This window comes from Saprospiraceae bacterium, assembly GCA_016714025.1.
Lineage (GTDB): Bacteria > Bacteroidota > Bacteroidia > Chitinophagales > Saprospiraceae > Vicinibacter.
In genome coordinates, this window is the sequence record JADJOB010000002.1 from 1,087,918 (window position 1) to 1,145,588 (window position 57,671).

Annotated in this window: 50 protein-coding genes (2 of these 50 only partly in view); 23 read left to right on the top strand and 27 right to left on the bottom strand. The window is 37.6% G+C overall.

The features are described from left to right. From dnaJ to IPJ80_07585, 3 genes are all read right to left on the bottom strand, one after another. Positions 1–1,027: the 5' portion of a molecular chaperone DnaJ gene (gene dnaJ, locus IPJ80_07575; GenBank protein MBK7913346.1), read on the bottom strand. The gene continues 140 nt to the left of window position 1, outside the view; only the first 1,027 of its 1,167 coding nucleotides appear in the window; its start codon is at positions 1,025–1,027; its stop codon lies beyond the left edge, outside the window. Between the two features lie 27 nt (positions 1,028–1,054). Further along, on the bottom strand, positions 1,055–1,597 hold the full coding sequence (locus IPJ80_07580; GenBank protein MBK7913347.1) for a nucleotide exchange factor GrpE: 543 nt from the start codon (positions 1,595–1,597) through the stop codon (positions 1,055–1,057). Between the two features lie 71 nt (positions 1,598–1,668). After that, the gene (locus tag IPJ80_07585) at positions 1,669–2,193 is read right to left on the bottom strand and encodes a TlpA family protein disulfide reductase (GenBank protein MBK7913348.1); all 525 of its coding nucleotides are present in this window, start codon (positions 2,191–2,193) and stop codon (positions 1,669–1,671) included. A gap of 74 nt (positions 2,194–2,267) precedes the next feature. Here IPJ80_07585 and IPJ80_07590 point away from each other — a divergent pair, with 74 nt between their 5' ends. After that, on the top strand, positions 2,268–3,143 hold the full coding sequence (locus tag IPJ80_07590; GenBank protein MBK7913349.1) for a flavin reductase family protein: 876 nt from the start codon (positions 2,268–2,270) through the stop codon (positions 3,141–3,143). Here IPJ80_07590 and IPJ80_07595 read toward each other — a convergent pair. Then, positions 3,140–4,186: a quinone-dependent dihydroorotate dehydrogenase gene (locus IPJ80_07595; protein MBK7913350.1), complete on the bottom strand. Its 1,047-nt coding sequence runs from the start codon at positions 4,184–4,186 to the stop codon at positions 3,140–3,142. The genes IPJ80_07590 and IPJ80_07595 overlap by 4 nt on opposite strands. A gap of 10 nt (positions 4,187–4,196) precedes the next feature. Then, the gene (gene dnaX / locus IPJ80_07600; protein MBK7913351.1) at positions 4,197–5,918 is read right to left on the bottom strand and encodes a DNA polymerase III subunit gamma/tau; all 1,722 of its coding nucleotides are present in this window, start codon (positions 5,916–5,918) and stop codon (positions 4,197–4,199) included. Positions 5,919–6,104: 186 nt separating this feature from the next. On the opposite strand from dnaX, the gene IPJ80_07605 reads away from it, so the two are divergent. Further along, positions 6,105–9,812 (top strand): T9SS type A sorting domain-containing protein, encoded by a 3,708-nt coding sequence (locus IPJ80_07605; GenBank protein ID MBK7913352.1) that lies wholly within the window; start codon positions 6,105–6,107, stop codon positions 9,810–9,812. Between the two features lie 440 nt (positions 9,813–10,252). Further along, positions 10,253–11,890 carry an NAD+ synthase gene (locus tag IPJ80_07610; protein MBK7913353.1) on the top strand — a complete coding sequence of 546 codons (1,638 nt, stop codon included), beginning with the start codon at positions 10,253–10,255 and terminating at the stop codon, positions 11,888–11,890. A gap of 18 nt (positions 11,891–11,908) precedes the next feature. On the opposite strand, the gene IPJ80_07615 is transcribed toward IPJ80_07610, so the two are convergent. The 4 genes from IPJ80_07615 to IPJ80_07630 form a co-directional block, all read right to left on the bottom strand. Then, entirely contained in the window at positions 11,909–12,523 is a 615-nt protein-coding gene (locus IPJ80_07615) for a NifU family protein (GenBank protein MBK7913354.1), read from the bottom strand. 55 nt (positions 12,524–12,578) lie between these two features. Further along, a complete protein-coding gene (gene xth, locus IPJ80_07620; GenBank protein MBK7913355.1) occupies positions 12,579–13,346 on the bottom strand; it encodes an exodeoxyribonuclease III in 768 nt (255 codons plus the stop codon). Between the two features lie 631 nt (positions 13,347–13,977). Next, positions 13,978–14,826 carry a carboxylating nicotinate-nucleotide diphosphorylase gene (gene nadC / locus IPJ80_07625; protein ID MBK7913356.1) on the bottom strand — a complete coding sequence of 283 codons (849 nt, stop codon included), beginning with the start codon at positions 14,824–14,826 and terminating at the stop codon, positions 13,978–13,980. A gap of 2 nt (positions 14,827–14,828) precedes the next feature. Beyond that, entirely contained in the window at positions 14,829–15,536 is a 708-nt protein-coding gene (locus tag IPJ80_07630) for a PorT family protein (protein ID MBK7913357.1), read from the bottom strand. A 145-nt stretch (positions 15,537–15,681) separates the two neighbouring features. Here IPJ80_07630 and IPJ80_07635 point away from each other — a divergent pair, with 145 nt between their 5' ends. The 4 genes from IPJ80_07635 (at position 15,682) to IPJ80_07650 (ending at position 18,615) form a co-directional block, all read left to right on the top strand. Continuing rightward, on the top strand, positions 15,682–16,827 hold the full coding sequence (locus IPJ80_07635; protein ID MBK7913358.1) for a hypothetical protein: 1,146 nt from the start codon (positions 15,682–15,684) through the stop codon (positions 16,825–16,827). 66 nt (positions 16,828–16,893) lie between these two features. Further along, positions 16,894–17,844, top strand: a complete 951-nt coding sequence (locus IPJ80_07640) for an isopenicillin N synthase family oxygenase (GenBank protein ID MBK7913359.1) — start codon at positions 16,894–16,896, stop codon at positions 17,842–17,844. A 23-nt stretch (positions 17,845–17,867) separates the two neighbouring features. Continuing rightward, positions 17,868–18,086: a twin-arginine translocase TatA/TatE family subunit gene (gene tatA / locus IPJ80_07645; GenBank protein MBK7913360.1), complete on the top strand. Its 219-nt coding sequence runs from the start codon at positions 17,868–17,870 to the stop codon at positions 18,084–18,086. Between the two features lie 25 nt (positions 18,087–18,111). Then, positions 18,112–18,615 carry an OmpH family outer membrane protein gene (locus tag IPJ80_07650; protein ID MBK7913361.1) on the top strand — a complete coding sequence of 168 codons (504 nt, stop codon included), beginning with the start codon at positions 18,112–18,114 and terminating at the stop codon, positions 18,613–18,615. Between the two features lie 139 nt (positions 18,616–18,754). On the opposite strand, the gene IPJ80_07655 is transcribed toward IPJ80_07650, so the two are convergent. The 4 genes from IPJ80_07655 to IPJ80_07670 all read right to left on the bottom strand — a co-directional run bounded on the left by IPJ80_07655 (position 18,755) and on the right by IPJ80_07670 (position 21,282). Continuing rightward, positions 18,755–19,534: an AMP nucleosidase gene (locus IPJ80_07655; GenBank protein MBK7913362.1), complete on the bottom strand. Its 780-nt coding sequence runs from the start codon at positions 19,532–19,534 to the stop codon at positions 18,755–18,757. Positions 19,535–19,594: 60 nt separating this feature from the next. Next, positions 19,595–20,149 carry a crossover junction endodeoxyribonuclease RuvC gene (gene ruvC, locus IPJ80_07660; GenBank protein ID MBK7913363.1) on the bottom strand — a complete coding sequence of 185 codons (555 nt, stop codon included), beginning with the start codon at positions 20,147–20,149 and terminating at the stop codon, positions 19,595–19,597. A gap of 276 nt (positions 20,150–20,425) precedes the next feature. Then, positions 20,426–20,851, bottom strand: coding sequence for an Hsp20/alpha crystallin family protein (locus IPJ80_07665; protein ID MBK7913364.1), 426 nt, complete (start codon positions 20,849–20,851; stop codon positions 20,426–20,428). 26 nt (positions 20,852–20,877) lie between these two features. Continuing rightward, a complete protein-coding gene (locus IPJ80_07670) occupies positions 20,878–21,282 on the bottom strand; it encodes an Hsp20/alpha crystallin family protein (protein ID MBK7913365.1) in 405 nt (134 codons plus the stop codon). 182 nt (positions 21,283–21,464) lie between these two features. Between IPJ80_07670 and IPJ80_07675 the strand changes: the two genes are divergently transcribed. Beyond that, positions 21,465–22,187, top strand: coding sequence for a hypothetical protein (locus IPJ80_07675; GenBank protein MBK7913366.1), 723 nt, complete (start codon positions 21,465–21,467; stop codon positions 22,185–22,187). A gap of 394 nt (positions 22,188–22,581) precedes the next feature. Here IPJ80_07675 and IPJ80_07680 read toward each other — a convergent pair whose 3' ends face one another. After that, positions 22,582–23,973 carry a vanadium-dependent haloperoxidase gene (locus IPJ80_07680; GenBank protein MBK7913367.1) on the bottom strand — a complete coding sequence of 464 codons (1,392 nt, stop codon included), beginning with the start codon at positions 23,971–23,973 and terminating at the stop codon, positions 22,582–22,584. 313 nt (positions 23,974–24,286) lie between these two features. Then, positions 24,287–26,938 (bottom strand): cyanophycin synthetase, encoded by a 2,652-nt coding sequence (gene cphA, locus IPJ80_07685; GenBank protein MBK7913368.1) that lies wholly within the window; start codon positions 26,936–26,938, stop codon positions 24,287–24,289. Between the two features lie 87 nt (positions 26,939–27,025). On the opposite strand from cphA, the gene IPJ80_07690 reads away from it, so the two are divergent. Beyond that, positions 27,026–27,892, top strand: coding sequence for a cyanophycinase (locus IPJ80_07690; protein ID MBK7913369.1), 867 nt, complete (start codon positions 27,026–27,028; stop codon positions 27,890–27,892). A gap of 144 nt (positions 27,893–28,036) precedes the next feature. Beyond that, on the top strand, positions 28,037–29,407 hold the full coding sequence (locus IPJ80_07695) for a hypothetical protein (GenBank protein ID MBK7913370.1): 1,371 nt from the start codon (positions 28,037–28,039) through the stop codon (positions 29,405–29,407). Between the two features lie 122 nt (positions 29,408–29,529). Here IPJ80_07695 and IPJ80_07700 read toward each other — a convergent pair whose 3' ends face one another. Next, positions 29,530–30,570: a hypothetical protein gene (locus IPJ80_07700; protein ID MBK7913371.1), complete on the bottom strand. Its 1,041-nt coding sequence runs from the start codon at positions 30,568–30,570 to the stop codon at positions 29,530–29,532. 52 nt (positions 30,571–30,622) lie between these two features. Between IPJ80_07700 and IPJ80_07705 the strand changes: the two genes are divergently transcribed. After that, positions 30,623–31,405: a class I SAM-dependent methyltransferase gene (locus IPJ80_07705; GenBank protein MBK7913372.1), complete on the top strand. Its 783-nt coding sequence runs from the start codon at positions 30,623–30,625 to the stop codon at positions 31,403–31,405. 102 nt (positions 31,406–31,507) lie between these two features. On the opposite strand, the gene IPJ80_07710 is transcribed toward IPJ80_07705, so the two are convergent. The 4 genes from IPJ80_07710 to IPJ80_07725 all read right to left on the bottom strand — a co-directional run bounded on the left by IPJ80_07710 (position 31,508) and on the right by IPJ80_07725 (position 34,670). Beyond that, positions 31,508–32,620 carry a hypothetical protein gene (locus IPJ80_07710; GenBank protein ID MBK7913373.1) on the bottom strand — a complete coding sequence of 371 codons (1,113 nt, stop codon included), beginning with the start codon at positions 32,618–32,620 and terminating at the stop codon, positions 31,508–31,510. A 191-nt stretch (positions 32,621–32,811) separates the two neighbouring features. After that, entirely contained in the window at positions 32,812–33,855 is a 1,044-nt protein-coding gene (gene thiL, locus IPJ80_07715) for a thiamine-phosphate kinase (GenBank protein ID MBK7913374.1), read from the bottom strand. Then, on the bottom strand, positions 33,852–34,520 hold the full coding sequence (locus IPJ80_07720; GenBank protein ID MBK7913375.1) for an RluA family pseudouridine synthase: 669 nt from the start codon (positions 34,518–34,520) through the stop codon (positions 33,852–33,854). The genes thiL and IPJ80_07720 overlap by 4 nt, the downstream gene beginning before the upstream one ends. Positions 34,521–34,532: 12 nt before the next feature. Then, entirely contained in the window at positions 34,533–34,670 is a 138-nt protein-coding gene (locus tag IPJ80_07725; GenBank protein ID MBK7913376.1) for a hypothetical protein, read from the bottom strand. 163 nt (positions 34,671–34,833) lie between these two features. Between IPJ80_07725 and IPJ80_07730 the strand changes: the two genes are divergently transcribed. The 5 genes from IPJ80_07730 (at position 34,834) to IPJ80_07750 (ending at position 44,183) form a co-directional block, all read left to right on the top strand. Beyond that, positions 34,834–37,905 (top strand): DUF2723 domain-containing protein, encoded by a 3,072-nt coding sequence (locus tag IPJ80_07730; GenBank protein ID MBK7913377.1) that lies wholly within the window; start codon positions 34,834–34,836, stop codon positions 37,903–37,905. A gap of 8 nt (positions 37,906–37,913) precedes the next feature. Continuing rightward, positions 37,914–38,345: a ribose 5-phosphate isomerase B gene (gene rpiB / locus IPJ80_07735; protein MBK7913378.1), complete on the top strand. Its 432-nt coding sequence runs from the start codon at positions 37,914–37,916 to the stop codon at positions 38,343–38,345. Continuing rightward, positions 38,342–39,931: a M28 family peptidase gene (locus tag IPJ80_07740; protein ID MBK7913379.1), complete on the top strand. Its 1,590-nt coding sequence runs from the start codon at positions 38,342–38,344 to the stop codon at positions 39,929–39,931. The genes rpiB and IPJ80_07740 overlap by 4 nt, the downstream gene beginning before the upstream one ends. Before the next feature lie 1,462 nt (positions 39,932–41,393). Then, a complete protein-coding gene (locus IPJ80_07745; protein MBK7913380.1) occupies positions 41,394–42,116 on the top strand; it encodes a hypothetical protein in 723 nt (240 codons plus the stop codon). Positions 42,117–42,155: 39 nt separating this feature from the next. Continuing rightward, entirely contained in the window at positions 42,156–44,183 is a 2,028-nt protein-coding gene (locus IPJ80_07750; protein ID MBK7913381.1) for an oligopeptide transporter, OPT family, read from the top strand. A gap of 749 nt (positions 44,184–44,932) precedes the next feature. Here the strand turns inward: IPJ80_07750 and IPJ80_07755 are convergent. Then, on the bottom strand, positions 44,933–45,934 hold the full coding sequence (locus IPJ80_07755; protein ID MBK7913382.1) for a GSCFA domain-containing protein: 1,002 nt from the start codon (positions 45,932–45,934) through the stop codon (positions 44,933–44,935). A 163-nt stretch (positions 45,935–46,097) separates the two neighbouring features. On the opposite strand from IPJ80_07755, the gene IPJ80_07760 reads away from it, so the two are divergent. From IPJ80_07760 to IPJ80_07790, 7 genes are all read left to right on the top strand, one after another. Then, positions 46,098–47,378, top strand: coding sequence for a hypothetical protein (locus IPJ80_07760; GenBank protein ID MBK7913383.1), 1,281 nt, complete (start codon positions 46,098–46,100; stop codon positions 47,376–47,378). Next, entirely contained in the window at positions 47,375–48,454 is a 1,080-nt protein-coding gene (locus tag IPJ80_07765; GenBank protein ID MBK7913384.1) for a trypsin-like peptidase domain-containing protein, read from the top strand. The genes IPJ80_07760 and IPJ80_07765 overlap by 4 nt, the downstream gene beginning before the upstream one ends. A 102-nt stretch (positions 48,455–48,556) precedes the next feature. After that, positions 48,557–49,624, top strand: coding sequence for a PorP/SprF family type IX secretion system membrane protein (locus IPJ80_07770; GenBank protein ID MBK7913385.1), 1,068 nt, complete (start codon positions 48,557–48,559; stop codon positions 49,622–49,624). A gap of 225 nt (positions 49,625–49,849) precedes the next feature. Further along, entirely contained in the window at positions 49,850–50,281 is a 432-nt protein-coding gene (locus IPJ80_07775) for a polymer-forming cytoskeletal protein (protein ID MBK7913386.1), read from the top strand. Positions 50,282–50,506: 225 nt separating this feature from the next. After that, positions 50,507–50,887: a hypothetical protein gene (locus tag IPJ80_07780; GenBank protein MBK7913387.1), complete on the top strand. Its 381-nt coding sequence runs from the start codon at positions 50,507–50,509 to the stop codon at positions 50,885–50,887. Positions 50,888–51,015: 128 nt separating this feature from the next. Beyond that, positions 51,016–51,270: a 30S ribosomal protein S20 gene (locus IPJ80_07785; protein MBK7913388.1), complete on the top strand. Its 255-nt coding sequence runs from the start codon at positions 51,016–51,018 to the stop codon at positions 51,268–51,270. A gap of 136 nt (positions 51,271–51,406) precedes the next feature. Continuing rightward, complete coding sequence (locus tag IPJ80_07790) at positions 51,407–51,967, top strand: TetR/AcrR family transcriptional regulator (protein MBK7913389.1); 561 nt, start codon at positions 51,407–51,409, stop codon at positions 51,965–51,967. Positions 51,968–52,112: 145 nt separating this feature from the next. Here IPJ80_07790 and IPJ80_07795 read toward each other — a convergent pair whose 3' ends face one another. The 6 genes in view from IPJ80_07795 to IPJ80_07820 are tightly spaced (at most 53 nt apart) and all read right to left on the bottom strand, a layout consistent with a single transcriptional unit that may run on beyond the window. Next, a complete protein-coding gene (locus IPJ80_07795) occupies positions 52,113–52,853 on the bottom strand; it encodes a glycosyltransferase family 2 protein (GenBank protein MBK7913390.1) in 741 nt (246 codons plus the stop codon). Positions 52,854–52,863: 10 nt separating this feature from the next. After that, on the bottom strand, positions 52,864–53,295 hold the full coding sequence (locus IPJ80_07800; protein MBK7913391.1) for a DUF5606 domain-containing protein: 432 nt from the start codon (positions 53,293–53,295) through the stop codon (positions 52,864–52,866). A gap of 8 nt (positions 53,296–53,303) precedes the next feature. After that, positions 53,304–55,301 carry a dehydrogenase E1 component subunit alpha/beta gene (locus tag IPJ80_07805; protein MBK7913392.1) on the bottom strand — a complete coding sequence of 666 codons (1,998 nt, stop codon included), beginning with the start codon at positions 55,299–55,301 and terminating at the stop codon, positions 53,304–53,306. A gap of 46 nt (positions 55,302–55,347) precedes the next feature. Beyond that, entirely contained in the window at positions 55,348–56,061 is a 714-nt protein-coding gene (gene recO, locus IPJ80_07810) for a DNA repair protein RecO (GenBank protein MBK7913393.1), read from the bottom strand. A gap of 46 nt (positions 56,062–56,107) precedes the next feature. Beyond that, positions 56,108–57,331, bottom strand: coding sequence for an OmpA family protein (locus IPJ80_07815; GenBank protein ID MBK7913394.1), 1,224 nt, complete (start codon positions 57,329–57,331; stop codon positions 56,108–56,110). Positions 57,332–57,384: 53 nt separating this feature from the next. Beyond that, positions 57,385–57,671, bottom strand: partial view of an acyl-CoA dehydrogenase family protein gene (locus tag IPJ80_07820; protein MBK7913395.1) — the end only. It continues 910 nt past the right edge of the window; only the last 287 of its 1,197 coding nucleotides appear in the window; its start codon lies off the right edge, out of view; it ends in the stop codon at positions 57,385–57,387.

A 57,671-nucleotide genomic window follows, 5' to 3' on the forward strand; every position in this document is an offset into this window, starting at 1 on the left:
TGTGAATTAGTTCGTCTCCTTTTTCGTAGGATTGTACGGATGGGAGTCCCAGATCCTTGAGTCTGAAAATCTTGCCGGCTTGGGTTCCCGCCGGAACCTTGATTTTTGCAGCACTCTGGAGCGTGGGTACTTCCATCTGGCAACCTAAGGCTGCATCAGCAAAATTTAAATATAAATCGTAATGGATGTTGTTTCCTTCCCGACTAAAATACTCATGGGGTTTTTGTTCGATGCTTATTAATAAATCACCGGCAGGTCCTCCTTTACTTCCTGCATTGCCTTTTCCCCGTAAAGACAATTGCATTCCGTCTTCTACACCAGCTGGAATTTGGATGTCAATGGTTTCTTCACCTACTTCCATTCCAGATCCCCTGCATGATGTACATGCCGCAGAAATCATTTGACCGGTCCCGTTACAAGTAGGACAGGTGGTTGTGGTTTGCATTTGACCCAGAAAGGTATTTTTTACTTGTCGTACATACCCCTGACCATTACAAGAACTGCAGGTTTTAACAGATTTAGCATCTTTAGCACCTGAGCCATTACAGGTTTTACAATTGACTTGTTTTTTTACTTTTATTTTCTTGGTGATTCCGCTTGCAATTTCTTCCAAAGTCATACTGACTTTGATCCGAAGATTACTTCCTTTTGAACCTCCCTGAGCTCTGCCACCTCCTCCACTGCGTCCTCCAAAAAATGATTCAAAGGGCGAACCTGAATCTCCAAAAATATCTCCGAAATGACTGAAAATATCATCCATGGTCATGCCATTTCCACCATTGCCTCCAAATCCAGCATTTGGGTCAACTCCAGCATGTCCATAACGATCATAGCGTGCTTTTTTATCAGCATCGCTCAATATTTCATAAGCTTCTGCAGCTTCTTTAAATTTTTCTTCTGCAGATTTATCCCCTGGATTTCGGTCGGGATGAAATTGCATTGCCACTTTACGATATGCTTTTTTAATTGCATCCGCATCAGCTCCTTTGCTTACTCCCAATATTTCGTAAAAATCTCTTTTTGCCATTTCGTAATTCCAAATTTGAAAATCCGCTTACTTGCAAACTACTACTTTTGCAAATCGAATAATTTTATGATTTAATAAATAACCTTTTTCAAGGGTATCGAAAATTTTTCCTTTTTGACTTTCATCTGCTCCGGGAATTTCAGTAATTGCTTCATGAAACTCAGGATCAAAATCTTTTCCGTTGGTATCCATTATTTCTAAACCCTTAGATTGCAACAATCCCAATAATTTGTGATGCACCAATCGCATGCCTTCCGGAAAAATTTGTTCGTTTTCCTGTGTTTCTGATAACTTCTTTGCCCGATCAAAATCATCCAATACTACCAATAAATCCTGGATTAATTCCTGAGATGCATTGCGAATGGTATCTATTTTTTCTTTAATCGTACGCTTTTTGTAATTGTCAAATTCTGCAAATAAACGTATGTATTTATCTTTCTGATCGGCCAATTCTGCTTTTAAAACAACAAGAGGGTCTGGGCCGGATTCTGCCGTGGATTTTTCAGTTTGCTCTGTGTCCAGTCCATTTGTTAGCTCTTCACTTTCGGGTATTTGCTGCTCTTCTGTCATACTATTAAATTCTATTTCACTGGAAAGACTAAGGTCAATTATACTGCCACAACTGAAATTAGGTCAATTTGTCAGTTTTTTAGTATTTGAAACGCCAAAAAATCATCTAATTCACGAATACTAGGGTCCGCTAACATGATAATTTGGTCAGGTCCAATCAGGTATTTTGCTGGAATTGACTTAATCCTATAAATTTTAGCCAATTGACTTTCAAACATGTTGGGTTCGATGACATGATGAGGCCAGATCAATCCATCGTTTTCAATGGCTTTTAAAGCAGCAGCCGGATCCCGGTCAAAAGCAATGCTTAAAAACTGAATTCCTTCTGCATTTTTAAATTTTTGATCTTTATAATGGGCGTACATCATAGTTAGAATTTTATTTTCCTGACGGCAGGGAGCGCACCAGGAACCCCAAAAATCAATTAAAACATACTGTCCTTTAAAACTATCTAAATTGATTATATTTTTCCGCAAATTTTCAACTTCAAAATTGGGAGCTTGCTGTCCCAATACCAGCATGGTATTGAAAAAAAAATAATAAATCAGGTAAGAAAAAAATAAAATGCCACCAAGGCCTAAGAGGTATTTCTGCATAATAAGTATAAGAGGCTGCAATATTACTTAATTTTGAGGTCCGATAAATCACGGGCAATCAATTAAATCTATTTATGAAGCGTATTATAACACCAGGGACCCTGCCCACTCCAGATTTACATCAATATTTGTTAGGGGCGGTGGCACCGCGACCGATTGCCTTTGTGAGCACGATAGATCCTGAAGGACGGGTTAATCTGGCGCCTTACAGTTTTTTTAATGCCTTTAGCAGCAATCCGCCCATTTTGGTTTTTTCGTCAAACCGTCGGGTTGAAAACAATACGACCAAAGACACCCTACATAATATTATGGCATCCAGGGAATGTGTGGTGAATGTAGTTTCATATCCCATCGTTCGCCAAATGATGGTCTGTTCAGTTGATTTTCCAACTGGCATCAGTGAATTTGAACAAACGGGATTGACTCCAGTGCCTGCTTCACAAGTAAAACCACCCTTAGTAAAGGAATCACCAGTCAATATGGAATGCCGTGTCACAGAAATTCTAACACTGGGAGACCAAGGTGGTGCAGGTCATTTGATCATCTGCAATGTGGTCTGTATGCATATTGATGAATCAGTTTTAGATGAAAACCAACGGATTGATCCGCATAAAATTGATCTTATGGGTCGCATGGGTCGTGCATTTTATGTACGTGCAAGTGGTGCTGCTGTTATGAGCATGCCCCAATCTCATAAATTGCCGGTTGTAGGCTATCCAAAGCTACCGGAACACATCCGCCAAAGTAAATTTATTACTGCCAACCTCATTGGGGCACTGGCAGGAATGAAAGAATTGCCCACAAATCAGGAAGCAATCACCACGATTTTAAGCTGGGAATCAGGTGATCAAATTTTAAAATTAGATCCCGATACCAAACACCAGATTGCACAGGAGTATTTTAATGGAAATCATTTGGAAAAAGCAGCCGCTTTGCTGATGAGTATTTAGTTGCGCTGGTATGCTTTGGTTTTTATTAATTCTTGTTTTATTTTTTTTATAAACCAGGGACCTTCATAAATCATTCCGGTATAAATTTGAATCCAGTTTGCACCGGCTTTCAGTCGTTCAATAGCCACAGCTTCATTCATTATTCCTCCAACGCCAATTAAAATAAGTTTTGGTTCCGCTTTTGATTTTAAATGCTGCAAAGCATGCAAAGATTTTACATGCAAAGCTTCTCCACTTAATCCGCCGCTTTCTTTTGCAATTTCTTTTTCTATTAAAAAATCAGGACGGTCAATGGTGGTATTGGAAACAATAATTCCAGAAAAGTCATTGGCCTGAACCACTTCTAAAATATCATCCAAAGCTTCTTCACTTAAATCAGGAGCTATTTTTAAAAACAAAGGTTTTCTATTTAAATGCTTTTTATTTTCTAATTGAACGGCAGACAACAACGCGTTCAATGGTTCTTTATCTTGCAATGCTCTTAGACCCGGTGTATTTGGCGAACTTACATTAATGGTAAAATAATCTACAAAATCAAACAAGGCAGTAAAACAATATAGATAATCTTGTATAATTTGATCATCCTGGCTTTCTTTGTTTTTTCCAATATTTCCGCCAAGGATTAATCCATCCGGTTTATTGAATTTTTTTAAGCGGTCAACCAATGCATCTACGCCTTGATTATTAAAACCCATTCGATTTATAATCGACCGGTCTTTAATGAGTCGGAATAATCTTGGTTTAGGATTTCCGGATTGAGGACGTTTGGTCACGGTACCCAATTCGATATGACCAAAACCTAAAAGCATCAATGCATTTAACCAGTTTCCATCTTTATCAAAACCTGCGGCCAAGCCGATGGGATTCGTTGCTTTCATCCCGCTGATTTCTGTGTGCAATAAATCGGATTCAAATTTAAATGAGCGTTTGAGTAATTGAGAAATTACTGGAATTTTTAATGAAAAAACCAGTAAATCCATTGTTAGATGATGAGCCAGTTCAGCATCCAATAAAAAGAAAATTGATTTAAGAAGTTTCCACATGCTGGCTAACTCAATCTTCATCCATCTTTAACGAAAACACGTCTTTTAAGTCTGAAAGTTTATGGTTACTTGCAACCATCATATCCCATTTTTCATTGGCGGATAATTTTTTTACAACTTTTTTTTCTTCCAGTGCAGCCAGTTCAGGATCTATTTCAATTCGACTGGTAATGTTTTTTGTTGAAAAGGTATTGCGTATTTTTTCATCGAGCTTTAATTCCATTCGAATGGAATCTCTTACAATGCTTGAACCGGTTAAAATGGTAATGCTGTGTGGTTCCCATTTTACTTTGGTGCTGTTTAACATAACTTTGAACGAAGCAGATTTTTCTTCCCGTTTACAATCTTCCCAAAATTGAATAAAGTTTTCCTCCGTAAAATCGATTAATTTCTCTTGCTTTTGTTTTTCATCTGCTTCAATTTTTTGTTTCAATGAATCCAGATTCCCCAGTTTTGGAATCATAAATGCATCTTTCATAATTTGTGAAGCAGCAATATTGACTTTCTTTACAACCGGACTGGTTTCACTTTCTTTTTTTTCTGTTTTGCCAGGGTTGGAAGCCGAAGGAGTGCTTATATTTTCAATGGGCGACGGATCAGCCAGTACCTGATCCATTTTTTTTCGGGAAGCATAACAAATTTTAATCAATAAAATTTCTATATGCAAACGTTTGTTTCTGCTTCTAACCAAATTTACATCAGATTCATGTACCTGATCCAACCAGTTTATCAAATCTGAGCGTCTGCATGCTTCTGCTTGTTGGATGTATTTTTTTCTGATTGCATCGCTTCCTTCAAACAAAGACTGTAAATTGGGATCTTTGACGATCATCAAATTGCGGAAATGGGAAGCCATGCCTTCCAATATAATTTCAGGATCAAAGCCAAGCGATAAAACCTGATTCAGTAAAACCAATGCGGCTTCAACATTTTCTGTTAGAAAAGCATCAGAAAATTTGAAAAAATAATCGTAATCCAGTACGTTTAAATTTTCAACTACATCTTTGTATAAAATACTTTTATCAGAGAAACTTTTAATGCGGTCAAAAATAGATAAAGCATCCCGCAGTGCACCATCCGCTTTTTGTGCAATCAAATGCAAGGCTTCATCTTCAGCATGAATGGATTCCTGTTGACAAATTTTTTCAAGCTGAAATACGATGTCCTTTTCCTGAATTCTCCTAAAATCATAAATCTGACAACGACTTAAAATGGTTGGTATGATTTTATGTTTTTCAGTTGTAGCTAAAATAAATTTGGCATAAGGTGGCGGTTCTTCTAAGGTTTTCAAAAAAGCATTAAAAGCCGCCGTTGATAACATATGAACCTCATCGACTATATAGATTTTATATTTTCCAGCCTGGGGTTGGTACCGCACCTGATCAACCAATTCGCGGATGTCTTCAACCGAATTATTGGAAGCTGCATCCAGTTCGAAAATATTAAAAGAAGCATTTTCCATGAAAGCCCGGCAATTATCACAGGAATTGCAGGGTTCCCAATCTGCACTGGGATTGGTACAATTGAGTACTTTAGCCAAAATCCGGGCACAGGTCGTTTTACCAACGCCTCTGGGACCGCAAAACAGAAAGGCATGTGCAATTTGGCCTTTTGCAAGTGCATTCTTGAGCGTGTGAGCTACATGCTCCTGGCCAACTACATCCGTCCATTTAAGCGGACGGTATTTTCGTGCTGATACTATAAATGAATCCATACCTTTTGTGGTGGGCAAAAGTAGGAAATTTTCTCCCAATCTGATTCCGGATATTTTATAGTATCTTTAAGAGCAATTATTCTTCTTTTCTGCTAATTCCATTCAATCCGATTCATCTCGAAAATCGAAGTTTTTAATTTATATGAATGGGTCTATCTTCCACCTGGAGTGGTAGGTTAATTTCTTAATTTTTAATTAGTTGATATGAAATGTTCAAACTTGCAAGTACTACATTTTACTTGCGATCCGAAATTCATGGTTGTTCTTTTAATTTTAATGGGCACAACCGAAATTTTATTTTCTCAATTTCAAACGAGTATTGGATATACTTTTCCCTCTAATGAACGTGCCGCGCGTGGAGTTCAAACCAATGTCGGTAGTTATTTCGTTTTAGTTGATAACAACAACCACCCCAATAAACTTTTTAATACAAATGGTGATCTGCAATTGCTTTCATTAAATGCTGCTGGCTACCTGATTAATCCTGCAAAATTGTTGGGTCAGGATGGAACAGAATCTGCTGCGTGGATGGAAAAAACCAGTTGTGGAAGTGGAGGATATATTATAGCAGCCAATGAAGATTTTGGAACCGGCTCCAACATGCTTGCAATTTTAACAGATCAAAATGGAAATCAAATCTGGTCACGTACGATTGGTTCAAATTTTAGCAGGGAAGAAGCAACTTGTATTAAAGAAGATGGCAATGGGGATTTTATAATGGTTGGATCCAGAGAGAGTAACGGAGTTTATAATATACAAGCTGTAAAGTTGGATTGCAATGGAAATCAAATCTGGTATCGAAATTATGCTACGGTAAATTCAGCGATTGCAACTTCCGTTACCAGTTTTGCAACGCAAGCGAGTTCATGTGCAAGTAGTGCGAATTATTTTGTTACCGGTGTGATTCTGGGTCCGAATGGCAATGACGAATTATTTATCCTAAACATTGATGCAACGACTGGAAATCTGATGTGGATCACTTCCTACGACATTGCACCAAATGCAGCAGAATATGCAACGTGCATTCAGGGCTCTTGTTTATTTAATGCTGGTTCACTAGGAGAAATTTGGGTTTCAGGGTATTCAACGGATTTGAATTCAAGTTTATCTCAAGTATTTATGATGAAAACAGATATTAATGGAAATCCGTTATGGGCAAATAATTATGAAATTGTCGGAGATGTTGAAGCAGCTTCTCATTTTGAATTTACCAATATCGGAGATTTTATGATTACAGGCCGTGCTGAAAGCTTAACCTTTCCTCCAAGACCCGCAACAAGAACTGGAAATTGCATGCTTATGAAACTGGCTCATTCCGGAAATCAAGTGATTTGGAATCGTGCCTATGACCAGGGCTTTGCATCTCAGGGAAATAGTGTAGAAGTTTTAAATAATAATTCGTGTTTTCTTAGTGGCTATAGTTACAAAGCGGACCCACCTTCTGCTTTTGATTTTAATGTATTGACAATTAAAACAGACAGTTCAGGTCGTACGGGTACTACTTGTAATCACAATTTAATAACCGATATTATCAAAAGGAATCCGATACCAACTTTATTAACTTCCATGGTTTCAAGTCCTATCGATTTTAATGTACTTCCTTTGACAAGCAAAACCTATCAGGATACGCAAATTTTCTGTTTAATTACGCCTCCGTCTAAATGTGATTCACTTTTCACAATATTAAATCCATTTAACAACGGACAAGCAGTTTGTTGCTTTGATTTATTCGTTAATAATCCAACTGCCAATTGCTTTAATCAAATTTTATTTAATCTGAGTTCAGGCAGCATCATTAATCCGATTGCAAATCCAAATTGGATGATCAATTCAAGTGGCAATCAAATGACGATTACACACAGTTCCGGTTTTATTCCGGCAGGCTATGTTAATCCTGGTAATTTTTGTGTAAGCAATGCGATGAATCCAGTAACAGTCAATATCAGTTATACGTATTCAAGTGGGGGCGTTGCGGGTCGTTGTGATGAACACTTGATGCTACAATGTCCTGCACCGCCTTTCCAATCGTGCCCTTGTGATTCAAATGCCATTGCGGGTCCAAACCTGGTTCAAAATGGGGATTTTGGATTGGGGAATGTTGGTTTTACATCAAATTATATTTTCATGCCTCCAAATTTAGGATTAAGCAATGGAAGATATTCAGTAAAGAATTCTACCAATCTGGTCAACCTGGCCTGGGCTTGTTTGGATCACACCCTGGGGACTCCAACGGGTAATTTTTTGGCAGTTGATGCGACCACTTTTGCAGGATCGGTTTGTTGGAGAGAAATCGTAAATGTCAATGCCGGCGTGAATTATTCATTCTGCGCTTTCGTAAATAATTTAGTAAACACCTCAAATAATTTTACAAATCCTACGGTCGAACTTTGGATTTTAAATACCTTACAAGCCAGCGTGACCTTGCCGGAAATTCCGGACAACTGGATCAATCTCAGTGCCAATTGGACCAGTACGGTTACAGGTGCTGTACCAATTGAAATCCGGGTTGGTGCGCCGGTTCATCCTTCAGGTTCCGGTTGTGATTTTGCGGTAGATGACATTGCATTTCACGAATGCAGACCCATAGTTTTTCATCCAGACACTTGTTGTACAGTTTGTTCACCGGTAAATTTATCCTGGACAACCTTGTCAAACCAATTTTTTATAACAGACATGACCGTTTATGACAATAAATTAATTGTCGGAGGACAATTTTCATTTGGAGGATTTAATGCGATCGCAGCATGGGATGGTACAAATTGGTTTACACTGGGTTCAGGTTTTAATGGGAACGTCGAAGCACTTGAAGTGCACAATGGCAGACTCTATGCAGGAGGTGCATTTTCAAGTAATGGCAACAACATTGCCGAGTGGAGCGGTACGATACCAGGGGGTTCCTGGAATCCTTCGTTTCCTGGTTTGACTGGCGGTATTTTCAATCGGGTTACGTCCTTATTATCCACGCAACAAGGTTTAGTAGCAGGAGGCGCATTTCAAATTCCTGCCAATAACATCGCTTTGTGGAATGGAAGCAACTGGAGTAATTTAGGTGCAAATGGGATCAATGTTCCCAATACCAATTCAGGAGGTGTTCATGGATTGGGATTATTCAATGGGAATATCGTGGCGGGTGGGGTATTTAGTCCACCTTTATCAAATATTGCGCAATTGAACAGCAATGTCTGGCAAAATTTAGGAAATGGTATCAATTTATTTATTGGCAATAACGGTGAAGGGATTAAAGCCATTCTGCAATTTGCAACTAATAAATTAGCAGTAGGAGGTCGTTTTCAGGAAGCTGTGAATAGCGGCAATGTTGTAGTTTCCAATACTCAATTTATTGCACAATGGGATGGTACCAATTGGTCTGCTATGAATACAGGAGTTAACTCTAGCTTTGAAGGAATTTATGATTTAGCAATTCATTGTGGCAATCTGTATGCGGGAGGTTTATTTGCATCAATTGGAAGCAATCCAATCTCAGGGGTAGCGCAATGGGATGCTAATTCAAGTACCTGGTTAAATGTTTCCAATCATCCCAATGTGTTGATCAGAGCGCTGGAAAATTTTAAACCAAATTCAAACAATAGTTGCGATTTATATGCTGCAGGTGAAGTTATTTTAAACCATCTGAAATGCGCAACACAAAGCGAAAACCTAAACCAAGGATTCTTTAAAGTTTTTCCAAATCCTGTAAATTCAAATTTAATTTTGCAATTAGATCAAGAAGCGGTAAAAGAGCTTTTGGTCTTTATCATTGATATCAACGGAAAACGATCCATGATTAAAAAAATAGCAAAAGGTCAATCTCACAGTGTATTAGATTTTGCTGAATTCAATCAAGGCGTTTACATGCTCGAAATAAGCGAGAACAATTTAAAAAAATGGTATCAAAAGGTATTGAAGGAATGAGGGGAAAGATTTTAGTCTATAGTCTGTAGAGAGAATGTTGCAATGCTGCAATGCTGCAATGCTGCAATGCTGCAATGTGGCAATGTGGCAATTCTGTAATTCTATACTGTTACAATTCTGTAATGCATCAATGCAATAATTAATTTTAAGAATTAATTTGAATGAACTTACAAGTTGCCGAAGGGGTCCCGCCGAGGCTCAAGGAGTTTTAGTAATATTTAATATCTATCAAGATATCAAATATTAAGAGACCGATATTCTAATAAAATTCAGATCAGTTAGGCTCAGTATTCAACAAATTAAATGAAGTTAAAAAACTACGATTCTCAAGGATGAATATCCTTCTACCATCTGGGTTTCCAGACATTTTGTTTACCAGACCATCTTTTCTAAAATTCACAATCCTAAACTTTTCTTTACCTTGTTCCTTATTTAGTGTAATGAAAATAGCACTCGCTCAACTCAACTACCATATCGGAAATTTTGAAGGAAATTTTGCAAAAATGCAAGATGCCATATTCAAAGCTAAATTGGAACAAGCTGATCTGATTTGTTTCAGCGAATTGGCAAGTTGTGGCTATCCACCTCGCGATTTTTTGGAATTTCGGGATTTTATTTCGCAGTCCATGGCATTGGTAAATAGACTTTGTGAATTGAGTCACGACATAGCCATTGTTGTGGGCGCACCCAGTGTCAACCCGGATGTAGAAGGCAAAGATTTATATAATTCGGCCTTTTTTTTATATGAAGGAAAGGTTCAATCTATTACCCATAAGGCACTCTTGCCAAACTATGATATTTTTGACGAATACCGTTATTTTGAACCAAATCGTAGTTTTGAAATTGTCCGTTTTCAATCAAAAAAGATTGCCATCACCATTTGTGAAGATATCTGGAATCTAGGGAATGAAAATCCTATGTACACCATTTGTCCGTTAGATGAAATCATAGATCAAAAACCGGATTTTATACTAAACCTTTCAGCATCTCCTTTTAGCTATGAACATGCAAAAGACCGTTTAAATGTATTGCGTGCGAATGTCCTGAAATATAAAATTCCACTGTTTTATGTAAACTGCGTCGGTGCTCAAACGGACATTCTGTTTGATGGGGGTTCTGCTGTTTTATCCGGTGACGGCATGTGTTATGAAGAACTACCTTTCTTCGTTGAAGGCCAACGCTATTTTGAATTGGAAGAGGTATTGAAAGGAGGTATCAATCGCGAACAAGAAAAAAATGAAATTGAACTCATCCACAAAGCTTTGGTATTAGGGATCAGGGACTATTTTAGTAAAATGGGTTTTAGTAAGGCCATTCTTGGTTTGTCGGGTGGCATCGATTCAGCTCTTACGGCTTGTCTTGCGGTCGATGCACTTGGAAAAGATCAGGTACGTGTCCTCTTAATGCCTTCACCCTATTCTTCTGAGGGTTCAGTGCTGGATGCAAAAGCACTGGCTGAGCAACTTGGGATACAGTATGATGTCATTCCAATTGCTAGTATCTTCGATGAATACAAATCCATCCTTTCAACTTATTTTATAAATCTGCCCGAAAATGTAACGGAAGAAAACATTCAGGCTCGCATTCGTGGAATGCTGTTGATGGCTTTTTCCAATAAGTTTTCATCCATCCTTTTAAATACCACCAACAAAAGCGAAATGGCGGTGGGCTACGGCACGCTCTACGGCGATTTGTGCGGCGGATTGGCAGTCTTGGCTGATGTTTACAAAACCCAGGTTTATCAATTATCCAGTTACATCAATCGGGAAAGAATCATAATACCTGAAAATACCATCCAAAAACCACCTTCAGCAGAATTGAAACCCGGGCAAAAAGACTCTGATTCATTGCCAGATTACAACATCCTGGATAAAATCTTGTATCAATATATTGAAAATCGAAAAGGGCCTTCAGAAATCATGGCAATGGGTTTTGATCCGGAAATTGTACTGAAAACCTTGAAAATGGTTAATAAAGCAGAATTTAAACGATACCAATCGCCTCCTGTAATTCGGGTTTCTTCCAAATCCTTTGGATTGGGTAGACGCCTACCCATTGAAGGAAAATACCTTTCCTAAAATTGGGATAAATTGGGCTTATTCTGCCTCGGCAACGACTTCCTGTACTTCAGGCACCATTCGTTTCAATAATCCTTCTATGCCAGCTTTTAATGTGACCGTTGACGAAGGACATCCGCTGCAAGAACCTTGCATGGATACCGTAACGACCCCATCCCGGTAGGATTTGAATTCTATGTTTCCCCCATCCATTTCAACCGCTGGCTTGACATACATCTGAATCATATCTTTAATTCGGACCACCAATTCAGTATCTTTTTCGTCAAAATTGCCTTCCGAAGAATCGGCCTCTAGTTGCAAGCGAAATGCTTCAAATCCTTCCTTAATCAAAACAGATTCCTGTTCGATGATCTTTTTAAGGGTTTCTTTTGCAGGAATCATGACCTCTTGCCAGTCATAATTCGGTTTTTTGGTAATGGTTACAAAATTATTGGAAATATATACGGATTGGACAAATTCTTCATCATACAGCTTACTTGCCAAGGGAGACCAGGCAGCTGCAAGTTCTTTATCTTTAAAATCTGCAATTCCCTGATAAAGCATCCGGTTGCTCACAAATTTTAAGGATTCCGGATTGGGTGTTTGTTCGGTATAAAGTAAAATACCTGGTTTAGTAGGTTGTACAGTTTCCATAAGCAATTAATTCACTCAAAATACAATTTAAAATCAGGAAGGTTCAATCATTAACTTAGATGTCATAGTGAGCCTCCAACGGACAATGATCAGAAAATCGAATTTCCCGGTGGTGTCTGAATGCTTTGACCTTATCTTTTAAGGATTTGGAAATCGATTGATAATCAATACGCCAACCTTTGTCCTTTCCATAAGAACCGGCCCGATAACTCCACCAACTGTATTCTTTTTTTTCCGGATTTAATAAGCGAAAACTATCATAAAATAATTCTTTAAACCAATGATCCAACCAGGCACGTTCCTCCGGACGGTAACCGGATGGATTGTCGGTGCGTTCCGGATTGTGAATGTCCAGGCCTTGATGTACGATGTTGTAATCTCCCACTACGATTAAATTTGGTTTTTGCTCATTCATTTTTTTAAACTCCGGGTACATATCTTCTAAAAACTTCATTTTAAATTGATGTCGGTCTTCGCCTGAGGAGCCAGATGGAAAATAACAATTGGCTAAACTAAATCCAGGATAATCCAACACAATTAATCGGCCTTCCCGATCATACACCTCTTTGCCGGTTCCCAGTTGCACCTGATTCGCTTTTTCTTTGGCTAAAATCAATACGCCACTGTATCCTTTTTTTTCTGCACAATGCCAATACGAATGATAATTTAATTCCTTAAAATAATCCGGATCCGCATGGGATGCATCCATTTTGGTTTCCTGAATACAAACTAAATCAAAATCATTTTGTGCGATCCATTCTTTAAATCCCTTATCGATTGCAGATCGCAATCCATTGACATTAAAGCTTATAATTTTTTTCATCACTAAATTTTATGCATTGTAAAATTAATCAGCTATTTCAATTCACAAGCCAGGTTTTTGATTTAGAAACCTTGGGTTTAAACCCTGGGTTTCTAAATCAAAAGCATCATGTATAAAATGGTCGCGGGTGCTGTTTCAAGACCAGCATTGTAAAATAATAACCTATGTTCCTTTTATGTAATAAGTTCCACTACCTGTTTATAGTATTTATTATAATGAACAAGCATTCATATTACAATTAATTGAGTCATGAAGGCTTCAGAGCCTGTAAAATCAGTCATATTACAGATTTATGCTATGGTATGGTTTTTGGAATTCTATAAATACCCGTTTGCCGTTTAAAGATTACTACAAATTCACTCACACCGTTTAAAAAAATATTGATATCTCATTAAATGCAGCTGTTGCAAATCCTAATAAAATTTTCATACAGCCATTTTGATGGATGAATACATGTTGACCTGTTAACGAACAAGGCGAAACGAATTTTCTCATTATATTAATTTCTGAAAGCGTATGAAGGCAAACCAGACCCCAGCTGTGTTGTACAAGGATATGCGTTTTTGGCTGGTGATTACGCTCACATGCATTCTGGTTGGAATGTTGTTGGGTACATATCCGGCTTAAAAACTCAGCTTTGTATCTTCAAGCTTAAATCGAGGCTTCCGGCACTGTGTGTTAAGGCTCCTACGGAGATAAAATCTACCCCGCTAAGGGCAATTTTACGAACTGTTTCGAGACTGACCCCTCCGGAAGCTTCGGTTTCATGTTTTTTTGCAACCATTGCAACTGCTTCTTCAAGTAAGGGCAACTCAAAATTATCCATCATGATGCGACTTACATTTCCTGTACGCAACACTTCTTCCAATTCTACTAAATTTTTTACTTCAATAGTGATTCCCAAATTTTCCAAATGATGGGATTTTTGATATTTGTTTACAGCTTTAATTGCTTTTGTAATAGAACCACATGCTGCAATGTGATTGTCTTTAATCATAAACCAATCATACAAACCATCCCGGTAATTCTGACAACCTCCCAACCGGACGGCCCATTTTTCAAGGTAGCGATTTAAAGGAGTAGTTTTGCGAGTGTCCAGCAAAGTGACCGGCAAATCAGACACTTCCAATAAAAAGCGATTGCATAAACTGGCAATCCCACTCATGCGTTGCATTGAATTTAAAACCAATCGTTCCGCCATCAATAAATTTCGCGTACCGGTTTCTACTTCAAACGCAACTTCACCCAGATGAACATAGGAACCATCTGGTTTAAATACATTCATTTCTACTGAATCATCCAAATAATTGAAAATTGATTTGGCCAATTCAACACCAGCCAGAATGCCATCTTCTTTTATTTTTAATATGGCCTTGCTTCTATTTTCTGATGGGATGCAAGCCAATGAGGTAATGTCTCCCGTTTGGACATCCTCTTGCAAAGCTTGTTTAATAAATTGTTTTAAGTCAAACGAAATCATAATTAAAAAATCACACCAAATCTAAAATCTAAACTCGATAAAATCCCTTTAGAATCTTCTCTGGTTCCATCTGAATAACGCCCACTGTCATCCGTAATATCTGTAAAGCTTTGATAAAATCGCAAACCTCCTACTAACGAAACGTCTGCTGAAATGCGCATTTCACCGCCCAATCCAATGCCGTAAAACAAACCAAAAAAACTGACCATTTTACGGATGTCTTCTCCTTCTGTATCGGGCAAGGGTGGTGCTTCTATAGTTCCTCTGGCTCGGGTGCGTAAACTGATACAGAATTCAGGTGCATGTACATAGAATCTGAATTTTCCAAATTCATTGGTGCGCAACTTAAATCCAAACGGAATATCAATATAATTCATTCGATAGCCTAAGATCGCATTGTCAGGAAGATTTTTATATTTTGTATCACTTAATTCAGCTTCTTTCCAAAGATCTCCCCCTTTAATAAATTCGAGATGACCACCCTGACCTAATGATAATCCAATACCCCCCGTTGCTGCATAACGATCATTAAACCAATATTCCGCTTGCACATGGGCTTTATAGGAAATTTTAATACCGGATGATGAAATTTGATTGTCATTGGAGGAAATCCAACTTATACCCGGACCCGTTAATACACTGAATTTTATCTCCTGACTCATTAACATCCCTGGTAAAAAAGCCAGACTGAATAGTTTTAGGATTTTCATAATTTTGTTTTTAGGAATAGTCATTTTATTGAAAATTGACCTGTAAAGCTAAAATAATTCAATCTTTGCAGAAATAAAAATACCCAATAAAACAGGTCCGGATTCGTTTAAAGAATGCGTTATTTATTGTCCCTTAACAGTCCGCATGTTATCCATTATAACAAATTATAAGATATTGAAAAATGCAATGGTAAGATTTGGCAAATCCAGAGTTGCCATGTTCCAAAACCAAATGTTTGGTTGGATGCTGTTTGGTTTTTACCTCAGCTGTTTTGGATTAATTGCCTGTCAGAATTCAAATCGGAATCCCGTTCCTGACGTTTCAAATATTGCTGCAGATATAAAATGGATTCATTTTGAAAGGGAACTTTTTGCACTCGATTCAAACAAATTGAATGAGGGTCTTCTTGCACTTATTCAAAAATATCCAGCGTTTACAAAATTGTATTTTACACAAATTGTTCCAATGACAGAACAATTGGATTCAATTCAACCAGAATTTAGTACAGCGCTTCGCACATTTATAAATGATCCGTTTACAAAAGATCTTTATCTTAAAACAAATCGTGTATTTAAAGAAGATCAGGATTTAAGTAAATCAATGCTTCAGGCGGTTCGATTGATGAAATATTATTTTCCGGATGAAAAAGATCCGGTATTCTATAGTTTGATTAGTAATTTCAATTTTGCAAATTTTATTTTTTCAGATAAAAATAATGCAAACGGTATAGGAATCAGTCTGGAATATTTTTTAGGATCCGAAATGAATTACAAAATGGTGGATCCTAAAAATCCGGTGTTTTCAGATTATCTCACCCGTTGTTTTAATAAAGACCATTTGTTGAAAAAAACATGGGAAACATATCTCACAGATAAATTAGCTGAGCCGCAATCAGGAAAATTTATTGATTACATAATTCATAGAGGTAAAAAATTATACATACTCCAAAAGTTGTTGCCGGAAATTGAGGATACGGTGTTGTTTGAATTTACCCCAAAACAACTAAAATGGTGCAATCAAAATCGTTTGGAAATCTGGTCGTATTTTCTTTCGGGTTCTATGTTGTATTCTACTGAATTTTTACAATTCAATAAATATATTAATCCGAGTCCAAATTCTCCCGGTATGCCAGAGGATGCACCCGGACAAACCGGATCCTATATTGGCTATTACCTTGTGCAAGCTTATATGCGCAAGCATCCTGAAGTAAGCCTTCCAGAATTGTTGGCACAAGAAGATGCCCAGTTGATATTAAGGGCGTCGCGATTTAAACCTACGAATGATAAATGAGTCCAATTTAGGACGATCAAACTTGAATTGGATTGATTTTTGATTTGATTATATTAAAGCAATTTTATGGAACGGGTGATCCCATTAGTTGATTTAGATTTATTTGTTAAAGGCGATGCAATCCAACGAAATGCGTTTGTTGATCAATTGGGCAGAGCCTTTCATGAAATCGGGTTTGTTGGAGTTGTAAATCATGGCGTTCCAAAAGATTTAGTGGATGGATTTTATGCAGCTTCCAAAGCCTTTTTCTCTCTTCCGGAAGCAGAAAAATTGCGCTATGAAATTCCGGGATTGGCCGGCCAAAGAGGTTACACTTCTTTTGGAAAAGAACACGCCAAACATTCTGAGGTCGGTGATTTGAAGGAGTTTTTTCAAATTGGGCAAACGGTATTGGATGGGGATGTCATCCGCTCTGAATATCCTGAAAATGTATTGGTTGAATCGCCTGCTGCATTTACAGATTTGGGAATCAAATTGTATAAGGCTTTTGAAGAAAGCGGAGCGAAATTATTGCAGGCAATTGCCTTGTTTTTGAAATTGGGTGAAAATTATTTCGATTCCAAAATTCACAATGGAAACAGCATTCTGAGAGCGATCCATTATCCGCCAATTATCAGTGAACCCAAATCAGCCATCCGCGCAGAACAACACGAAGATATTAACCTGATAACCTTGTTGGTTGGGGCTTCTTCCGGTGGACTGCAAGTGCTGACCAAAAAGGGTCAATGGATGGATGCCATTCCGGGCGAAAATGAAATTGTGGTCAATGTTGGGGACATGCTTCAAAGATTAACAAATAATTATTTGGTGTCCACCACCCACCGGGTAGTGAATCCCCCAAGGCAAGAATGGCACATTCCAAGGCTATCTATACCCTTTTTCCTGCATCCAAGGAGTGAAATGGACCTGTCTTGTCTGGAATCCTGTGTTGAGCCAGGAACCCAAGCTGCCTATCAACCCATTACCGCAGGAGCATATTTAGACGAACGATTACGAGAAATCGGATTAAAAAAATAACTTTGAACCTTAAATACATCAAAATGAACTTATTATTTTTAGGCAATCTGGGTTCTACAGAAGTACTGGTAATCCTGCTTATTGTCTTATTGCTTTTTGGAGGTAAAAAAATTCCTGAATTAATGCGAGGCCTTGGCTCCGGTATTCGGGAATTTAATAATGCCAAAAACAATATCTCCAATGAGATTCGGGAAGGTATGCGCGATGCTGATCGCAAGAACCTTGATTCAGAAAACAAATAAATAAAATTCTAAAATTTTATATTCAATGAAGGTCCTATCACTTTCGTTCCTGTGTTCTATTTGTCTTTTTTTAAGCAACACCTATGCTCAAAAAGTTGGACACATCAATTCAGTTCAGTTAATTGATTCATTAAATGAAGCCAAGGTTGCTTCTATTACTTTGAAACAATACGACGCTTCCTTGACAAAAACAGGGGAAGAAATGCTGGCAAAATACCAGGAAAAAGTACGCAATTACCAACAAAATATCAGTGCAGGAAGTTATACTGCGGTACAAAAAAGTCAGGCTGAATCTGATCTGCAAATAGAACAACAAGCCTTAAGTACTTACCGAGAATCTGCACAAAGCTCTTTAGAAAAAAGAAGACAAGAACTTATTCAACCCATCTTGGATAAAATCAATAAAGCCATCCAGGATGTTGGAAAAGAAGAAGGCTACGCATTTGTTTTCGATTCTGCAATGGGCGTTCTTTATTTCAATAAGACAGATGATATTTTCCCCAAAGTCATGAAGAAATTGGGCTATTGATTCGATTTTCTCATTTTTTCTAGCGTCTGAAATAGCGTATTGCCTTTTAGTCTATAGACAAGAAACTTAAAATTTATTTGGAATAAACCACTAAACCATTGCAACATTGTAAAATTGCAGCATTGTAATATTTCCCCAATTATTCTTCAAACCGCAAATGTTTTACAGTCAACGCATTTTCAATTAATTTTCTCAAAGAGTCGATGCCGATTTTTAAATGTAAATGTAAAAATTGATCGGTGACGGTTTTATCGCTGGCTTCAGTTTTAACTCCTTCCGGAACCATAGGCATATCGGATACTAATAGTAAAGCGCCTGCAGGGATTCGGTTTTTAAAAGAAGCAACAAAAATGGTTGCGGTTTCCATATCGATGGCCAATGCACGTAAACGCAATAAATATTTTTTAAAATCCAATCGATGTTCCCACACGCGTTTATTGGTTGTATAAACTGTTCCGGTCCAGTAATCCTGTTCGTATTCCCGAATGGTGGTTGAAATGGCTTTTTGCAAGGCGAAAGCTGGTAAAGCCGGTACTTCCGGAGGTAAATAATCATTAGAAGTTCCTTCGCCGCGTATCGCTGCTATTGGCAAGATAAAATCACCCAATTTATTTTTACCGGATTTTAGTCCACCGCATTTTCCTAAGAATAAAATGGCTTTTGGTTTAATTGCTGTCAGCAAATCGATGATCGTTCCTGCATTCGGACTTCCCATACCAAAATTTATGATGCTGATGTTGTTGGCTGTTGCATTGATCATGGAACGATCCCGTCCACGAACTTCTACTTCATTCCACTTTGCAAACAACTCGACGTATAAACTGAAATTTACCAGTATGACATACTTTCCAAATTCATTCAGATTGGTACCGGTATAACGAGGCAACCAATTTTCAACAATTTCTCTTTTTGTTTTCACATTTATAAAATTATCTTATTTATAAATCCGATTTCAATAACACAGCTATTAGAAAAAAATTTAAACCACCCGACTTGGATTATTTGCAATAAACGATTTCCAGGATTTGCCTGTAGCTTTTATCCCTTTAGCAGGTGAATTTAATTCATTCATCAAACACAATGCTGCTGCCAAAGCATCTGTAGCATCATAATATTTCTCATCAATTTTGAAATCAAGCAAGCGATTGAGCATTTGCGCTACTTGCTCTTTCGTTGCATTGCCGTTTCCGGTAATCGCCTTTTTGATTTTCTTGGGTGAAAACTCATAAATTTCCAAACCCATTACCATAGCAGCTGCGATTGCTACGCCCTGAGCACGTCCTAATTTGTGCATACTCTGGGCATTTTTACCAAAAAACGGACTTTCAATTGAAAGACTTTGAGGTTGAAACGCTTCAATTAATTCTTGTACACGGAGAAAAATTTCACGGAGTTTTGCCTGATGGGTATCAAACTTTTTTAATTGAAGGGTATTAACTTCCAGCACAATGGATTTTTGGTCGCGGAATTCCAAAATTCCATATCCTAAAATATTGGTTCCGGGATCAATGCCTAAAATACGAGGGTTTTTCAATGAAAGTTATTCTGTTTATTTTAACAAAGGTAATTCGATCGCTTGATCAGCATACCATGCTGCTAAAATAAAACGAAAATTTAGACTTCTTATGTTAAAAGCTATTTCCAAAAACTCCTTTGGCAATACTTGTAAATTTTAAAATACTGAGTTTAATGCTTTTAATTGATTGTTTAATAGATTTTGCAACGCAGTAATTTGGAGTGTGGTGGTTTTATTTAAAAAAAAACCCGGAGCAAATGCCTCCGGGTTACTAATCCCTGAATATGAAGTCAATTACGAAATCTCAATGGTTTTGTTGTTTTTACCAATCTCAATGGTTTTTGGAATTTGAATGTTCAAGATTCCATTTTCGTATTGAGCGGTAATTTTTTCTGCATCCGCTTCAGCTGGTAATTCAAACATTCTTTTGAAAGAATGGTAACTGAACTCTTTTCGGAAATAACTTTCTTTAGTTTCCGTGTTTTCTTGTTTTTTATCTGCTGAGATAATCAACATATTATTATCCAATTCAATTTTGAAATCCTGCTTGCTCAATCCGGGAGCAGCCAATTCAAGTTTAAATTCTTTGCCCGTATCCACCACATTTAAGCCGGGTGTATTGTTGCGAAATAGTTGTCCTCCATTAAAATCATGGAAGGTTTTACCAATCAAATCATCAACGATTTGAACAAAAGGTACTAGTGAATTAATATTTCTCATGGTTTTAAAATTTTATGTTTAACAAATTAGTTTACAGAAATGCTGTGAGTTGCTTTTTTTATACGATTCATCTGCACATACAATACGCCATTTTCAAATCGAGCTTTCAAGCTTTCAGTGTCAATGTCTTCAGGCAATTGAATGCTGCGTTTGTAACTTACATCTGCAAATTCTTTGTGCAGTGATTTAACATCTTCGGACTTATGAATGCGTTTTGCATTCAAATGCAATAGCTTATTTTCCAATTGAATGGACGCATCTTCTTTCAATACACCCGGCATGGAAAATTCTAGGATCAACTGTTCATCTTTTTGGTACGCATTCATTTTTGGGCGAATGCTTTGATCAACAGCTGGTTTATAATCAACCGCGCAATTCGATTTGACGCGAAATGTTTTTGGGTAGGGGAAGTAGTAATTTGAGTACATCATAATTTTTTATTTTTATAATAGCCATAGATCAATTGATGTACCATTCCAAAAATCAGGAAATTCTGGCATTGAATACAGATTACATCATGCCAAAATGACAAATTTTATATAAAAACTATGCCATAATGACATGATATTCATATTTCTGCTATGTGTTGTAATTTTACATCAAACATGCTGTTATGAATCAGGTTCGTTTTACCATTAAATTCTTAAAAACACTGGGTGCAATTGGAATGCTGATGGCCTGTCATAGCAGCCAACTGATTTCCCAGGCCAATGGATTTGGAATCAAACTTGGTCCCAGTATGGGATTTCAAAAATGGGGTGGAGGCAGCCAGCGGGATCCCTTAGTACGTTGGCATGTAGCAGCGTTTATGGATTCAGAAAGTTCGGACTCTAAAAATGTAATCTACGGGCAATTAGGATACCACGTTAAAGGCGGAGCCTTCAGAGTCAGCTATTTTTACGACATCAATGGAAATCGGTATCCCGGAAGCACCTACGGAATGGAATTTCACAATTTGAGTTTAGATATTGGTTTGAAACGATACATCCGTAAAGGAATCTGGAAGCCTTATTATGCAATTGGACTCCGCGGGGAATACACAGCAAAAACAAAATTTGAAATCTATCAGGAACTCGAAGAATGGGTTCGCAAATGGAATTATGGATTTTCTATCAAGTTAGGCACAGAATACAAAATGAGTAAGTTGACACACGCTGGACTCGAACTCAACATTGCACCTGATTTATCTAAGCAAGTATATGTGCCGGCAACCATACGCCGGATCAATCCATGGACCGGGCAAGCCGAACCTGGTTACGAGCAATCCACTGTAAACACAACCATCGAATTGAGTTTTTACTTGCGATTTATGCAAGTCATCGAATACGAAGAATAAGTGAGTGTATATTTTAATGTAGCCATACAAAACCTGGTCCATTATTTTTTCTTCTCTGCGTCAATCTGCGTAATCTGCGGGAAAATAATTAGTTGTTGGTTGATAGCAGGAACGGTTGCATTCCTTTGCGTCTTTGCGAGAAAATAATTAGTTGTTAGTTGATGGTTGTTAGTTGATAGGAGGAACGGTTGCATTCCTTTGCGTCTTTGCGAGAAAATAATTAGTTGTTGGTTGATAGTTGTTAGTTGATAGTAGGAATGGTTGCATTACGCTGCGTCTCTGCGAGAAATTTTTTTTTCATAATGGCCAGGATTAGCCGGATATCATTTACTATCCAACAAAAAAAAGGGATCCTCATAATGAAGATCCCTTATAAAAGTTATTTAAACTTAAATTATTTTTTCCAGGGCAATTCGTGAATGCGTTTTGCAGCTAACAAACCACAAAATTCACCACCTTCCATGTCGATTCTCCAATGTACGCCTAATGGTAACCGGCTGAAAGCATTTTCATAAGCAAGTGTACGCAAGGTATTGAATGAACGGGGAGTACCACAGAAATCGGTACGCTGTTCATGACAATGATCTGTAAAGCTGTAGTTCGGTCCGACAAAATATTCAAGAATTCCAGCACCAGCATATCCAAAGGTAGAATGCCCGGAAGGATAAGCTGGAAAAGCTGGAGTGAACCCTAACCATGGCACAGTGAAAGTAGGATCTATGTTTCGGTGAATGTAGCTGATAGGTCTTTCAAGATTGTATTTGTATTTATTGTACCAGGCAATCACACCGGCATCATTTAATGCCATACCTATTTGTGCATAGAGAACACAAGTAGTTTCGAGATTCATTTTTTCTTTTTGAACGATTTGATCTGCGATTGCAATATAACGAGGAGCCGGACTGAAGGTCCAACCTACCCGGTCGTCGCTCCAGAATTCAGCGATACATTCCATTTCACCTTTAGGGTTGCTGCGAGCTTCGTTTGCAATTACATACATTTCCCAGGCTTGTTGATAGTTGATTGAATTTTTTCCATCATCGCAGTTAAAGGGAGCTTTTAATGCATCCATATCAACTTGATTTAATCCAAACCTTCTGGCCTCCCCCCATAAGGCAAACATACCTCTTTGGGACACTTGAGGTTCAGTAGCAACCCAGTCACAAGCGTTTACTGGTTTGTTTTCTACTGGAAAGGGATTTAGATGGGCATTGTAACCAACAGCATCTGTTGTAGAAAATCTCCAGATAGCAGAAGCTACTTCGCGTCCATGAGCCTCAGAATTATTTAATATGGTTTCAACTGTATTTTTACGGAAGCGCTCTCTGAGTTCAACTTCCTTAGTTTCAATTAATCTAAGAAATTGTTGTTTATCTAAAATGACACCGTCTTTGTTTTTAAAAGTTACGTTTTCAAAAAACTTATTCATCAGATAGCCATAAGATGCATTGATTACTTCGGGCCAGTATAAATTGGTTTGTACTGCCGGCATATCCTGAATACCCAAACGGTATTGTAATGACTGATAATCGGGCATGCCACCCAAACAAGCTTCATAGGCACTCAATCCGAGATATGCCAAAGCACGGGGAGCTGGACCAGGCCTGTAAGATGAAGCAAAACGTTCAATTTCCATAAACACGGAATTCCATTCATGGTACACTTCATTTTCCTGAGATTTCATTAAGTTATTTCCACCTTCCGGAGTGTCAACCTCATTACAAGAAGTTGAAAAGATTAAGGCAGAAGCTACTAAACCAACTAGTAACTTGGACAAAAATTTCATACGAGGGATTTTATGGCTTAAAACAAAAGAAATTAAAAACTTTCAGGCTTAACGATGCAAAAATAATATTTGGTTTTATAAAACTAAGAAAATTGAAAAAATTATTTTCAGTGATTGAAAAATACATATTCGAAATATTACTATTTAAAAAATTAATAGTTAATTATTTATATATGTATAATTATTTAAATGTTAACTAACTTATTAATTTTATCAATACGTTATGCATATAAAATTATTTAATATATTAGGTCCTAAGGAATTTTTAAGGTGTTTTTAATTTAGTTTTTAATCGATATAATGTTTGGCATTATTATGTATTTGGAATATCTTCTTTTTTAAATTTGTATAAACTCTTAGCTTCTTCTTCTAAATAACGCTGCACTAATTCGAGGGCATCAGGCACTACATCACTGCACACAACGATCAATGAACCTTCTTTTACATTTTCGATCGCATATTTGATGGCTTCTGATTCTTTAGGGATGACTTTGAAGGGTTTGCTAATGTCATGTTGTTTGATTCCGGCAGTTAGCATTTCAATGATTTCCTGGTCGGTTTTGCCCCTGAGGTGTTTGTCTTGCCTTACAATGATCTCATCAAACATTTCTGCTGCAACTTTACCAATTCCTTCATTATCCTCCTGGCGTCGGTCTCCAATTCCTGCAATAATACCCACTTTTGGATAGGCATCGATTTTATCGATGAATTTCTTTAAAGCCTGCAATCCGGCTGGATTGTGTGCGTAATCCAACAAGATGCTGAAATGTTTAAAATCAAACATGTTCAATCGACCAGGCGTTTGTGCAGGTGATGGAATGAAAGATTCGAGGGCTGCTTTGATGTCATCCAATTCAAATCCATTAAAATATGCAGTCAAAACAGCAGGCAAAACATTCTGAATCATAAAACTGGCACGTCCGCCGTAAGTTAATGGCACATTGACCGCCTTAACGATGCGCATTTTCCACTCGCCTTTGCAGATGGTTATAAATCCGTTTTCATAAATGGCCCCAATACCATGTTCGCGCATGTGCTTTTTTATCCGGGGATTGTCTTCATCCATCGAAAACAAAGCCAACTTGCAATTAATCCGCTCACGCATGGCGTAAACCAGGTCATCGTCTGCATTTAAAATGGCATAGCCATCAGGCAATACAGATTCAACCACCACGCCTTTAACCTTTGCCAATTGTTCCATGGTGTGGATGCCTTTTAATCCAAGGTGGTCGGGTGCTACATTCGTGACAATGGCATAATTGCAATTTTTAAAGCCCAAGCCTGCACGGAGGATTCCACCTCGGGCCGTTTCAAAAACTGCAAAATTGACGGTTGGATCTTTTAATACAAACTCAGCACTGCCGGGTCCACTGCAATCTCCCTGCATCATTAAATGATTTTGAATGTAAATGCCATCGGTTGTAGTAAATCCTACAGTATAACCCATCATTCGGGCCATGTGTGCAATCAATCGGGTTGTCGTGGTTTTTCCATTGGTCCCGGTCACCGCTACAATTGGAATGCGGCTGTTTTTTCCAGGAGGGTACAACATATCAATCACAGGAGCTGCAACATTTCTGGGTAAGCCTTCTGCAGGCGCCAGGTGCATTCTGAATCCAGGACCGGCATTGACTTCAATCACTGCACCACCCACTTCGGAAACGGGCTTGCTGATGTCTTTGGTCAAAAAATCAATTCCACAAATATCCAATCCAACAATTCGGGAAATACGCTCCGCCATAAAAACCGTATGCGGATGGACTATGTCAGTAACATCCACAGAGGTGCCCCCGGTTGAAAGGTTGGCCGTGTCCTTTACAACCAAAACTTCCCCTTTGGCTAATACGCTATCTAAAGTATAGCCTTTTAGCTCCAGTAACTTTAAAGTAATATCATCTACAGTGATATAAGTAAGTACTTTTTCATGTCCGTAACCGCGTCTGGGATCTGCATTTGTTTTTTTAATCAAAGCATCAATACTCAAAACACCGTCACCGACAATTTGGGCCGGAAGCCGTTTAGCTGCAGCAACCAATTTATAATTAATCAATAAAATCCGGTAATCATCGCCGGTTATGTATTGTTCGACGATTACTGCGTTGGAAATTTTCTTAGCCATCTGAAATCCTTCCAGGGCTTGTTCCCAATTCGTGATGTTGGTGGTAACTCCGCGTCCATGATTTCCATCGATTGGTTTTATAACCAATGGAAATTTTAAATAATCTACTGCTTCCCTCAGGCCTGTTTCCGTTTTAATTATTTCTCCTTTTGGAACGGGGATTTCAGCCTGGTCGAGTAAAAACTTGGTATCTTCTTTATCACCCGCAATATCAACTCCAATGCTGGAAGTTTTACTGGTTACAGTTGCCTGAACCCGAACCTGATTGCAACCATAACCCAATTGACAGAGTGAATATTTATTCAAACGGATCCACGGAATGCCTCTTGCAATAGCCTCATCAATGATGCTGGCGGTGCTTGGCCCCAATCGCTGAATTTCTCGCAACTCTCGCATTTCCTGAACGTCATCTTTCAAATCGTAAGCGGATCCTTCAATGAGTGCTTCTGCAATGCGTACCGCTGCTTTTGCAGCATATACGCCTACTTTTTCTTCCAAATAATCAAAGACAACATGATAGACTCCGGTTTCACCATAACTGCGGGTCCGGCCAAAACCAACATCCATTCCGGCCATGGTTTGAATTTCCAGGGCAATATGTTCTACAACGTGTCCCATCCAGGTACCTTCTTTGACGCGTTTGTAAAAGCCACCGGGTTCGCCTTCCGAACAGCGGTGTTCGTACAATCCGGGCAACAACGCTTGCATACGTTCTAAGAACCCATCCAGGGTATTGGTTGGTTTTTGTTCGAGATCTTCCAGATCCAAAACCATGACAATTAGTTTGTGTCTTCGGATGGACCAATAGTTGGGTCCACGCATGACATTGATTTCCCGGATTTTCATTTTAGTTCGATTGAGGCCTTAAGGTAATAATTTTAGTCAATTATCTGCATTCCTTTAGCTTTGTGATCTATTTTCAAGTGCCAAATCATGGAATTTAAAGGAACGCTGATACCGGTGGGGGGGAATGAAAATAAAGGAATAGGCCTGAAAGAATCAGAATGTCTGGACTTTATTAAACAAGGAATATTATCTGCTATCGTACGCGAAAGCGGCGGAACCGGAGCACGAATCGTAGTGATAACTACCGCATCCAGCATTCCGGTTGAAGTGGGTGAAAATTACAGCCAGGCCTTTGAAACCCTGGGTTGTCAGGCTGTACAAATTGTAGATGTTCGCAAGCGCTCAGAAGCGCAGCTAAAAAAGAATGTAAAACTAATTGAAGAGGCCGATTGCATAATGTTTTCAGGTGGAGACCAATCCAGAATTGTAAAATGCTTTGCGGATACGATAGCCCATCAGATCATTCGAAGAAAACTGGAAGAAACGAAATTGGTACTTGCAGGAACCAGTGCCGGAGCCATGTCCATGTCCCTTCAAATGATAGCAGGGGGAAGTGTGGTGGATGCGATGCAAAAGGGCAATGTTAAAATGGCCCGGGGGATGTCCTATCTCGATCAAGTTATCATTGACACCCATTTTATCCAAAGAGGCCGATTTGGAAGGTTGGCAGAAGCGGTTGCCCGTTTTCCAAATCAACTGGGAATCGGATTAGCAGAAGATACAGGCCTCATCATTAAAAAAGGAAATGACTGCGAAGTCATTGGCACCGGGATGGTTGTTTTATTTGATCCCAGGAATCTTAACCACAATCGTTACATTGATTTGGAACCCGGAACACCCATGTCTCTTAGCAATTTGACTACCCATGTATTAGCCAATGGCGACCGGTTTCGGATCAGGGAAAGAAGTCTGAAAATTTTGCCATTGGAAGCATCTTTTTCGGTCAATTCTTAGAGATTTCTTAAAATTTTAAATTAAATTCTTAGAATTGAATTAATTTGAGCAAATTTGCATATAAATACTTGATATTTAATCAATTCTATTGACTATTAATTGATTAAATATATAAATATTTTTAATTAATTATACTCCCTGGATATGTTTGCGAAAAAATTACTCGCCTTTCAATTAGTGTGCATTCTTTTTCTTGGTTACGTATTTACCACGTGCACCCGAGAAGCAGCTCAGGACGATATCAGTCTGGACGATCAATTAATCAAAAGAGTTAAATCGGCAGCTCCAAATGGTGATATCCGGGATTACATTTTAGTAAGTGGCGAAAATTTAGATGAAATACCCAATCAGGATCCCAAAAATCCAATAAATGCAACCAAAGTGAAATTGGGCAAAATGTTGTTTCACGAGCCGGCAATTGGGGTATTGCCCAACAAACCAATTGGCATGAATTCATTTAGTTGTGCATCTTGCCATATTGCAAAAAAATCATTTACTGCAGGCAGGATTCAAGGAATTGCTGACGGTGCTGAAGGATTTGGAAATTTGGGAAATGGAAGAGGTAAAAATCCAGCTTACCAAGGAGACGAAGTGGATGCGCAAGGAGCTAGACCATTACCCACCATCAATTTGGCTTATGTTCGAAATGCATTATGGGCTGGATCCTTTGGATCTTTTAGTTTAAACGTTGGAACCGAATCTGTTTGGCGTCAGGATTCACTGACTGAAGTAAATTTTATTGGATTGGAAGGATTAGAAGCTAATAACATCCGAGCATTGCAGGTTCATCGAATGACTATGAATGAAAGTATGGCTTCTTATCTTGGTTATAAAGCACTTTTTGATGAATCATTTCCGGAAATTCCAGTTTCTGAGCGCTATTCATTAAAAACTACTTCATTTGCAATTGCAGCATATTTCAGAACCATTACTACGCATGAAGCACCTTTCCAAAAATGGTTAAAAGGAGATCATACTGCAATGTCCGATCAACAAAAGAAAGGAGCAGAATTGTTTTTTGGAAAAGCCGGATGTTATCGTTGTCATAACAGTCCATCGCTAAATAGTTTTAATTTCTTTGCTTTAGGAGTCTATGATTTATATGAAAATAAAGTAACTGAAGTATTCCGCACCGGTCCAACCGATAAACGTGTAAAAGGACGCGGTGGCTTCACTGACAGACCGGAAGATTTGTATAAATTCAAAGTTCCGCAATTGTATAATTTGAAACCTGTGGGTTTTTATTTTCATGGTGGAAGTAAACAAAGTTTGAGAGAGGTTGTAGAATATTTTAATAAAGCAGAACCTGAAAATCCGATAGTTCCAAAATCACAAATCAGTGGATTTTTTCAACCTTTAAATCTGACTGAACAGGAAGTAACAGATCTTACAGAATTTTTAGAAAATGCTTTGTATGATCCTACTCTTGAAAAATATTTACCGGATCACGTATTGTCCTTTATGTGTTTCCCTAATAACGACATCAAATCAAGAAAAGATTTGAATTGCGAATAACACAAGCAGCAGCTGAAAGGCGGTAGGTCTGAAAGTCATATAAGTTGGAAACAATTTAGTTTGGAGGGCTGAAAGCTAAAATCATTTAATGCTGTATTCAATGTGACTTTTTCTTTAATCAGTTAAACAGCAGTGGCGCTCCTTCCATTTTCCACAATAATGGATTTTATATTTATTCCAATCCATATACAATAAAGGGGCAGAATCAAATAAAACATTCTTGCCAAATCTCCTGATAAAAGCATTTGGAATATTACAGCCAATAGATATAAAACAAAAACAATACGGGTTTCATTTATTTTAAATTGCAAGCTGAAATTATTTTTTATCCAAACCATCATTGGAATCAAAATCCAAAATCCCACTACAGAAAATACATCGTAAATTCCATGGAAACTAAATAGTTTTGATAATGAAACACTTATTGTTGAAAAAGAATCAACATCTTTTGCAAAACTATTTATAAATGGATGTTGCAAATACAAATCCCATAAAAATCGAAATCCAAAAACGAGCATTCCTGAAAATGCGATCCAGCTGATGGTATTAATCAATCGATCTCGTTTCATGTAAAGGATCATAGGTACAAAAAAGATAAATGCTTCTTTGGCCCAGGGGCCGAGTAGAAGTCCTGTGGCAAACCAAAGAGTTTGTTTGTTATAAAATCCGTACAATACCATCAGCAGACTTAAAAAGTACAAACTATCCACCAAGGGAAGACCTGCAAGTTCCATAGTCCATCGACAACTTAAAAATGGAATCAAAGAAAATGCCGCAATCCAATCATTCATGCCAAAGTTTCTGCATAGCTTAAAAAGTATTACACCTGCAATCGACAGGATGCTCACATTAACCATCAAGAAACTAAAGCACAAGGAAAAATTTCCATCAAAACTTAGCGGATGTAAAAGTTCGAAGATCCATCCAAAACTAAATTGTACGCCACTAGCTATTAATGGAATAAGGATTCGATAGTGCCTGACAGGACTTTGGTTCCAATCAAATTGAGCCATCTTTAAATAATCTTGAATATCCGGACTCTGGTCCATTGGAAAATAAATCATAACTTCAAATCCCAGACTAAATAGAATGCAAAAACAAATACCAAACACAAGCAACTCATGAGCGTACTTGTTAATTAATTGTTGAAGTACTTTGATCATATGGCAACAAAAATAGTAAACAAACTATCTTTGAGTCGATTTAACAAATACAATGGCACTATTAGATTCTTTATATACGGCAGAACGGGCCAATGAACATGCTGTTTCTGATCGTCCGGTTTTTATGCGGCAATTGTTTGCCTATGAACGGGCTGTTTCTGAAATAGAGGGTTCTGTTTTAGAAATAGGTTGTGGTGAAGGGTATGGTATTAAATTGCTTGCACCACATGCATCCAAATATTTGGCATTGGATCGGCACATTCCTTCGGATCTTCGCAATTTTGATCAGGTAGAATTCATTCAAAAAGAAGTGCCCTGGTTGGAAGGCATGGAATCCAATCAATTTGATGTAGTCATTTGTTTTCAATTGATCGAACACATTCAGGAAGACACCACCTTGTTGTCAGAAATTTACCGGGTATTAAAGCCGGGTGGAAAATTAATTCTGACGACGCCCAATAAAGAAATGTCGCTTACGCGCAATCCGTATCACATGCGCGAATACAAAACGGAAGAATTCAGAAATTTGATCAGCCATTATTTTAATCCAGATCAAGTGTATTTTGGAGGCGTTTATGGCGATGAAAAAATTATGGATTATCAGGAGAAAAATAAAAAATCCATTTCCAAATGGAAACGATGGGATCTCTTCAATCTGGAAGAAAATTTACCAGCTAGCTGGTTTCAGATTCCCTACGATATTTTAAATCGACTCAATCGCAATAAACTTAAAAATCAACACGACCAGCTGGTGGGAGAAATAAGTACTGCTAATTATTTTTTAAAAGAAATGGATGGCAGGCAATTGGACTATTTTTGTATTGCGAGAAAGTGAACCCAACTGCTGGCTGAAACAGTTGAACATTGCTGCAATGTTCCAATGCTGCAATGATATGATGCTAAAATGCTGCAATGCTGTTTTAATAACTTGGCTTCGCTAATTTCTTTTATCCAGTTGTTTCCAGTTTCCCTGTAATTCCTGATTCGGATTATAGCCTTGAGTTTCACTCATTAGATACTCCCCTTGCTCGTTAACCCAGGCTTGCGAATACCCGGAAGGTAATTGGATGTTATTTTGTCCATCGGAATATCGATCTACACCTCGCAGATAATCACTGAATTGTTGATTGGTGCGATCGTAGGATTTTTGCGTATTCCAATAACTGTCACTGATTGATTTTGAAACGGCATCGTTCGTTTGACTAATAATTTTACTGATTTGTCCTGCTGCATAAATGCGCTGGTAAACGGCATCGGATAACAATTGAGTTACTTGTATAAATTTATTGTAAAAAGCAAGTGTAGGTTTACTGGAGGCTTTTATAGTCAGTGCAATACGCCGGCATTTTTCTAATTCACCAGCCGGTGATTTACAACTGTATAAACCTGAAGCAGACCAGACGATCGAGCGAAGCGTTACATATCCTTGTGAGATGGAATGGGTAACATCCAACTGGCCATAAAATTCTTCTTCATAGGATTTATTGTTTTCCTGATAGCTGATTCTGACAAACCCACTTTCTGATTCAAAATGCATGTTGCTCCCTTGAATCATTTGCTCTTTGGGTTGCGCCCGGTTAATTATTTTTTCTTCTTTGATTTGAAAGTTGATCCTTCCTCGTTGTTGCCGGATAAAATCTTTTAGCCCAGTTAAAATAGTTTGTGGTGGAGGATAACCACTCACCTCCGTCGGACCTTCACTATAAACGGCCCGGATATCGGGATAGGATTCGATGGTTTGATCGGTTTTTGTATTTTGAAATCGACCTTTATACCGAATGGGTAAGGTAGCATCCTGATATTCCCAATACAATTTATCATCCACCGTCCAGCCTTCAGGAATTAAACAAGTAAATGCAATCATACCAGATCCTTCCCGATCCATGATTTGATGCGGAGTTAATTTCAAAATAGCTCCCACCTGCTTTTCTTTTGAAACACCTGAAGTTCCAATTGAATTTTTTGCACTGTTAGCTTGATTGGTTGCGTTTGGTTGGCAACTCAAAAACAACATGCTGTAACAACAAATTATAAACAAAATCCTTTTCATAAGTAAAAGTATCTTAATCAAATTTAATAAAATTATACTCCGGGAATAGAATTTTATTTATGGAGAAAATACTTTTGTCTTGTTGGATAAAAGGACTAAGAACAATTTGCGGTGAATCACGGATTGGATCCGGGACGACTAACTTCTGACCGTTAACCACTAATTACTGATCCCTAACTCCTGACCACTTCCTAAAAATGCACCCATCCCTGTGCTTTGAGTGGATGATGTTTATTGCTGTTACTTTTTAATTGTACACCAAAAGCTGCATCTTTAATTTGGCCGATATAAATCAAATCGGGAAACATACGGACTTTGTTTGAATCTTCAGGGCTCACACAAAGAAGCAATTCATAATCTTCTCCCCCGTTGAGTGCACAGGTCAATGGATCCATATGAAATTTTAAAGCCATCCATTTGGTCTGTTCGTTTAATGGAATCAATGCTTCTTCGATTTCAGCACCGCATTGACTTTGTTTACAAATGTGTAAAAGATCAGAAGACAATCCATCGCTCAAATCAATCATGGCATGCGGTACAATGCCGGTTTTTGCCAACCATTCTACCGTTTCACGTTGTGCTTCCGGTTTTAAAAATTTTCCAATCAGGTATTTTTGATTTTCAAGGTCCGGTTGTATTCCAGGATTGGATAAATAAATTTGTTTTTCGCGTTCTAATAATTGCAATCCTAAATAAGAAGCACCCAATTCACCACTAACATAAATATGGTCACCTGGTTTCGCTCCATTCCGGTAGCTGATTTTATCAGCATCCTGCAAACCAATCGCAGTAACGGAAATTACAAGACCTCGCAAAGAAGCAGTGGTATCGCCACCAACTAAATCAACCTGATAAGTTTCACAAGCCAGCCGTATGCCTTCGTACAAAACTTCAAGTGCTTCCACTGAATACCGATTGGAAACAGAAATGGAAACAGTTACCTGTTTAGGAATTGCATTCATTGCATACACATCCGACAGATTTGATACAACTGCTTTATATCCTAAATGCTTGAGCGGAAAATAGGCTAAATCAAAATGAATGCCTTCGACCATCATATCTGTTGTAATTACAACTTGTTTATTTTCCGGATTCAAAACTGCTGCATCATCACCGATAGATTTAACAGTGCATTCATTTGATTTGGTAAATGATTTGGTGAGCTGGTCAATTAATCCAAATTCACCCAGTTCTGAAATTTCTGTACGCTTAATATCAGAAGGCGTTTCATTCATATACTTTGTATTAGTGTTTGTACAACCGGCCAAATATCATTTAATGGGATGGGAGCGGTAAATGCTACATCCAGATGGGTCGTTGGATGGGTAAAATTAATTTTCCAGGCATGTAAACCGATGCTTCGGTCTTTATTGGATCTGCGGGCACCGTATTTAACATCCCCTTTAATCGGAATTCCTGCATGGGCTAGTTGACTTCGAATCTGATGAAATCTTCCGGATTTTATCGAAACCTGGATTAATAAATAATGATCCATTTCATTAAGTACCCGATATTCTAAACGGGCTAAATCTCCGGCCTCATCCTTACTTATATAGGATTTTTTGAATTTCGAAGATTTCTGGAGCCGGTTTTCTAATTTGCCAGTCGGATCAATGACTTTTTTCTCTACCAAGGCCAGGTATTCTTTATCCATGCCATTGTAGGTATTCTGCTCATTTAAAAGTGCAGCATCATCTTTTGATTTAGCAAACAATACAATGCCTGAAACAGGTCTGTCAATTCGATTGCATAAATGCAAATCCCGTTTACAATAAGCTTGTAGTAATTTATGTAAAGAGGGATCTTTACTTAAATCATCCTGTACCGGCATTCCGGAGGGTTTATTGGCAACTAAAACGTGGTGGTCTTGATAGATAATGTAGTCCCGGATGGAATCCAAAAGCTGTAAGTTTTATTTTATTTCTTCGTAATCTGAATAAGTATCTTTTGGTTTCTTTGGATCTTTGGGTTGGATGATAATGGTCTTATCTTTTAAGAACAGAATGTACAAGGCATAAATTGCCAGTCCAAAGACAATAATTCGAATCATAAACATCGATTAAAGCAATAAAGATAAAGCTTTCATACAAATTCGAGCCCTGCGTGCGTTATGCCTAATTAGCAGCAGCCTGATTTATGCAGGAATTTCATACTTTTACAGGAATTATTTTTATTATATATAAAATATATATTTATAAATCATTGATTTTAAGATGAATAATAAGTTTAACAAAACCAACATCGTTGGATGGCTCGTTTTTTTTCTCGTTTTTATAGTGTACTATTTTTCTGTAGAACGAAGTGGCAGCTTGTGGGATTGCGGAGAATTTGTTCTCGGCGCACATAAACTTCAGGTAGTTCACCCACCGGGTGCACCTTTATTTATTATAATCGGTAGAATGTTTGCCTGGATTGCAGAAATATTTTCTGATAATCCAGCCTACATTGCATTTGCTGTAAACCTGATGTCAGCTATGTGTTCATCTTTGGCAGCCATGTTTGTTTGTTGGATTACCATGATGTTTGGCCGGGTCGCTCTATTTGGAAGAGATTACAACAATGAAAACAACGAATCCTGGGCAGTTTTGGGGGCCGGTTTAGTAGCAGGCCTTTCAACAGGTTATATTTCCACCACCTGGTTTTCAGCTGTCGAAGGAGAAGTATATTCCATGTCTACAATGTTTACGACCATGACCATGTGGGCAGCCATGAAATGGTATTACCTGGAAGACAATCCAAAAAATGATAAGTGGTTGATATTTGCTGTATTTGCAGTCGGACTCTCAACAGGGGTGCATTTGTTATCCTTACTGGCCTTCCCCACCATTGCAATTTTGTACTACTACAAGAGATTTCAAAAACACAGCTGGCTGGGAATGTTTGCAGCTGCTTTTGTAGGGATTATTGCCATCTTCCTGTTTCAGATGATAATCATCACCGGAATTCCCAATTTGTGGAGTTTTTATGAAAAATTATGCGTCAATTCTTTTGGATTGCCCTTTCATTCCGGATTGATTCCAACCATCATTACAATTGTACTGGCTGCTTATTATCTTTTGCGCTATTTTAAGAATAAAGGAAATGATTTAATGCACAAAGTGGTCTTCACATTGGTGCTTTTATCGATATCCTATTCAACGGTTGGTGTTGTTATTATTCGTGCCAATGCAAAAACACCCGTTAATATGAATGATCCGTATGATGTGATGCGATTAATTCCATATCTCAATCGCGAACAATACGGAGATCGCAGTTTGTTAAAAGGTCCTACGTTTGATGCAAAACCAATTGATACCAAGGCAGAAGACCGCTGGGGACGGGTTGGCAATAAATATAAAGTAGTAGACCAAAAATATGACTATGAGTTTCGCGAAAAAGATAAAATTTTATTTCCGCGGATTAGCCACAGCGACCAGGGTCGTCCTACCTTATATCGCATGTGGATGGAATATTTACAAGGTTCCAAAACAGGTGCACCCACTATGGCTTTTAATCTGAAGTTTATGTTCAGTTATCAGTTTGGCTGGATGTATTGGCGTTATTTTTTATGGAATTTTGTTGGAAGACAAAATGGCGAACAAGGATTTTATCCGTGGATCAATAAAGATGGAAATTGGTATTCAGGTGTTAATGCAGTTGATAACAACCGCTTATACAATCAAGCACAACTTCCTAGGGTAATCCGGGAAGATCCATCTCGCAATAGTTACTATTTTCTTCCACTGATATTGGGAATTTTAGGGGTCATCTTTCATTTCAAAAGAGATCGGAATGATTTCATGGCATTACTGAGTTTCTTTATATTAACTGGTATTGCTTTGTGCGTATTCAATAATTCGCCTCCTAACGAACCCAGAGAAAGAGACTATGTTTTGGAAGGTTCCTTTTTAACCTTTTGCATTTGGATTGGAATGGGAGTTTTATTTCTAACCAATTTATTGACTGAACGACTTAAATTAAGTGCTTCCGTTTCAGGGATTGGTGCATCAGCATTTGGATTGTTGATTCCGCTGGTATTGGTCACACAAAATTTTAATGATCATAGCCGGATGAAAAGCACTGCTGCCCGGGATTATGCATCTAATATTCTCGAATCATGTCAACCCAATGCGATTTTGTTTACCTACGGAGATAATGATACCTATCCTGTCTGGTATGCACAAGAAGTAGAAGGAATCCGAAGGGATGTGCGTGTAATCAATTTAAGTTTGATTGCAGTGGATTGGTATATCGAAAATCAGCGCAGAAAATTTAATGAATCCCCTTTGGTGAAAATGTCTATTCCGCAGGAAAAACTTCGGGGAAGTTTAAGGAATCAGGTATTTTATTACAACCCGGAAAATCCGGATGGTTCCGGTACAGATAGATCTTGGTCAGCTTCTGAATTTTTAAAATTTATTGGGGAAGATCATACGATCGAATCAGGAAATGGCCGCAAGTTTGAAACACACATGCCAACCCGTAATGTTTACATCAGCATCGATCGTGAAAAGGCAATCGCGGCCGGATTGGCTTCAGCCAATGATACCAATTTTGTCGATAAAATTCCTGTGAGTTTAAATTCAACCTATATTACAAAAGATGATATTGCAGTATTGGATATCATCAATTCAAATATTTACGATCGCCCTATTTATTTTTCAGTTACTTGTAATGGAGAAAAATTAATGGGATTGGATGATTACACGAATTTAGAAGGAATGGCTTTAAGGGTGGTTCCGGTAAGAACGAAAAGTGATCCAAGTTTATACATTTATGGTGCTGGAAAAGCAGATCTTGATAGAAGTTATGATGTGATCATGAATAAATTCCGTTGGGGTAATTTTGACAAAGAGCAACAATTTGTTGATCACAGTTATGCTCCAAGTATTCAAGCCATGCGCATGATTATGATGCGCACTGCGGTCAGTTTGCAAGAAATGGGTGACACTGCAAGAGCTGCTAAAATGGCAAATAAATATTTTGAAGCATTTCCTAATATGAATTTTCAGTACGATGTGCGGATTATGCCGTTTATTCAAGTATTGATTGAAGCCGGAGATCACGAGTCTGCAAAAAAACAACTGCGCATCCTTGCAACAGAAACAGTGGATATGCTTAATTTTTATGAATCACTAACAAAAGAAGATTTAGAAAAAGGCTTTTCACAAGATCGAAGTTTGTCTTTATCTGCTGTCAGGGAAATCATAGATCGTGCTAAAATGCTACAGGATGATGCATTCTTAAAAGAAATGGAAACATTGCTCAATAAATACAATGCGGCTAATCCGAATGCTCCAAACTAAGAACGAATATGAAGGTATCTGTTGGAAGTGACCACGCCGGATTTGAATGCAAACAAGCCGTCATTGCATTTTTGGAATTGAAAGGAATCTTAGTAACCGATCACGGTTGTTATTCTACAGACTCTGTAGATTATCCTGATTTTGTGCATCCGGTTGGAAATGATATCGATCTGGAGCAAGCAGATTTTGGGATTGTTTTATGTGGCAGTGGCAACGGGGTAGCCATGACAGTCAATAAGCACAAAGCAGTGCGATGTGCCTTGTGCTGGAATGAAGAAATTGCACAGTTGGCCCGGGCGCATAATAATGCAAATGTTTTAAGCATTCCGGCACGATATGTTACTTTAGAAATTGCATGTAACATGGTAGGTGTATTTATTGACACAGCTTTTGAAAGTGGAAGGCATCAGCGAAGAATTGATAAAATTAATCTTCCATGAAATTGTTTTTAAAATCTGTGTTTTGTTTGTTTCTGGTAACAGGAAATGCACAAAAGGATTTTATCAGTGCAGTCGTAATTCCGGATTCTACCTTAGCGGTATCTGCAGATTCAGCCTATCAATATGCACAAAACATTAAAACAGAAAATTTAAAAGAAATTATTGAATACCTCGCTTCAGATTCTTGTGAAGGGAGAGAATTGGGATCTGCCGGCATAGATCGTGCCGCCCATTTTATTTCTGCTCATTTTGCTAAAAACAATATTGAAAAACACGGGGACGCGAATTCCTATTTTCAAAAAGTTGGATTTAAATGGATTTATTGGGATAAGTTGCATTTTAAAATTAATGGAGTTCCCTATAAACAATTCTGGGATTATCTGGTGATTCCGGCAATCAATGATGACATGGAATGGAATGCCAATGAAATCGCTTTTGTTGGTTATGGGATTGATCATAAAAATTACAATGATTATAAAAACATCGATGTAAAAAATAAAGCCGTTTTATTTTTTAAAGGAGAACCAAAAAATAAGGAGGGTAACTACATACTAAATGGGACAAAAACTCCTTCAGAATGGTCAAGTGATTTGGATATGAAGGTGGATGCTGCACGAAAGCATGGCGCAAAACTGGTTTTGGTGATTGAAGATAAATTTAAGGAATATGTAGATGCACATCGCGCTGAAGTCGTTTCCCCGGATGTAATTCTAGATACCAGTGAAACCATGCAAATACATGGAATCAATCAAATTGTACTTTCAACTACCACTGCTGCTATGTTAATGGGAGGGAGCTTTAAGAAAATTTTAAAAGCAAAAGATAAAATAAACAGAAGTGGAAAGCCTAACGCTTTTTTAATTAAAGCAAAAATCGATATTTTACAAAAGAAATCAGTTCGTGCAGTTAAGGGTCAAAATATGATTGCATTTATTGAGGGAACTGATCGAAAAGATGAAATTATCAGCTTGACAGCTCATTACGATCACATCGGGATGCGTGGCAAGGAAGTTTTCAATGGTGCAGATGATAATGCAAGTGGAACTTCTGCTGTTATGGAAATTGCGGCAACTTTACAAAAATTGAAGAGTGAAGGAAAAGGTCCAAGCCGGTCTGTATTGTGTATGTTGGTTACCGGTGAGGAAAAGGGTTTGTTGGGTTCGCTTTATTACGTAAACAATCCACTGTTTCCACTGAGTGAAACCAAAGCAGAAATCAATGTTGATATGATCGGAAGAATTGATCCAAAATATGGTACGGACGAAAATTATATCTATGTCATTGGTTCTGATCGGATCAATCCAGTATTGCACGAACTAAATGTCAGCGTCAACCAAACCTATTCTCAATTAAAGTTGGATCATACATTTAATAGTGAGACAGATCCGAATCGTTTTTATTACAGATCGGATCATTACAATTTTGCAGAGAAAGGCATCCCGTCTATTTTCTTTTTTAGTGGAGTCCATGACGATTATCATCGGGTCACAGATGATGCTTTTAAAATCAATTACAACAAAACAACAAAAATTGCCCGCCACATTTTTTTGCTTACCTGGGCATTGGCAAATGGGAACAAGATTTAATTTTTTATTGAAGCACATAGGTAAATAGGGACATAGAGTAAAATAGATTTAGAATTCTATGTTTTCCCTTTTGTTATCTATATTCCTATTTGGTTTAGATTCCAATTTTATTTTGGATATTAAGTTGGAATTTAGAAAACAAGCGTGGCAAATAACAGGAGGATCTTTTTTTGATAGTCACGTAACAAAAGCTAAATCAATCTTGTCTGAAAGTGCTTGTAATTAATGAATAGCTTTTATTCGTCTTGTTTTCTTTTTTAAAATCAAATTCAGAATTTTAACCACATTTAAATCCAATACACTAAAATCAGGATCCGAATAAGTTCGGAATATAATTTTGAATTTCATAAATATTTTTAGTTTATACAGAATTAAATTTGCCAAAAACTTGAAATATTTTATGAGAAATAATTAAAAAGTTAAAAATCTATTTAAATATTCTGCTTCTTAGTCAATTCCAAAGATTCCATTTATATTTAGCCTTAGAAAAACCATTTTTTAACAAACTTATACGAAAATGAGCCAACAAACTGGACACCCCAGAGGATTATACCTTCTATTTTTTACTGAAATGTGGGAGCGTTTCAGCTACTATGGAATGCGTGCCATTCTGGTACTTTTTCTTACCAAACAACTGCTGATGGATAAATCCTTTTCATCAGGGATTTATGGTAGTTATACAGGACTAGTTTACCTAACTCCAATCATTGGAGGATACTTTGCAGATCGTTATTGGGGAAACCGGAAATCAATCATCATTGGTGGTTTAATCATGGCCGCCGGGCAGTTTATGTTATTTGCCAGTGGACAATTTGACAGCAGTTTTATTATGTATTTGGGTCTTGGATTGATGGTATTTGGAAACGGATTTTTTAAACCCAATATTTCCACCATGGTAGGCCAGTTATATCCGGACAACGATCGCAGGTTGGATTCAGCTTATACTATTTTTTATATGGGAGTTAATCTGGGTGCATTTTTAGCACCCTTGCTCTGTGGTTGGTTAGGAGAAAACATTGCCTTTAAATGGGGATTCTTGGCAGCCGGTATCGGTATGTTATTAAGTGTTGCCTCCTTTCAATGGTTAAAAAATCGCTTCCTTCTTTCACCAACCGGTGAACAAATTGGTGTTGAACCGAATAAGAATAGAATCAAGGAAGGGGACTCAGCTGGCAATTCAAATTTTGACAATAAACAACTGGCTGCCATTACAGCGGGTTCACTTATATTATTTGTTATATTTTATAAATTGATTGGCTTTGATGTATTTGGTGCTGCAATTTTTGCATTTGCCATAAGCATTCCAGCAACCATCATATTGGATCCTTCCTTAAATCCAATAGAAAAAGATCGGATTTGGGTCATTTTTATTTCAGCCTTTTTTGTAATCTTTTTTTGGGCGGCATTCGAACAAGCAGGAGCTTCCCTTACCTTTTTTGCTGACGAGCAAACCGATCGAATAATGAATTTATTCATACCCTGGTGGGTCATAGTCATTGTCTTAGGTGGCTTGATTTATTATTTTGGTAAATTCCTGGCCTGGTTTTTTGAGCATTCTCCCAAATCAGCTATCTATTATGGTTTAGGATCAGCAGGGTTATTAACGGCATTGCATTTTGGTGGCTTTTTGAATGATTTCAGCATGACCGAAATGCCAGCAAGCTGGTTTCAAAGTTACAATGCGGCATTTGTAGTAATTTTTGCACCTGTGCTTTCAGCCATCTGGTTAAAATTGGATGACAAGCAACCGGCATCACTGACCAAACAGGCCATGGGACTTGGGTTATTGGCATTGGGTTATTTATACATTTCCTTTGGTGTAAATGGAGTGGAAGGCACTGCAAAAGTGAGTATGATCTGGTTGACTGGTTTGTATTTTATCCATACCATTGGAGAGCTTTGTTTATCACCAATCGGATTATCCATGGTCAATAAATTAGCACCGGCTCGTTTAGCATCCCTTCTGATGGGTGTTTGGTTTTTAGCAAATGCTACTGCAAATAAATTTGCAGGCATGTTATCTGCTTTATATCCAGAAACAGGAAAACCCAGTTCGTTTTTAGGATATGCAATGGCCAATACCTATGACTTCTTCTTGTTGTTTGTAGTAATGTCAGGGATCGCTTCCATCGTGATGTTCTTACTCTCAAAAAAATTACAAACCTGGATGCATGGCATTCGATAAAAATTCAAATTAACATTCAAACAAAACAATTCGAATTATATGGAAGGTTCACCACACAAAGAGTTTAAACCGTATATCTCTCCGGAGATTACAAACATTGCAGAGTTTTCAATAAAAGCAATTTTACTTGGAATCTTTTTTGGAATTCTGTTTGGAGCTGCAACCGTTTATCTAGCTTTAAAAGCAGGATTGACTGTATCGGCCTCAATTCCTATTGCTGTATTAGCCATTTCATTGGGAAGACGTTTTTTTAAAACGACCATTCTTGAAAATAATATTATTCAAACTACAGGTTCTGCCGGGGAATCCATTGCAGCAGGTGTGGTATTTACACTGCCCGGATTTTTGTTTCTTTCAGCTGAAAGTGATGGAATCAGCTCATTCAATTATTGGACGATTTTTACATTAGCTGTATTGGGGGGTATTCTCGGTACGCTCATGATGATTCCTTTAAGACGCTCTCTGATAGTTAAAGAACATGGAAGTCTTCCTTATCCGGAAGGAACTGCCTGTGCCAGTGTATTGGTAGCCGGTGAAAAAGGCGGTGATTTTGCAAGAACGGCGTTTATGGGATTGGGAATATCCATCCTGTATGCCATGTTGCAGAAAGTTTTACACCTGATAGCCGAAGTACCTACTTATGTAACTGGATTGACAAATAAATACTGGCCTGCAGGTAGGATTCATGGTGAAATCACACCAGAATATCTAGGGGTTGGTTACATCATCGGACCTAAAATTTCTGGCGTATTGGTTGCCGGTGGTGTTTTGAGTTCTTTTGTTCTCATTCCTTTATTGGCTACACTCGTTCCTGGGGATATTATCTATCAACAAGTGCTCAAATTAGGATTTAACCCAGTCCGATTTGGTTGGGATGAAGCCAGCCACACGTTTACGAATTCTGCGGAGGCTATCTATCGGGTATATATTAGACAAATCGGTGCCGGTGCAGTTGCAGCGGGCGGTTTTATCACCTTGATTAAAACGATCCCTACCATTGTGAGTTCTTTTAAAGATTCTATGGGTGCTGTAAAAGAAGGAGCAGGTTCAAGTGTCCTACGTACTGAAAAAGATCTCAATATTAAAGTGGTTTTGTTTGGTAGTTTAGGTTTGATTCTAATGGTGGCATTGCTTCCAATAATTCCAGGTCAGGGTTTTGTTTCTAAATTACTGGTTGGCTTATTGGTCGTCATATTTGGAGCATTTTTCGTCACCGTATCTTCCAGAATTGTTGGAATTATTGGTTCATCAAACAATCCGATTTCTGGGATGACCATTGCAACAATTATGGCAACCTGTCTCGTGTTTATCGGTGTCGGCTGGAGTGGAAAAATATACGAACCCATGGCATTGGTGGTAGGTGGTATGATCTGTATTGCTGCAGCCAATGCAGGAGCTACATCCCAGGATTTAAAAACAGGATATATCATTGGGGCAACTCCAAGGTATCAACAATTGGCTTTGTTTATAGGAGCAGTCTTTTCTTCGATCGTCATCGGATGGACAGTTAAATTATTGGACACCCCAGATTCAACCATGATTTCTCAAGGCATTCAACATGCAATTGGAGAAAAATACAATGCACCTCAAGCCACATTGATGGCTACTTTGATCAAAGGAATTTTATCTTTTAATCTCGATTGGCAATTTGTAATTGCTGGTGTTTTTCTCGCAATTGTTATGGAGTTATGTGGTATTAAAGCGCTGTCATTTGCTGTGGGAGCTTATTTGCCTTTGGCTACTACCTTGCCCATTTTCATTGGTGGTGCAGTCAAGGGTGTCGTAGATTGGTACAACAAGAAAAAGAATCAGGAATCTGAGGACGACGAATTGGGCAAAGGCTCCTTGTTTGCAACCGGTCTGGTTGCCGGAGGCGCATTGGCAGGCGTCATCGTCGCTTTACTTAATGTAAATGAAGGTTTTGCCGCAAAAATAAATTCGATTTCTTTAGAGCATAGTTTGACAGGCGCATTGGGCGAAGGAGGTTATCAAATTCTTGGGGTTGTATTTTTTGCTGCACTGGCATTTATTTTATATCGTACCGCTGTGCAAACAAAAACCGAATAATGCACCACTAAATAATTTAGCAAGGAATTTTAATCACAATTCCGGCTTAAACTAATGAAGTCCACAGTTAATCTTAATTGATTTTCTGTGGACTTTGTGTAAGAAGACAAATGCAAAAATGAATTTGAAAATTCCTGATTGGATAGAGTTCAAATCAATCTAATGATGAACCAGAACTTATTTTTTAAAACCAATAATATTAAACTAAACTCGAACCCCCAACCCATTGAAAGAGGCTTTGCATTATCCTCCACTGAATGACTATGTATGAAAATGTTTTTTGTAAAAAAAAATTTTACTCGCAACACAAATTAAAGCCCTTTCAGGGGACGAAGAGAAGTTGGGGGGGGGGGGGGGGGGGGGAAAAGAGTAGAAATGAAATTTGTAAAAAAAATTTTGTTCGCAACACAAATTAAAAGCCCCTTTCAAGGGGTTTGGGGTTCAGACCCTCATGAAAGAAAAGGAAATTCCATTTGGGTTTGGGGTTCAAATCAAGATGAAAGAAAATTAAAAAAGGTTTTTGGGGGGGGGGGGGGGGGGGGGGGGGGGGGGGGGGGGGTAGGGGGGTGGGGTTCTCTCATGAAAGAAAAGGAAATTCCATTTGAGTTTGGGGGTTCAAAGCAACATGATAAGAAATGTACACTCCATTTGGTTTAGGGTTCAGATAGACTTGAATGAAGTTTATTCTAATTTTAAATTTATATTTTAATTGGCATTTATGTGCATCCTATCAATATGATTAATTTTTTTTAATCCCTTTTAAATTTCGGCCACTCATTTTTTATTTCTACATAGAGCTGCTCCAGATTTTTTTGATACTTTGTATAAGCATCTGAAGCTTCATGGAGCACCCGGTGACCGGAAAGTTGGTTCCATCTTCTGATTTTTTCAACCAACACCCTGGTTGCCGGTTTAAAATACGCTTGTTCAAAATAATTGAAAAGGTAATCTACTGCCAAAGAATTGGGATGCACTAAATCTTCTTTTACATAACGATAATCCCTTAAGTCATCCATAAAAATTTCATAGGTTGGAATGTATTCACAAAATTCAAATTGATTGCATAATTGTTCGCATGCCAGCAATAACCTGGATTTGCTGCGTTGATTTTGAATAAATCCATCTTTTAAATAACGCACCGGACTTACACTTAAAAGAATTTTAAGAGACGGATTAATGGCATTTAATTTTACAATAGTTTGACTTAAGTTCGTTAGGATTTCTTCATAAGATGCGAGTTCTTTGGTAAATTGATCGGAAGGAATCTTATGACAATTGGCAACAACCTGTTGATTGGATTTTAAACGAAAAAAATAAGACGAACCTAAAGTGATGACCAGAAACTGACAATGCTTTAATGCATTGTAAGCTTCACCTGCGTTTGCATTCAATTGATCTAGTAATTGTGTTTTATCCGGCATTGAATACGAGCCATGATGATCCATGCAATGATAAAGCCCATCCTGGAATTGTAAAGCAGATTCTGTATAAGGAATTTGCAGCAACAATTTTTGGAATTGCAATGAGATACTCAATGGATTATACACTATGCCAAAAGGATGTCTGATGACTTGAAATTGCAAAGCTTCCAAACGATCGGCTAACTCACTGGCAAAGCAACTACCACAACTGTAAATTAAGTCGCCGTGTTGCATCTGTAACAGACTCTCAAATGGCGGAAAGCTGGTTTTAGTGTACATACGAGTGACAAAAGTAAATGCTCCTTGCAAGAAATTTACAGAGAGTTTCACTGTCCATACACATGACACCAATTTTTATCAGTAAATGGGCTATAAAGGGATTGGAGCTGGTTTTAGGAATTCTAATGACTATTCAAGGTTTATTCCAAATAAAATAAGATGGATTAGTACCTTTGAGCCGCTTAAAAATTCTATGGGTTTCTGGGATAAAATTTTGTCAAGACAACAGACCACTGTACCTGAAATTTCTTTCGGTCGGTTTTCAGATGCTTACAAATCAAAAGAACAATATGCAGATTGGGATGCCAGCTTAAAGTTATTTGAGGAACAAAACTGTAAAGAAGCGATTAAACATCTTTTGCAGTATTTAAAAAACCAGTCAGGAGACAATTTAATAATTGAACAAGAGGGCAAATTCATATTATATCAGGGATCAAAGCAAATCAATTGTACATACGATGATCGGATTTTTAAAGCAGTTTGCCTGGTAGCCCATTGTAAAGAACTCAATGTAGGATTTTTACGAAAAGCAGTGGAATATAATTATCGATTAAACTATGCCCGGTTTGCTTTGGATTCAGAAAATAATTTATGCTTAATTTTTGATAGTTTGCTTGCAGATGCGTCTCCTTATAAATTGTATTATGGATTGAAAGAATTGGCATTACAGGCAGATAAAGACGATGATATTTTGCTGGATGAATTTGAATATTTGGAACCCATTCAGAATCATCATATAAAAACGTTGAGTCCGGAAATTATTGCAATTAAAATTCAATTCATCCGTGCTCAGATCCAAAAAGTATTTGAACCAAATGTATTGGGAACTCTTAATCCAAGGCGATTTCAAGGGGCCTTGACCTATGTCTATTTAGCTGTAGTTTATGATCTGGATTATTTAGTAAAACCAGAGGGCAAACTGATGGATATTTTAGGTTCCATGCACATTCGTTATTTTGAAACGGCTCCGGAAAATACTGAATTAAAAGTATCTATTCTTGAAACGGGATTGAAAGAAATCCTTGAGATGAAAGATGAAGATCTGGCAAAGGAATTGTACGAAGTGATCGCCAGTTTTGGAATTACCAGTCCGGTAAAACAACCAACAATTGCTCAATTTATAGATGCCGAACTTCAAGCCATAAAATGGTATGAAGAAAACAAACACGAAGGAATTTGTCTTGCAATTTGTAATTACATTGCAGGATATTGTTTGTATAATTTCGCAATGCCTGAACCGGTTCGAAGTTTATTCCATCTTTATTTTCAAATTTCATTTGATTCTTATTTTAAGTCACTCGGATTTCCAATGAACTATTGGAAAAATGAACGTACCCTAAATTTTAATGAAATCAATGATGAAATAGAAACCATTCTGGATAAATTTCAGAATGCATTTTCAGATGAATTACCTAAAGCAAAGTTTAAGGATTCAACACCCAATCTATTTCTAAAAGAATTTTTGGTATTTATTAAAGACCTGCCCCTTACATGAGAGAACTGATCGAACAATATAAAGGAGTGGTTATACAAATTGCGACTCCATTTTCAATTGGAACCGGATTTTACCTAAAGGATTATGATTTAATAATTACCAACGAACATGTGGTCCGAAACAACAAAGATGTGGTTGTTGAAGGCAAAGGCGTTCAACGTGTGTTGAGTTCCGTCCGATATTTAGATCCAAAATTTGATTTAGCCTTTGTACAAGGTCCAAAACCGAATCCATGGATGAGTGTTAAATTACACGATCAAGAGGATTTTAGAGAAGGAGATCCTGTGATTGCTGTTGGACATCCATTTGGCTTAAAATATACCGCTACCCAGGGTATTATTTCAAATTCCAGCCACCAGCAAGATGATTTATATTATATCCAGCACGATGCTGCATTAAATCCAGGTAACAGTGGGGGACCTTTGGTTAATGATGCCGGTGAAATATTGGGAGTTAATACCTTTATTATTCAAAATGGCCAGAGCATCGGATTCTCATTGCCTGCCAGATATCTTAAACAAGCCCTGGATGAATTTAAAGCAGGTGGAGATAAATCCGGAGTCCGGTGTATTTCATGTGCCAACATTGTATTTGAACCCAATCCTGAAAAAAAATATTGCCCTTTTTGTGGTTCGAAAATTCAGATGATCTCACAAATTGAAGATTATCAACCAAAAGGGATAAAATTAGAGATAGAAGATGCATTGAAAGCACTTAACTACGATGTAAACTTAACTCGAAGAGGCCCCTATAATTGGGAAATCAACCACGGTTCTGCAAAAATTTTGCTCTCGTATCATGAAGATACCGGAATGATTGCAGGAGATGCTTATATTTGTTCGCTGCCTAAGGAAAATATTAAGGAAATTTACGTGTACCTCTTGCAGCAGAATAGTCAGTTAGAGGGTCTATGTTTTAGTATTCAGAATCAGGACATCATACTTTCATTGCAAATTTTTGATCACTCGTTCAAACCTGAATTAGGGAGTCAGATTTTTCAGTATTTATTTGAAAAAGCCAATGCTTATGATGATTTACTGATAAAGAATTTTGGGGCTATTACTCGTGTGGATTAAGCGATTAAACATTGTTTTTTTTAATATTTGTTAAATTTTAAGCAAATGGGAATATTATTTGAGGGAAAGGTCATAAATTTATGCACTTATAAAGTAGTAGGCATGAAGCGTTTAGCTATTCTTTTCTCAATCGTTTTGAGCTGGGGAATCCAGGCACAAGACATTCATTTTTCTCAGTTTTATATGTCGCCAACCAATTTAAATCCTGCTTTAACGGGGGTTATGAATTGTAAGATGCGCTTTGTTGCAAATTACCGGAACCAGTGGGCTCCAGTAATTGGATTTGCAAATTCCTTCAACACCTATAATATGTCATTCGATCAAAAAATTCCAGTGGGTCGTTATGATTATTTTGGATTTGGAGGCACATTTTGGGGTGATAAAGCGGGTTCATTGGATTTCAGTACCCTTCAATTTAAACTTTCTGGTTCCTATAGTAAGCGGATGTCAGGTTCTAGAACCTCCTCCAATTATTTGGTTTTTGGTGCCGAAGCTGGCCTAAATCAGCGAGGCGTTAAATTCCACAATGCTATTTGGGGTACACAGATAACTTCAAATGGTGTTGATCCAAATGGTCAAAAAGATCCGGCAGTTTTTGATCCGAGCTTTTTATTTGCAGATGTTTCTGTAGGTGCATTGTGGTTTTCCGTATTAGACAAATACAATAACTTTTATATTGGTGGTGCCTATAGCCATTTAAATGAACCATTGCAAAACAACATTACTGATATTCCCAACAACGGATATGTACCGGCTCCTTTATATTCAAAATTAACCATTCACGGAGGTGGTGTTTTCAGATTGAATCGCCGCAATGCGATCGTTCCAGGTCTGGTAGCCTTTTTTCAGGGACCCTCATTTGAATTAAATGGAGGTACCAGTTTCCGCTTTGGATCTGGCAACAGCCGTACCAATGAAGCAACCTTCCAATTAGGGCTTTGGTCACGTCTGGCCAATAAATACAAAACCGACAATTCATCAGGAATTCATATGGATGCACTCATTCTGTCATCCCGCTTTGATTATAGCAAGTATGGTTTCGGACTGAGCTACGATATCAATACGTCCTCGTTGAAGAAAGCCAATGCTGGAAATAATTCGTTCGAATTGTCTTTTATTTACAATATCTGCGGACCAGAACGCCGTGGAATCTATTGTCCGAATTTCTAGAAAAGGATCTAGCCTAACAAATTAAAGCAATTTGCTTTGATCTAATTTCATCTTGTAATAATGAACCATCGCAAGATGGCAGTATTTCATTAACTATAGACTATAGACTATAGACTATAGACTATAGACTATAGACTATAGACTTGCCGTCTTGCAGACTCCACCATTTTTCCGTTCATTTATTTAATTAAATCGTATTTTTGTTACCCACCAAAAACAATGGATATGTTTGGGAGTAAAAACACTTCGAATGAAGCAAATAAATCATCAGTAGGCCCCTTGCCCCAAGGAGCTTTAAACAGTCTGGTCGTAGGGACCCAGGTCGAAGGGACTATTACGGCAGAAAGTGATATTCGAATTGATGGATTTTTGAAGGGAATTTTAGTTTGTAAAGGGAAAGTCATCATTGGACCGAAAGGAAGTATTGAAGGAGAAATTAAAGCTCAGAATGCAACCATTGAAGGTCGGTTTAAGGGAATTGTACAAATTGAAGATTTACTTCAAGTTAAAGAGACCGCTATCGTAGATGGAGAAATTAATACGGATAAATTGGCAGTCAGCCCCGGAGCCAAATTTAATGTGACCAGTAAAATGGGATCTACCTCTTCAAAAATCAATCCGATGCCGCAGGTAAAACCGGATATGATTAAAATGTAAGCCTTCCAACCAAATGGCTAAATATGACCTGAAGAGTAATAAGATCCTTAAATATTCGGGTCTTGCCACACAATTGTTTGTTTCAATGGGACTTGCAGCCTGGTTTGGTAGCTTTCTCGACCGGAAACTGCAATTGGAAAAGCCCATTTTAACAGCTTTGTGTAGTATGTTTATGTTAATCGCTTTTATGGTTTGGTTGAATTATGACCTTAAAAGGATGGACAAATGAGTGTCTTAAAGTTTTATTCATTTTTGGTGCTTACCGCCTTAGCCTGTCTGTTAATTAGTTTGTATGCACCCAAAACGGAGGTTTCGGACTTAGTTACAAATGCCAGCCTGGGAATCATTGGTTTTTTTGTTTTTTTTACCAGCCTGATTTTTCAAATATCAGAACGGGCTGTGCGTTCTACGAATCCTTTTTTATTCACCCGGGTATTTATGGTAAGCATCAGCCTGAAAATAATGTTTCTCTCCATGTTGGTCATTATTTTAGTTAAAGTACTGGGTATCAAACCCCGTGAATTGGTCTTGCCTCTCATTTCCTCATACCTTTTGTTTACCATTTTGGAGACCTGGGTACTAATGAAAATGGCTAAAATGAAATAATTAATCATTATTTTAATATATAAAATAATGAAAACAAATACTTTAACTGTAATTTTCAAATAATTGTTAAAAATTCAATTAAAACAGAACTGCGTTTTATCTTTGCATTCCTTTTTTAAAATAAGTATATGGCAAATCATCAATCTGCTTTAAAGAGAATGCGTCAGAATGTGGTCCGCAGAATCGCAAATCGCTATTTCAAAAAGACCACCCGTACAGCAATTAAAAAATTACGTGAAATTGCAGATAAATCCGCCGCACAAGCCTATATGCCTAAAGTGGTCCGAATGATTGATAAATTAGCCAAAAAGAATACCTGGCATAAAAATAAAGCTGCAAATATTAAAAGCAGTTTGATGCACCATATCGCAGGTATGAAGTAAGGAATTCTTAAAAAAAATAAATACATCCTCAATCGTGTACAGATTAAATTTGTACACGATTTTTTTTTTATCGGGTAGCATAAAAAATATGGCCGTATTTTTAACAAATTAAAGGTTTCCATAGACAAGCTTTTTTATGACAAAAAATCGAATTCTACTTCAAGCAGAGTCTCTTTTTTATTCGAAGGGATATGGCTCTGCGACGATGCGCGAAATCGCTTCAGCTGTTGGAATCGAAGCTGCCAGTTTATACAATCATTTTAAATCAAAAGAAGAAATTTTAGCAGCTGTTTGTTTGGATTTATTGCAGCACATGAATTCGCAAGTAGACGAAATTGTAATGACGCGTCGCACCAGCATGGCACGTTTAGAAACATTTATCCGATTTTATCTAAAATACCAGGTGGATCACTGGGAAGCATTTCAGATCATGCACACAGAATATAAACATCTTTCAGATAAAAATCTGGAATTGTATAAAAAATTGCGCAACCAGTTTGAGTCAAGAATACTCATTATCATTAAAAAAGGAATCGACGAAAATAAATTTATAGAAACTGATCCGGATTTAATCTTACAAATTTTATTGGCAGCACTCCGTTGGAGATATAACTCTCCTAAAAAAGTAGATAAAATTTTGCAAAAAAATTTAAATGAAGTGTACCAAATTATTTTGAAAGGCATTTTAATTCGCTAGCATCCAGAAATAGTTTGGGTAAGCTTTTAGCGGTTGAAAATTCTTTGATGCAAAGACCACAAAGAAAATGTACGCAAAGAAACTCAGAGTTAATCTACTCTTCATCAGCGTTCCTCCTCAGTGTTTTAGCGTGAAAATCCTATAATCAAGAATAAATTTCGAATTTCAATATTCCTTTTCGCTGAAGAAAATGTTTTAAACTTACACCTAAAACACCCATTCCATAAGTAACACTTCGTTTAAAATTTATTGAAGAGGCTTCATCAAAATATTTGGTTGGACAACTAATTTCAGCAATGGCAAATTTTTTATAGATGATTTGTGATAACATTTGATTGTCAAATACAAAATCATTGGAGTTTTTTGCAAAAGAAATTTGTTCTAATACCGTTCTAGAAAAAGCGCGGTAGCCTGTATGGTACTCCGACAATTTATAATCAACCATCCAGTTCTGAATCAAAGTTAAAAACCGATTGAATAAATATTTGTAATAAGGCATTCCCCCTTTTAAAGCTCCTTTACCCAATATTCTGGATCCTAAAACAACCGGATAAAGTCCTTCTCCAATAATATTGACCATACTTGGAATTAATTTAGGAGTGTATTGGTAATCGGGATGCAACATAATGATGATGTCTGCTCCTATTTCAAGTGCCTTCGAATAAAGTGTTTTTTGATTGCCTCCATAACCCAGATTGTTTTCATGACGAATGCAATGTTGGATTCCCAATTCTTTAGCCAATTCAAACGTGCTGTCTTTGCTTGCATCATCACAAAGGATTAATTCATCTACCAAATCCATTGGGATTTCATCCAAAGTTCTTTTTAGAGTAAGTGCCGCATTGTAGGCCGGCAATACCACCACCACTTTTTTTTGTTTATACATGCAATTTCAACTAAACAGCAGATGATTCATTGCTTGAATCGTTCAAAGGTTCATCTGTTTTTATAAATCCCAATGCTTTTAACTGATAATACCATTTTAAACATTTTTGCATGTCTTTAAGATGTACGCGGTAACGATCGTATTCCGGTAAGATCGTTTCAAAATATGTTTTGTAATCTGCACTGGTTGCGGTTTCATCCGGTGGAGTCAATTCGCTTTCTTTTTCTAAAAACCGGGTATATACATCTTTTAAAGGAATGTTATCGGACAGAGTATAAATTCCAATGGATTCAAGAGGTGAAAATTGGAAAGTACGTGAAGAATAAAAATTCGTTTTATGAGTCAGTAAATCTTCCAGGATCAATCCATTCGAACGGGATGCTACGAGTTTGAATAATCCAACTTTACTTCCAACTGCAATAATCTGATCTATTTGTACCATACATTCAATTAATAAGCCTGCAAATATCTAAGTTTTTCTTCTAATCGGGTAACGGCCAGGTATTGATCCTCCAGACGCTTTACAAACGGGATGGGTGTATCCAAGGAAGCACACCGCAGGACAGGGGCATCCAATGCTTCAAAACAATGTTCCTGAATCCAGGCTGCAATTTCAGATCCAATAGAACAAAACAGATTATCCTCTTGTAAAATACACACTTTGCCTGTTTTTAAAACACTTTCCCGTATGGTGTCGTAGTCTAAAGGAACCAAACTTCTCAAATCAATTAAATCGGCATCAAAAGATTCTTTTTGTAACAATTGCTGTGCCCATTGAATGCCCAGTCCATAACTTATTATGGTCATTGAATTTCCTCTGGATACAAGTCGGGCTTTGCCTAATGGAATGTTGTAATAACCATTGGGAACATCCCCTTCAACAGCCCGGTAGAGGGCTTTGTGTTCAAAAAACATAACCGGATTTGGATCTTCAAAAGCACTGAGCAACAAACCTTTGGCATCGTATGGATTGGATGGATAGACAATTTTTAGTCCAGCTGTGTGTGCAAACCAGGCTTCATTGGTTTGTGAATGAAAAGGACCGGCTTGGGTGGCAGCCCCGCAAGGCATCCTGACCACTACATCTGCCTGTTGACCCCATCGGTAATGAATTTTAGCCAGATTGTTTACTACCTGATTGAATCCACTGCTTACAAAGTCTGCAAATTGCATTTCAACCATGGACTTGATGCCTTTAAGACTTAGACCCAACGCAGCACCGAGGATCGCGCTTTCACAAATGGGTGTATTGCGTACACGCTGATTTCCAAATTCTGCCAGGAAACCTTCTGTTATTTTAAAAACGCCTCCATATTCAGCAATGTCTTGGCCCATTAACACCAAATCGGAATGCCTTCGCATGGCTTCTTGCAATCCTTCGCGGATGGCATCAATAAAACGGATGTTTTTTACAGCTGCATCCTTCGATGGTAGTATTTCTTTAAAATCATATGCTTTGTAAACATCTGCCAATTCATCTTCCAGCACAACCGGATCATCCTTCCATTCAAATACTTTTTCGACCTCCTCCTGAATTTGTTTTTTTAACTGAGATCGAATCTGTGCAACTTCATCAACTTGAATAATCTGTTCTTGAACTAACCAGTTTTCATAATTGGTGATTGGATCTTTTTCTGCCCATTCCTCCAATAATTTTTTTGGAACATATTTAACCCCACTGGCCTCTTCATGTCCGCGCATCCGAAACGTCATGCATTCCACCAAAACCGGTCTTGGATGTTCCCGGATACTTTTTGCTAATTTGGTGATGGTAGCATGTACCTCAAGAATATTATTTCCATCGATGGTAATTCCTTCCATTCCATATCCTAATGCGCGATCTGCTAATTGTTTACAGGCGTATTGTTCACGGGTTGGAGTGGATAAACCGTAGCCATTGTTTTCAATGATAAAAATTACAGGCAGTGACCATACCGAAGCAACATTGAGTGCTTCATGAAAATCACCTTCACTGGTTCCGCCTTCTCCTGTAAATGCGACACTCAGCTTTTGCTCTTTCTTTAAAAGGGATGCCAAAGCAGCACCATTGGCTAAAGTGAGTTGTGGACCCAGATGTGAAATCATACCCACAATGCTATAGTCCAAATTTCCAAAATGGAACGAGCGATCGCGACCTTTGGTATAACCCTGAGATTTTCCCTGCCACTGAGCAAATAAACGATCCAATGGCATTTTTCTTGAAGTAAATACGCCAAGATTGCGATGCAATGGGAATATTAATTCATCCTGATTCAGGGCCTCCGTGCAGCCTACTGAAATAGCTTCCTGGCCAATTCCCGAAAACCATTTAGAAATCCTGCCTTGACGCAGAAGAAGTAACATTTTTTCTTCGATGAGTCGTGGGTACAGGAGGGAATTATATAAATGTATTAATTCGGCATTTGTATAAATACCACGTTCGTATTGAATTTTTTGTGGTGTCAACATCGTTTGCAATTGCTAAGGTTAAGTTTGTGAATTAAATACATTATAATTAAAATATCCCTTTAAAAACTTCAATGGATTTTATATCTTTAAAATGTTCTAAATGTAATTTAAAATAGAACAATAATATATCAAGGATGCGTCTTCGTTGTTCTAAAGTTTTGAACGTATCATTGTCTGTCTTTTTTTGGATTAATAAAAAAAGCAACTGGCTATCTTCCGGATTTACAGCATATTTGTTGGATAACTCAAATGGACAAAATGAGCCATTTAATAAATCCAGAGAATTTGCAGTTTCGGAATAATTATCTAATGGACTAAATCCAAGAAAAGAAGATAAATCCAATAAAAATTCGATAGCAAATTGTGGACTCACATGATTCTCACTATCTAAATGCCAATAACAATTTTTAATAAATTGAAATAGCTCCGGATTGGATTGGTGTCCGCTGATTGATTTTCTACAAACTTCCAGGATAAACGTGCCAATGGCTGAGCGTTTTATATCAAATGGGATGCGTTGATAAAGAAGGGCAGGACTTACTTCTTTAATACGATGAATTTCTTTTTGTTCATTGTAATAAACCAAGAGATCTAACACATTCATCAACTGAAATAGAGAAGCCAATCGTTGATTTGATTTTGAAAAAACTCCATTGGCAATAAAACATTGCAATCCTTTTTCAGCGGTATAGATATCCATGATCAGGCTGCTTTCGCGGAAGCGGGTTGTGCGAAAAACGATGCCTTCAGTTTGCAACATGGGTGTAAAATTAGTTTAAGCCGCGAACCATTGTCAAAAGAGCCGCTTAGCCTGCGATACTCAGGATCTTAATCTCTACGCGTTGATTTAATGCCCGACCTTCTTTTGTTGAATTGGATGCAACCGGATTTTTTCCACCATATCCTTTGCAATTAATTCGTTTGGTATCAATGCCTTTTGATACCAGATATTCTTTTACTGCTTCTGCACGTAACAAGGATAAGCGTTCACAATATTTTTCAGCGCATTTATTATTGGTATGGCCCCCAATTTCAATCCGGATTTTTTTATTTTTATTGAGATATTCGTACAATTCATCCAATACAGTATTTGATTCGGATTTAAATCTGGCTGAATCCGTTTCAAAATACAATTTTTCGATTTTCATTACTTGCCCAACACTCAATTTGCTGTTATCCAGGTATTTTAGAATACGTTCTTTTGGTTTTGGGGTCGTCCCGTTTCCATTGGTGGTTTTAGTTTTGGTGTTTTCTTTAGGCTTTGCAACCGTTACTGTATTTTTTGATTTCGTTGCGTCGCGTTCTTTTTTGTATTTATCATATGCAGGATCTGTTGGACAGGGTATAACCGTTAAATGAGACGCATTATCCAATAAAATATTTCCATTGTATGGAAACAAGACAGGTGTTTTGTAAAAGGCTTCCAATTCAAGATACTGCAAATCGTATTTTGCTTCCAGTTCAAATTCAAACTTTTTCCAGTCTGTGTTATCAATTAAAGGAGACTCAGCCAATAGTTGTTTCTGATTGCAAAATGCTTCTCCACCCCAAATTCTTAAAATTACCGGAGTTGTATATTGTTTTAAATTAGTGGGTTCATTTTTATTGGAAGCACTCAGATAAGTACTTGATCTGCACAGCATGATGCTAAACGAATAACAGGTCCCTTTAAGCAGGGGTTTTATCAATCGCTGAGATACGCGTTCGTAAGTATCATTTTCACGAACCACCATCCCGAGATAGGTATTTCCATGAAAAGCTGATTTCGTAACACTGAAGAAAGGTTGATTTTTATCATCCAGAGCAGGTTGCACATCGGGTGGGGTTTCCCCTTTAAACCCACAATCGATCCATCCATTCGGAGGTTCACAACATTTTGGAATTCCCTCAAAAGATCCATTTTGAAGAAAGATGTCATTGGTATTTTGAGCTTGAGTAAATCCAACTTGAGTGCAGCAAAAAATCAATAAATAAATACAAGCTAAAAGCTTGCAAAATTTATAATCTGACAAATTTAGAGTGGTTTCCAAAATTCAATTTAAAATGGCTAGAGTAAAACGATCAATACGCAGAATATTGTATATTAATTTTCAAAAGCATTAATTCCAGTAATATCCATTCCTGTAATTAATAAATGGATGTCATGAGTCCCTTCATACGTTAAAACGGTTTCAAGATTCATCATGTGACGCATTATAGGATATTCATTGGTTATACCCATTCCTCCTAAGATTTGACGAGCTTCCCTTGCAATAACCAAAGCGGTATGCACATTGTTTCTTTTAGCCATAGAAATTTGTGCAGGACTGGCTTTGCCATTATTGGCCAACACACCCAATCTCCAGGCCAGAAGCTGGGCTTTGGTAATTT

Bases quoted from the DNA above. Each gene is read 5' to 3' on its own strand.
- IPJ80_07580 (MBK7913347.1), bottom strand. From the start codon at position 1,597: ATGACAGAAGAGCAGCAAATACCCGAAAGTGAAGAGCTAACAAATGGA.
- IPJ80_07585 (MBK7913348.1), bottom strand. From the start codon at position 2,193: ATGCAGAAATACCTCTTAGGCCTTGGTGGCATTTTATTTTTTTCTTAC.
- IPJ80_07590 (MBK7913349.1), top strand. From the start codon at position 2,268: ATGAAGCGTATTATAACACCAGGGACCCTGCCCACTCCAGATTTACAT.
- IPJ80_07595 (MBK7913350.1), bottom strand. From the start codon at position 4,186: ATGTGGAAACTTCTTAAATCAATTTTCTTTTTATTGGATGCTGAACTG.
- IPJ80_07605 (MBK7913352.1), top strand. From the start codon at position 6,105: ATGAAATGTTCAAACTTGCAAGTACTACATTTTACTTGCGATCCGAAA.
- IPJ80_07610 (MBK7913353.1), top strand. From the start codon at position 10,253: ATGAAAATAGCACTCGCTCAACTCAACTACCATATCGGAAATTTTGAA.
- IPJ80_07615 (MBK7913354.1), bottom strand. From the start codon at position 12,523: ATGGAAACTGTACAACCTACTAAACCAGGTATTTTACTTTATACCGAA.
- xth (MBK7913355.1), bottom strand. From the start codon at position 13,346: ATGAAAAAAATTATAAGCTTTAATGTCAATGGATTGCGATCTGCAATC.
- nadC (MBK7913356.1), bottom strand. From the start codon at position 14,826: ATGATTTCGTTTGACTTAAAACAATTTATTAAACAAGCTTTGCAAGAG.
- IPJ80_07630 (MBK7913357.1), bottom strand. From the start codon at position 15,536: ATGAAAATCCTAAAACTATTCAGTCTGGCTTTTTTACCAGGGATGTTA.
- IPJ80_07635 (MBK7913358.1), top strand. From the start codon at position 15,682: ATGTTATCCATTATAACAAATTATAAGATATTGAAAAATGCAATGGTA.
- IPJ80_07640 (MBK7913359.1), top strand. From the start codon at position 16,894: ATGGAACGGGTGATCCCATTAGTTGATTTAGATTTATTTGTTAAAGGC.
- tatA (MBK7913360.1), top strand. From the start codon at position 17,868: ATGAACTTATTATTTTTAGGCAATCTGGGTTCTACAGAAGTACTGGTA.
- IPJ80_07650 (MBK7913361.1), top strand. From the start codon at position 18,112: ATGAAGGTCCTATCACTTTCGTTCCTGTGTTCTATTTGTCTTTTTTTA.
- IPJ80_07665 (MBK7913364.1), bottom strand. From the start codon at position 20,851: ATGAGAAATATTAATTCACTAGTACCTTTTGTTCAAATCGTTGATGAT.
- IPJ80_07670 (MBK7913365.1), bottom strand. From the start codon at position 21,282: ATGATGTACTCAAATTACTACTTCCCCTACCCAAAAACATTTCGCGTC.
- IPJ80_07675 (MBK7913366.1), top strand. From the start codon at position 21,465: ATGAATCAGGTTCGTTTTACCATTAAATTCTTAAAAACACTGGGTGCA.
- IPJ80_07680 (MBK7913367.1), bottom strand. From the start codon at position 23,973: ATGAAATTTTTGTCCAAGTTACTAGTTGGTTTAGTAGCTTCTGCCTTA.
- cphA (MBK7913368.1), bottom strand. From the start codon at position 26,938: ATGAAAATCCGGGAAATCAATGTCATGCGTGGACCCAACTATTGGTCC.
- IPJ80_07690 (MBK7913369.1), top strand. From the start codon at position 27,026: ATGGAATTTAAAGGAACGCTGATACCGGTGGGGGGGAATGAAAATAAA.
- IPJ80_07695 (MBK7913370.1), top strand. From the start codon at position 28,037: ATGTTTGCGAAAAAATTACTCGCCTTTCAATTAGTGTGCATTCTTTTT.
- IPJ80_07700 (MBK7913371.1), bottom strand. From the start codon at position 30,570: ATGATCAAAGTACTTCAACAATTAATTAACAAGTACGCTCATGAGTTG.
- IPJ80_07705 (MBK7913372.1), top strand. From the start codon at position 30,623: ATGGCACTATTAGATTCTTTATATACGGCAGAACGGGCCAATGAACAT.
- IPJ80_07710 (MBK7913373.1), bottom strand. From the start codon at position 32,620: ATGAAAAGGATTTTGTTTATAATTTGTTGTTACAGCATGTTGTTTTTG.
- thiL (MBK7913374.1), bottom strand. From the start codon at position 33,855: ATGAATGAAACGCCTTCTGATATTAAGCGTACAGAAATTTCAGAACTG.
- IPJ80_07725 (MBK7913376.1), bottom strand. From the start codon at position 34,670: ATGATTCGAATTATTGTCTTTGGACTGGCAATTTATGCCTTGTACATT.
- IPJ80_07730 (MBK7913377.1), top strand. From the start codon at position 34,834: ATGAATAATAAGTTTAACAAAACCAACATCGTTGGATGGCTCGTTTTT.
- rpiB (MBK7913378.1), top strand. From the start codon at position 37,914: ATGAAGGTATCTGTTGGAAGTGACCACGCCGGATTTGAATGCAAACAA.
- IPJ80_07740 (MBK7913379.1), top strand. From the start codon at position 38,342: ATGAAATTGTTTTTAAAATCTGTGTTTTGTTTGTTTCTGGTAACAGGA.
- IPJ80_07745 (MBK7913380.1), top strand. From the start codon at position 41,394: ATGAATTTATTCATACCCTGGTGGGTCATAGTCATTGTCTTAGGTGGC.
- IPJ80_07750 (MBK7913381.1), top strand. From the start codon at position 42,156: ATGGAAGGTTCACCACACAAAGAGTTTAAACCGTATATCTCTCCGGAG.
- IPJ80_07765 (MBK7913384.1), top strand. From the start codon at position 47,375: ATGAGAGAACTGATCGAACAATATAAAGGAGTGGTTATACAAATTGCG.
- IPJ80_07770 (MBK7913385.1), top strand. From the start codon at position 48,557: ATGAAGCGTTTAGCTATTCTTTTCTCAATCGTTTTGAGCTGGGGAATC.
- IPJ80_07775 (MBK7913386.1), top strand. From the start codon at position 49,850: ATGTTTGGGAGTAAAAACACTTCGAATGAAGCAAATAAATCATCAGTA.
- IPJ80_07780 (MBK7913387.1), top strand. From the start codon at position 50,507: ATGAGTGTCTTAAAGTTTTATTCATTTTTGGTGCTTACCGCCTTAGCC.
- IPJ80_07785 (MBK7913388.1), top strand. From the start codon at position 51,016: ATGGCAAATCATCAATCTGCTTTAAAGAGAATGCGTCAGAATGTGGTC.
- IPJ80_07790 (MBK7913389.1), top strand. From the start codon at position 51,407: ATGACAAAAAATCGAATTCTACTTCAAGCAGAGTCTCTTTTTTATTCG.
- IPJ80_07795 (MBK7913390.1), bottom strand. From the start codon at position 52,853: ATGTATAAACAAAAAAAAGTGGTGGTGGTATTGCCGGCCTACAATGCG.
- IPJ80_07800 (MBK7913391.1), bottom strand. From the start codon at position 53,295: ATGGTACAAATAGATCAGATTATTGCAGTTGGAAGTAAAGTTGGATTA.
- IPJ80_07805 (MBK7913392.1), bottom strand. From the start codon at position 55,301: ATGTTGACACCACAAAAAATTCAATACGAACGTGGTATTTATACAAAT.
- recO (MBK7913393.1), bottom strand. From the start codon at position 56,061: ATGTTGCAAACTGAAGGCATCGTTTTTCGCACAACCCGCTTCCGCGAA.